Source organism: Vreelandella lionensis (assembly GCF_044543515.1).
GTDB classification, from domain to species: Bacteria; Pseudomonadota; Gammaproteobacteria; order Pseudomonadales; family Halomonadaceae; genus Vreelandella; species Vreelandella lionensis.
The window spans coordinates 1-57,671 of sequence record NZ_JBITWC010000027.1 but is presented as its reverse complement, the minus strand read 5'-3'; the positions used below and the strand labels follow the sequence as shown (position 1 = coordinate 57,671).

52 protein-coding genes (1 of these 52 running past the window's edge) are annotated in these 57,671 nt (G+C 59.0%); 21 read left to right on the top strand and 31 right to left on the bottom strand.

Features of this window, described 5'->3' with window-relative positions; translation table 11 throughout:
- The 10 genes from ACIGG6_RS15640 to ACIGG6_RS15595 form a co-directional block, all read left to right on the top strand.
- On the top strand, nt 1-994 hold the 3' portion of the coding sequence (locus ACIGG6_RS15640) for an MFS transporter (RefSeq protein ID WP_399845641.1). The gene continues 209 nt to the left of window position 1, outside the view; the window shows 994 of its 1,203 coding nt (coding positions 210-1,203); its start codon lies off the left edge, out of view; its stop codon occupies nt 992-994.
- Nucleotides 995-1,056: 62 nt separating this feature from the next.
- Nucleotides 1,057-3,903, top strand: a complete 2,847-nt coding sequence (locus ACIGG6_RS15635; protein WP_399845638.1) for a valine--tRNA ligase — start codon at nt 1,057-1,059, stop codon at nt 3,901-3,903.
- 205 nt (nt 3,904-4,108) lie between these two features.
- A complete protein-coding gene (locus ACIGG6_RS15630) occupies nt 4,109-5,158 on the top strand; it encodes an aminoglycoside phosphotransferase family protein (protein WP_399845636.1) in 1,050 nt (349 codons plus the stop codon).
- Between the two features lie 24 nt (nt 5,159-5,182).
- The gene (locus tag ACIGG6_RS15625; protein ID WP_399845634.1) at nt 5,183-6,400 is read left to right on the top strand and encodes an ABC transporter substrate-binding protein; all 1,218 of its coding nucleotides are present in this window, start codon (nt 5,183-5,185) and stop codon (nt 6,398-6,400) included.
- A gap of 36 nt (nt 6,401-6,436) precedes the next feature.
- Nucleotides 6,437-8,125 (top strand): ABC transporter permease, encoded by a 1,689-nt coding sequence (locus ACIGG6_RS15620; RefSeq protein WP_399845632.1) that lies wholly within the window; start codon nt 6,437-6,439, stop codon nt 8,123-8,125.
- A gap of 24 nt (nt 8,126-8,149) precedes the next feature.
- Nucleotides 8,150-8,785: an ATP-binding cassette domain-containing protein gene (locus tag ACIGG6_RS15615; protein WP_399845630.1), complete on the top strand. Its 636-nt coding sequence runs from the start codon at nt 8,150-8,152 to the stop codon at nt 8,783-8,785.
- The gene (locus ACIGG6_RS15610; RefSeq protein ID WP_399845627.1) at nt 8,772-9,491 is read left to right on the top strand and encodes a TIGR04283 family arsenosugar biosynthesis glycosyltransferase; all 720 of its coding nucleotides are present in this window, start codon (nt 8,772-8,774) and stop codon (nt 9,489-9,491) included. The genes ACIGG6_RS15615 and ACIGG6_RS15610 overlap by 14 nt, the downstream gene beginning before the upstream one ends.
- Nucleotides 9,481-10,104: a TIGR04282 family arsenosugar biosynthesis glycosyltransferase gene (locus ACIGG6_RS15605; protein WP_399845625.1), complete on the top strand. Its 624-nt coding sequence runs from the start codon at nt 9,481-9,483 to the stop codon at nt 10,102-10,104. The genes ACIGG6_RS15610 and ACIGG6_RS15605 overlap by 11 nt, the downstream gene beginning before the upstream one ends.
- Nucleotides 10,105-10,157: 53 nt before the next feature.
- On the top strand, nt 10,158-12,302 hold the full coding sequence (locus ACIGG6_RS15600; RefSeq protein WP_399845623.1) for an FAD-dependent oxidoreductase: 2,145 nt from the start codon (nt 10,158-10,160) through the stop codon (nt 12,300-12,302).
- Nucleotides 12,299-13,480 carry an FAD-dependent oxidoreductase gene (locus tag ACIGG6_RS15595; RefSeq protein WP_399845620.1) on the top strand — a complete coding sequence of 394 codons (1,182 nt, stop codon included), beginning with the start codon at nt 12,299-12,301 and terminating at the stop codon, nt 13,478-13,480. The genes ACIGG6_RS15600 and ACIGG6_RS15595 overlap by 4 nt, the downstream gene beginning before the upstream one ends.
- 12 nt (nt 13,481-13,492) lie before the next feature.
- Here the strand turns inward: ACIGG6_RS15595 and ACIGG6_RS15590 are convergent, their stop codons facing one another.
- Nucleotides 13,493-13,945, bottom strand: coding sequence for an META domain-containing protein (locus tag ACIGG6_RS15590; RefSeq protein WP_399845617.1), 453 nt, complete (start codon nt 13,943-13,945; stop codon nt 13,493-13,495).
- A gap of 156 nt (nt 13,946-14,101) precedes the next feature.
- On the opposite strand from ACIGG6_RS15590, the gene ACIGG6_RS15585 reads away from it, so the two are divergent.
- On the top strand, nt 14,102-14,815 hold the full coding sequence (locus ACIGG6_RS15585; RefSeq protein WP_399845615.1) for a hypothetical protein: 714 nt from the start codon (nt 14,102-14,104) through the stop codon (nt 14,813-14,815).
- Between the two features lie 2 nt (nt 14,816-14,817).
- Here ACIGG6_RS15585 and ACIGG6_RS15580 read toward each other — a convergent pair whose 3' ends face one another.
- Genes ACIGG6_RS15580 through ACIGG6_RS15570 form a run of 3 tightly spaced genes read right to left on the bottom strand, consistent with a single transcriptional unit; the run spans nt 14,818 to nt 17,188 of the window.
- On the bottom strand, nt 14,818-16,185 hold the full coding sequence (locus tag ACIGG6_RS15580) for an ATP-binding protein (protein WP_399845613.1): 1,368 nt from the start codon (nt 16,183-16,185) through the stop codon (nt 14,818-14,820).
- Entirely contained in the window at nt 16,182-16,844 is a 663-nt protein-coding gene (locus ACIGG6_RS15575) for a response regulator transcription factor (RefSeq protein WP_399845611.1), read from the bottom strand. Before ACIGG6_RS15575 ends, ACIGG6_RS15580 begins: the two co-directional genes overlap by 4 nt.
- A 2-nt stretch (nt 16,845-16,846) precedes the next feature.
- Complete coding sequence (locus tag ACIGG6_RS15570; protein ID WP_253502365.1) at nt 16,847-17,188, bottom strand: hypothetical protein; 342 nt, start codon at nt 17,186-17,188, stop codon at nt 16,847-16,849.
- A 150-nt stretch (nt 17,189-17,338) separates the two neighbouring features.
- Here ACIGG6_RS15570 and ACIGG6_RS15565 point away from each other — a divergent pair, with 150 nt between their 5' ends.
- The gene (locus ACIGG6_RS15565) at nt 17,339-17,977 is read left to right on the top strand and encodes a hypothetical protein (RefSeq protein ID WP_399845608.1); all 639 of its coding nucleotides are present in this window, start codon (nt 17,339-17,341) and stop codon (nt 17,975-17,977) included.
- A 2-nt stretch (nt 17,978-17,979) separates the two neighbouring features.
- On the opposite strand, the gene gloA is transcribed toward ACIGG6_RS15565, so the two are convergent.
- Nucleotides 17,980-18,420, bottom strand: coding sequence for a lactoylglutathione lyase (gene gloA / locus ACIGG6_RS15560; protein WP_159341052.1), 441 nt, complete (start codon nt 18,418-18,420; stop codon nt 17,980-17,982).
- A 214-nt stretch (nt 18,421-18,634) separates the two neighbouring features.
- Here gloA and ACIGG6_RS15555 point away from each other — a divergent pair, with 214 nt between their 5' ends.
- Entirely contained in the window at nt 18,635-19,705 is a 1,071-nt protein-coding gene (locus tag ACIGG6_RS15555; RefSeq protein ID WP_399845606.1) for a metal-dependent hydrolase, read from the top strand.
- 10 nt (nt 19,706-19,715) lie between these two features.
- Here ACIGG6_RS15555 and ACIGG6_RS15550 read toward each other — a convergent pair whose 3' ends face one another.
- The 8 genes from ACIGG6_RS15550 to rho form a co-directional block, all read right to left on the bottom strand.
- Nucleotides 19,716-20,444 carry an MliC family protein gene (locus tag ACIGG6_RS15550; RefSeq protein ID WP_399845603.1) on the bottom strand — a complete coding sequence of 243 codons (729 nt, stop codon included), beginning with the start codon at nt 20,442-20,444 and terminating at the stop codon, nt 19,716-19,718.
- Between the two features lie 49 nt (nt 20,445-20,493).
- Nucleotides 20,494-21,006 (bottom strand): DUF3087 family protein, encoded by a 513-nt coding sequence (locus ACIGG6_RS15545; RefSeq protein WP_399845602.1) that lies wholly within the window; start codon nt 21,004-21,006, stop codon nt 20,494-20,496.
- A gap of 79 nt (nt 21,007-21,085) precedes the next feature.
- The gene (locus ACIGG6_RS15540) at nt 21,086-22,150 is read right to left on the bottom strand and encodes a 3-deoxy-7-phosphoheptulonate synthase (protein ID WP_399845599.1); all 1,065 of its coding nucleotides are present in this window, start codon (nt 22,148-22,150) and stop codon (nt 21,086-21,088) included.
- A 314-nt stretch (nt 22,151-22,464) separates the two neighbouring features.
- Nucleotides 22,465-22,605: a hypothetical protein gene (locus ACIGG6_RS15535; RefSeq protein WP_170223897.1), complete on the bottom strand. Its 141-nt coding sequence runs from the start codon at nt 22,603-22,605 to the stop codon at nt 22,465-22,467.
- A gap of 138 nt (nt 22,606-22,743) precedes the next feature.
- On the bottom strand, nt 22,744-22,872 hold the full coding sequence (locus ACIGG6_RS15530) for a hypothetical protein (RefSeq protein ID WP_399845596.1): 129 nt from the start codon (nt 22,870-22,872) through the stop codon (nt 22,744-22,746).
- A 64-nt stretch (nt 22,873-22,936) separates the two neighbouring features.
- Nucleotides 22,937-23,704, bottom strand: coding sequence for an NAD(P)H-flavin reductase (locus tag ACIGG6_RS15525; RefSeq protein WP_399845594.1), 768 nt, complete (start codon nt 23,702-23,704; stop codon nt 22,937-22,939).
- Between the two features lie 41 nt (nt 23,705-23,745).
- The gene (gene ubiD / locus ACIGG6_RS15520; protein ID WP_399845592.1) at nt 23,746-25,239 is read right to left on the bottom strand and encodes a 4-hydroxy-3-polyprenylbenzoate decarboxylase; all 1,494 of its coding nucleotides are present in this window, start codon (nt 25,237-25,239) and stop codon (nt 23,746-23,748) included.
- Nucleotides 25,240-25,304: 65 nt separating this feature from the next.
- Nucleotides 25,305-26,564: a transcription termination factor Rho gene (gene rho, locus ACIGG6_RS15515; protein ID WP_399845589.1), complete on the bottom strand. Its 1,260-nt coding sequence runs from the start codon at nt 26,562-26,564 to the stop codon at nt 25,305-25,307.
- Nucleotides 26,565-27,028: 464 nt separating this feature from the next.
- Between rho and ppx the strand changes: the two genes are divergently transcribed.
- Nucleotides 27,029-28,579 (top strand): exopolyphosphatase, encoded by a 1,551-nt coding sequence (gene ppx / locus ACIGG6_RS15510; protein WP_253502377.1) that lies wholly within the window; start codon nt 27,029-27,031, stop codon nt 28,577-28,579.
- Here ppx and tilS read toward each other — a convergent pair.
- The 18 genes from tilS to rpsB form a co-directional block, all read right to left on the bottom strand.
- Nucleotides 28,576-29,865, bottom strand: a complete 1,290-nt coding sequence (gene tilS, locus ACIGG6_RS15505) for a tRNA lysidine(34) synthetase TilS (RefSeq protein ID WP_399845587.1) — start codon at nt 29,863-29,865, stop codon at nt 28,576-28,578. The two genes, ppx and tilS, sit on opposite strands and share 4 nt — an antisense overlap.
- The gene (gene accA / locus ACIGG6_RS15500; protein WP_399845585.1) at nt 29,846-30,802 is read right to left on the bottom strand and encodes an acetyl-CoA carboxylase carboxyl transferase subunit alpha; all 957 of its coding nucleotides are present in this window, start codon (nt 30,800-30,802) and stop codon (nt 29,846-29,848) included. The genes tilS and accA overlap by 20 nt, the downstream gene beginning before the upstream one ends.
- Nucleotides 30,803-30,949: 147 nt before the next feature.
- The gene (dnaE, locus tag ACIGG6_RS15495; RefSeq protein ID WP_399845582.1) at nt 30,950-34,453 is read right to left on the bottom strand and encodes a DNA polymerase III subunit alpha; all 3,504 of its coding nucleotides are present in this window, start codon (nt 34,451-34,453) and stop codon (nt 30,950-30,952) included.
- Between the two features lie 40 nt (nt 34,454-34,493).
- Nucleotides 34,494-35,111, bottom strand: a complete 618-nt coding sequence (rnhB, locus tag ACIGG6_RS15490; protein ID WP_399845580.1) for a ribonuclease HII — start codon at nt 35,109-35,111, stop codon at nt 34,494-34,496.
- A complete protein-coding gene (gene lpxB, locus ACIGG6_RS15485) occupies nt 35,101-36,276 on the bottom strand; it encodes a lipid-A-disaccharide synthase (protein ID WP_399845577.1) in 1,176 nt (391 codons plus the stop codon). Before lpxB ends, rnhB begins: the two co-directional genes overlap by 11 nt.
- A gap of 28 nt (nt 36,277-36,304) precedes the next feature.
- Nucleotides 36,305-37,072 carry an acyl-ACP--UDP-N-acetylglucosamine O-acyltransferase gene (gene lpxA / locus ACIGG6_RS15480; RefSeq protein ID WP_058579686.1) on the bottom strand — a complete coding sequence of 256 codons (768 nt, stop codon included), beginning with the start codon at nt 37,070-37,072 and terminating at the stop codon, nt 36,305-36,307.
- Nucleotides 37,069-37,512, bottom strand: a complete 444-nt coding sequence (gene fabZ / locus ACIGG6_RS15475) for a 3-hydroxyacyl-ACP dehydratase FabZ (protein WP_044629712.1) — start codon at nt 37,510-37,512, stop codon at nt 37,069-37,071. The genes lpxA and fabZ overlap by 4 nt, the downstream gene beginning before the upstream one ends.
- A 147-nt stretch (nt 37,513-37,659) precedes the next feature.
- The gene (lpxD, locus tag ACIGG6_RS15470) at nt 37,660-38,697 is read right to left on the bottom strand and encodes a UDP-3-O-(3-hydroxymyristoyl)glucosamine N-acyltransferase (protein ID WP_253502391.1); all 1,038 of its coding nucleotides are present in this window, start codon (nt 38,695-38,697) and stop codon (nt 37,660-37,662) included.
- Nucleotides 38,698-38,748: 51 nt separating this feature from the next.
- On the bottom strand, nt 38,749-39,249 hold the full coding sequence (locus tag ACIGG6_RS15465; RefSeq protein WP_399845659.1) for an OmpH family outer membrane protein: 501 nt from the start codon (nt 39,247-39,249) through the stop codon (nt 38,749-38,751).
- Nucleotides 39,250-39,268: 19 nt separating this feature from the next.
- A complete protein-coding gene (gene bamA, locus ACIGG6_RS15460) occupies nt 39,269-41,620 on the bottom strand; it encodes an outer membrane protein assembly factor BamA (protein WP_399845574.1) in 2,352 nt (783 codons plus the stop codon).
- Nucleotides 41,621-41,720: 100 nt separating this feature from the next.
- Entirely contained in the window at nt 41,721-43,079 is a 1,359-nt protein-coding gene (rseP, locus tag ACIGG6_RS15455; RefSeq protein ID WP_399845572.1) for an RIP metalloprotease RseP, read from the bottom strand.
- A gap of 43 nt (nt 43,080-43,122) precedes the next feature.
- Nucleotides 43,123-44,319, bottom strand: a complete 1,197-nt coding sequence (gene ispC, locus ACIGG6_RS15450; RefSeq protein ID WP_399845570.1) for a 1-deoxy-D-xylulose-5-phosphate reductoisomerase — start codon at nt 44,317-44,319, stop codon at nt 43,123-43,125.
- On the bottom strand, nt 44,316-45,137 hold the full coding sequence (locus ACIGG6_RS15445) for a phosphatidate cytidylyltransferase (RefSeq protein ID WP_399845567.1): 822 nt from the start codon (nt 45,135-45,137) through the stop codon (nt 44,316-44,318). Before ACIGG6_RS15445 ends, ispC begins: the two co-directional genes overlap by 4 nt.
- Complete coding sequence (gene uppS, locus ACIGG6_RS15440) at nt 45,130-45,915, bottom strand: polyprenyl diphosphate synthase (RefSeq protein WP_399845565.1); 786 nt, start codon at nt 45,913-45,915, stop codon at nt 45,130-45,132. The genes ACIGG6_RS15445 and uppS overlap by 8 nt, the downstream gene beginning before the upstream one ends.
- Nucleotides 45,916-46,021: 106 nt before the next feature.
- Entirely contained in the window at nt 46,022-46,579 is a 558-nt protein-coding gene (gene frr, locus ACIGG6_RS15435; RefSeq protein ID WP_044629720.1) for a ribosome recycling factor, read from the bottom strand.
- A gap of 4 nt (nt 46,580-46,583) precedes the next feature.
- Nucleotides 46,584-47,354 (bottom strand): UMP kinase, encoded by a 771-nt coding sequence (gene pyrH, locus ACIGG6_RS15430; RefSeq protein WP_253505740.1) that lies wholly within the window; start codon nt 47,352-47,354, stop codon nt 46,584-46,586.
- Between the two features lie 122 nt (nt 47,355-47,476).
- A complete protein-coding gene (tsf, locus tag ACIGG6_RS15425; RefSeq protein ID WP_253505742.1) occupies nt 47,477-48,346 on the bottom strand; it encodes a translation elongation factor Ts in 870 nt (289 codons plus the stop codon).
- A 214-nt stretch (nt 48,347-48,560) separates the two neighbouring features.
- Nucleotides 48,561-49,310, bottom strand: a complete 750-nt coding sequence (gene rpsB / locus ACIGG6_RS15420; RefSeq protein ID WP_253505744.1) for a 30S ribosomal protein S2 — start codon at nt 49,308-49,310, stop codon at nt 48,561-48,563.
- A gap of 322 nt (nt 49,311-49,632) precedes the next feature.
- On the opposite strand from rpsB, the gene map reads away from it, so the two are divergent.
- The 7 genes from map (at nt 49,633) to ACIGG6_RS15385 (ending at nt 57,553) form a co-directional block, all read left to right on the top strand.
- Complete coding sequence (map, locus tag ACIGG6_RS15415; protein ID WP_062360004.1) at nt 49,633-50,424, top strand: type I methionyl aminopeptidase; 792 nt, start codon at nt 49,633-49,635, stop codon at nt 50,422-50,424.
- A complete protein-coding gene (locus ACIGG6_RS15410) occupies nt 50,424-53,099 on the top strand; it encodes a [protein-PII] uridylyltransferase (protein WP_399845563.1) in 2,676 nt (891 codons plus the stop codon). Before map ends, ACIGG6_RS15410 begins: the two co-directional genes overlap by 1 nt.
- Before the next feature lie 248 nt (nt 53,100-53,347).
- Nucleotides 53,348-54,544, top strand: coding sequence for a succinyldiaminopimelate transaminase (gene dapC, locus ACIGG6_RS15405; protein WP_399845562.1), 1,197 nt, complete (start codon nt 53,348-53,350; stop codon nt 54,542-54,544).
- Between the two features lie 36 nt (nt 54,545-54,580).
- The gene (locus tag ACIGG6_RS15400; protein WP_399845560.1) at nt 54,581-54,925 is read left to right on the top strand and encodes a Spx/MgsR family RNA polymerase-binding regulatory protein; all 345 of its coding nucleotides are present in this window, start codon (nt 54,581-54,583) and stop codon (nt 54,923-54,925) included.
- Nucleotides 54,926-54,982: 57 nt separating this feature from the next.
- Nucleotides 54,983-56,008 carry a 2,3,4,5-tetrahydropyridine-2,6-dicarboxylate N-succinyltransferase gene (dapD, locus tag ACIGG6_RS15395; protein WP_044629729.1) on the top strand — a complete coding sequence of 342 codons (1,026 nt, stop codon included), beginning with the start codon at nt 54,983-54,985 and terminating at the stop codon, nt 56,006-56,008.
- A complete protein-coding gene (gene dapE, locus ACIGG6_RS15390) occupies nt 55,995-57,167 on the top strand; it encodes a succinyl-diaminopimelate desuccinylase (protein WP_399845558.1) in 1,173 nt (390 codons plus the stop codon). Before dapD ends, dapE begins: the two co-directional genes overlap by 14 nt.
- Nucleotides 57,164-57,553, top strand: coding sequence for a hypothetical protein (locus tag ACIGG6_RS15385; RefSeq protein ID WP_044629731.1), 390 nt, complete (start codon nt 57,164-57,166; stop codon nt 57,551-57,553). Before dapE ends, ACIGG6_RS15385 begins: the two co-directional genes overlap by 4 nt.
- Nucleotides 57,554-57,671: the final 118 nt, after the last annotated feature.

Here is a 57,671-nt window from a genome sequence, read left to right as displayed (position 1 = left end):
GGCCGACCGAGTGCGCGCCAGCCACCTGTTTGCAATGTCTGCTGTACTCGGCGCGCTGATTAACGCGGCCTTTATTAACGTCGCAGATAGCGTCACGCTGGCGGCAGTGGCACGCTTTTTAGTCGGGCTTTGTCTGGCGGGCATTTATCCGCTAGGCATGAAGCTGGTGGTGAGCTGGACACCCACTCATGCAGGCTCGGCGCTTGGCTGGTTGGTCGGCATGCTCACCCTTGGCATTGCTTCGCCGCACCTGCTGCGCGGGCTTACTCTACATCTTCCCTGGCAGTGGCCACTGCTGTTGGCCTCTGCCCTTGCTCTTCTGGCAGCGCTGATGATTTTCAAGCTAGGCGTTGGGCCACACCTGCCTGCTAAGGCCAACGGCGGGCGACCCTGGGCGGGGCTTGCCGCATTTAAAGAGAAGAACTTCCGCGCCGCCGCGCTGGGTTACTTCGGCCACTGCTGGGAGCTTTACGCCCTCTGGGCGCTGGTGCCTTTTTTGGTCGTCAGAGAGCTGGAACGCTTAGGCGCAGCCCCCGGCCTGCAACCGTGGCTAAGCTTCGCGGTCATCGCCTTGGGGCTTCCCGGCTGCGTATGGGCAGGCTGGTGGAGCCGACGTATCGGTAGCGCGCGGGTCGCGTTTATCGCGTTGGCGGTATCTGGCACCCTGTGCCTTATCTATCCGCTGCTAGGCGGCCTCTCCCCCTGGCTACTGCTGGCGCTGCTTGCCCTATGGGGCGTGAGCGTGATTGCCGACTCTGCCCAGTTCTCTGCCCTGGCCTCCGCCAGCGCGCCGCCGGAGCGGCTGGGCGCGGCGCTGGCCATGATGAATGCGATTGGCTTTGGCCTCACGATTCCCTCCATCGCGCTGGTCACGGCGCTATGGGCAAGCCAAGGGCCTTGGGTGATTTGGTGGCTGCTGCCTGGGCCAGTGCTTGGACTGATAGCCATGCGTGGATTGCACCTGCGGACACACCTACGCACAACACAACCCTGACGAGCGCGGGGCGTTCGCGCTATACTTGCTCCCATTTTTTGCAAGCCGTGAGCCGACTCCCCATGGAAAAGACCTACCAACCTGAACAGATCGAAACCCGCTGGTACGAACGCTGGGAAGCCGATAACCGCTTCGCCCCGTCTGGCCGCGGCAAGCCCTTCTCGATCATGATTCCGCCGCCCAACGTGACCGGCAGCCTGCACATGGGCCACGCGTTCCAGGACACCATCATGGACACCCTGACGCGCTGGAAACGGATGCAGGGCAACAACACTCTGTGGCAGGTAGGCACCGACCACGCCGGTATCGCCACGCAGATGCTGGTTGAGCGTAAGGTTGCCTTGGAGTCGGGCAAAACCCGCCACGACCTCGGCCGCGAGGCGTTCATCGATAAAGTGTGGGAGTGGAAGGAGGAGTCCGGCGGGCACATTACCCGCCAGCTGCGCCGCATGGGCGCCAGCGTCGACTGGAGCCGCGAGCGCTTCACCATGGACGATGGCTTCTATAAAGCGGTTCAGGAAGTCTTCGTGCGCCTGCATGAAGAGGGCTTGATCTACCGCGGCAAGCGCTTGGTGAACTGGGACCCTACCCTGCATACCGCCATTTCCGACCTGGAAGTGGAAAACAAAGAGCAGCAGGGCAGCTTCTGGCACTTCCGCTACCCGCTGGCCGACGGCGTTAAAACCGACGACGGCAAGGATTACGTGGTGGTCGCCACCACCCGCCCGGAAACCCTGCTGGGCGATACCGGCGTGGCGGTTAATCCAGAAGACCCGCGCTACGCCTCCTTGGTAGGCAAATTCATCGAACTGCCGCTGGTAGGTCGCCGTATTCCTATCGTGGCGGACGAACACGCCGATATGGAGAAAGGCTCCGGCTGCGTGAAGATCACCCCGGCCCACGACTTTAACGACTACGAAGTCGGCAAGCGCCAGAACCATCTGCTGATCAACGTCTTCACCAAAGATGCGACAATTCTTGAGCAGGCGGAAATTTTCGATCTAAAAGGACAGCCGCAGCCCGATGAAGATGCCACCCTACCGGCCAAATACGCGGGCTTGGATCGTTTCGAAGCGCGCAAGCAGATCGTCGCCGATATGGATGCCCTCGGCCTGCTGGTGCAGGTAGAGAGCGTTAACAACACCCTGCCCTACGGCGACCGCTCCGGCGATGTCATCGAGCCGCTGCTCACCGATCAGTGGTTCGTGGCCGTAGAGAGCCTCGCCAAGCCCGCCATCGAGGCGGTGGAGAACGGCGACATTCAGTTCGTGCCAAAGAACTACGAGAACATGTACTTCGCCTGGATGCGTGACCTGCAGGACTGGTGTATTTCTCGCCAGCTGTGGTGGGGCCACCGCATTCCCGCTTGGTACGACGCCGACGGCAATGTTTACGTGGCCAGAAGCGAAGAGGAAGCCCGCAAGAAGCATGGCCTGGGCGCTGACGTGGCGCTGACCCAAGACGAAGACGTGCTGGACACCTGGTTCAGCTCGGGCCTGTGGACATTTGGCACCCTGGGCTGGCCGGAAAAAACCCCGGAGCTGGAAACCTTCCACCCCTCCAGCGTACTGGTAACGGGGTTTGACATCATCTTCTTCTGGGTCGCCCGGATGATCATGATGACGCTGAAATTCACTGGCGAAGTGCCCTTCAAAACCGTTTACGTACATGGCCTAGTGCGCGACGGCCAGGGTCAGAAGATGTCCAAATCCAAGGGCAACGTGCTGGACCCTATCGACCTGATCGATGGCATCACGCTGGATGACCTGCTGGAAAAACGCACCGGCAACATGATGCAGCCCAAGCAGGCCAAAGCGATTGCCAAAGCCACCAAAGAGGAATTTAAGGACGGCATCGAGCCACACGGCACCGATGCGCTGCGCTTTACGTTCCTTTCCCAGGCCACCACCGGGCGCGATATCAAGTTCGATATGAACCGCCTGGACGGTTACCGCAACTTCTGCAACAAGCTGTGGAACGCCTCGCGCTACGTGCTGATGAATGCCGAAGGCGAAGATTGCGGCACTAGTGGCGAAGACGTTGAGCTGTCGCTAGCCGATCGCTGGATTATCTCCCAGCTACAGAAAACCGAGGCGCAGGTCACCAAAGCCATGGATGACTACCGCTTCGATCACGCGTCCCAAGCGCTGTACGAGTTTGTTTGGAACGAGTACTGCGACTGGTACCTGGAGCTTTCCAAGCCGGTCCTGTGGGACGAAGCGGCCAGCGCCGAAGCCAAACGCGGTACCCGCCGCACCCTGGTGCGGGTACTGGAAACCATTCTGCGCCTGGCCCACCCGATGATGCCCTATATCTCTGAAGAGATTTGGCAGCGCGTGGCACCGCTGGCGGGCACCTATGTGGGCGACGATGCCTCCATCATGCATCAAGCGTGGCCGGAATCCGACGAGAGCAAGATCGACGAGCAGGCCACCCGCGATATCGAGTGGCTGAAAGGCGTGATCATCGCGGTGCGCAACATCCGCGCCGAGATGAACATCGCCCCCGGTAAGCCGCTGGATGTGCTGCTGACCAAAGGCCAGCCCGAAGACGCCGAGCGCCTGGAACAGAACCGCCGCTTCCTGGCCAAGCTAGCGAAACTGGAAAGCGTGACGTGGCTAGCCAACCCAGAAGACGCCCCGCTTTCAGCCACGCAGCTGGTCGGCGATATGGAAGTACTGGTGCCGATGGCGGACCTGATCGATAAAGAAGCGGAGCTTGCCCGCCTCGCCAAAGAGATCGAGAAGCAGGACAAGCTCATCGGTGGCATCGAGAAGAAGCTGGGCAACGAAGGCTTTATCGCCAAAGCCCCCGACGCCGTGATCGAGAAAGAGCGCGGCAAACTGGCGGAATTCCAGTCCGCCAAAAAGCTGCTCGAAGAGCAGCAGGCGAAGATTGCTGCGATGTAAGTCAGCGCTAACGGCAGTAGTTCAACGGCACCCCCTGGGGTGCCGTTGTCGTTAATGCGCTTCGCAATCCCAGCCGCTGCGCGCAGCGTCATCGTTTTTTATGATGAACCGTGTAAGGTTGGTCATGATTCTGCCACTGAGTGGCAACACCGAAGGTTCAGCCATCGTTAATTCGGCTACCGTTTCTCACACTACGGAATGCGCTATGTCCACACTCTCTGAGGCTCAACTGCAGGCATTAGACACGACCCTGCAGCAAGCGGAGATCGACTACCAATCGCTGTCGCCCATGGCCGATACCGGCCTGGCCCATGACCACGTGTGGATTCACCGCGAAGGGGACGACTGGGTGGCGCGACTGCCCAAGCAGAGCCAGATGAACCTGCCGCCAGCGGAAAACTTGACGTATCAGGCCGCCTGTTACGAACGGGCCAGCCAAGGCGGGCACACGCCACGCCTACACGGTGTACTGCCGCCCAGCGAAGCGCTGCCACGCGGCGCGCTGCTGGTCGAGGCGATTCGCGGACGCTTAGCCGAACTCCCCCGGGATCTGCCTGCCATCGCCGACACCCTTGCCAGCCTGCACCGCCAGCCGCTGCCCCGCCAGCGCCCGCCGCTGCTGGCCCCCAAATCGCCTTGGCAGGCCATGGTGGAAGAGGTGTCTCAGCAGGCCCAGTGGTTGAGCGATGCCCAGCTCCCCAGCGGTATTCACCTGCGTATTCAGCAGGAGCTGGATTTACTGCCCCGCACGCTGGATGACGCCGCTCCTGCGCTGATCAGCTTCGATACGCACCCCGGCAACTTTTTAATCACCGACGATGGCCGGGCAGTGCTGGTGGATCTAGAGAAGTGTCGCTATGGCCTACCGGGCATCGATTTAGCCCACACCTCGCTCTACACCTCGACCACCTGGGACCTCAACAGCCAAGCGGTACTCAGTCTGGAGGAGGTTGTTGGGTTCTATCGTCGCTGGCAGGCTGCGATGGCCACAGCACCTGAGATTACGTTGCCAAGTGTCGATACCCTGATTGCTTGCCGACGCGCTACGTGGCTGTGGTCGCTCACCTGGTGTGCCAAGTGGCGCGCTCAGCACCTGCATCGCCAGGATGAAGAGCGCCGGGGGGAGGATTGGTCGGCCGAGCTGACCGATGCGGTCGTGATCGACCACGTGCGCGACCGTGTCGAGCACTACCTCTCGCTGCCCATTATCGAACACGTCCACAGTGAACTTCAGTGCCTACAAACCGCTCTATAACCAACTGATTTAATGAGGTGTGCGATGAAACCACGCTCTGCTCTGGCCACCGCCGTGGCGCTTGCTCTAGTCACCTTCACCGCCCCTGCGGTCGCCGCCCCCGACCCGCAAGAGTGGGAGAGCGTACTGGACGCCGCCGACGGCCAAACCGTGTACTGGAATGCCTGGGGCGGCGATGCGCGCACCAATCGCTACATTGCCTGGGTCGCAGAACAGATGCAGGAGAGCTATGGCGTTCGCGTGGAGCACGTGAAACTCGACGATACCAGCAGCGCCGTGGCGCGAGTATTGGGTGAGCAGCAGGCGGGTAACGACAGCGAGGGCAGCATCGACTTGATTTGGATCAACGGCGAAAACTTCGCCGCCATGCGCGAGCAAGACCTGCTGTTTGGGCCTTTTGCGGAATCGCTGCCGAACTTCGCCCTCACCTATCCTGACGAGAATCCCGAAGTCGTCACCGACTTCACCCTGCCCACCGAAGGCTACGAGTCCCCCTGGGGCAAAGCGCAAATCACCTTCTACTACGACAGCGCCCAAACCGACACGCCGCCCCAAAGCATTGAGGCGCTACTCGCCTGGGCCAAAGAGCATCCCGGCCAGTTTAGCTATCCGCGTATCCCCGATTTCACTGGCAGCACGCTCCTCAAGCAAGCGCTGATCGAACTGACCGATCAAGATGAAACGCTCTACGCGCCGGTCGAAGACGCCGATTTCGAGGAGATCACCGCACCGCTGTGGGCTTACTTGGACGAGCTTCACCCGCATTTATGGCGCAGCGGCCGTAGCTTTCCCGAATCCGGCCCCAACCTTCGTACGCTAATGAGCGACGGCGAACTCAGCCTCGCTTTCTCGTTCTACCCCACCGATGCCGCCGTGGCAGTGATGGAGTATGAGCTGCCGGAAAGCGTGCGTAGCTATGTGTTGGAAGGCGGCACGCTGGGCAACGTGCACTTCGTGGCGATTCCCTATAACTCGCCCCATAAAGCGGGTGCAATGGCGCTAGCCAACTTCCTGCTCTCCCCGGAGGCGCAAGCCCAGAAGCAGTCGCTCAGCATGTGGGGCGACCGCAGCGTGTTAGCGATCCAGCAGCTTGAGCCGAGCGACCAGGCGCTCTTCGAGCAGGGCGAGAGCCACCCAGCAGCGCTGCCCGCCGATGCGCTCTCGCAAACCCTTGCCGAACCCCACCCCAGTTGGATGAACGCCCTTCAGGATGCTTGGCTTGAGCGTTACGGTGTCAACTAAACGCACGACTCACACCCGCATGCGACTCACTGACCCATGCTGCGGCTAGCGCCTCTTCTGATCATTGCCCTGCTGGTGATTCCCGTCACCGCAGGGCTTGGCATGGTGCTGCTGCCTGCGTTTGGCTACTTGCCGGTACTGGGGAGCGAGCAGGCCAATCTCTCCGCTTGGCAAATGCTGTTCGCCCAGCCGGGGCTTGGCCGCTCGGTGGCGGTGAGCTTTGCCAGCGGCTTGGCCAGTACGGCGCTGGCGCTGCTGATCGTCGTGCTGTTTTTAGCCGCCAGCCAAGGCACCTGGCTGGACCGCAGCCTGCGCCGCTTGGTGTCGCCCCTGCTGGCAATTCCCCACGCGGCGGTGGCGTTCGGCTTTGCGTTTTTGATCGCGCCTTCCGGGCTGATGGCTCGGCTCATCTCCCCTTGGCTCTCCGGCTGGGAAGCGCCTCCCGATGCGCTGATCGTGAACGACCCCTGGGGGCTTGCGCTCACTTTTGGTCTAGTACTCAAAGAAGCGCCCTTTCTGCTATTGATGAGCTTAGCGGCGCTGCCCCAGTTACAGGCGGAACAGCGCCTGCGGCTGGCGCGGTCGCTGGGTTACGCGCCCACGATTGCCTGGCTCAAAGTGGTGCTTCCTTCGCTCTATCCATTGATACGCCTACCTATCTACGCGGTCATTGCCTACGCCACGTCGGTGGTGGATATGGCGCTGATTTTGGGGCCGCGCTTGCCGCCCACCTTGAGCGTCTCGATTCTTGGCTGGTTTAGCGATCCGGACATTACCCACCGCTTTATGGCATCAGCCGCCGCGGTACTGCAACTGGGCGTGACGCTGGCCGCGCTGCTGAGCTGGTGGCTGTTAGAGCAGCTAGCTCGCAGACTGAGCCAGCGCTGGCTGACCAACGGCGACCGGCAGCGGGGGGAAGCCCTCTTCACCGTAACAGGCCGAGCGGGGCTAACCCTGGCAAGCCTAGCCGCGCTGGCGGCGCTGGTCGGGTTAGGGCTTTTCTCGGTGGCCGGGTTTTGGCGTTTTCCTGAGCTGCTGCCGCAGTCGTTTACCTTCGACCACTGGCAGCGCAGCGCCGACATGCTGGCCGGGCCGCTGGTGAATACCGCGCTGATTGCGCTGCTCTCGACCGGCTTGGCGGCCGTGTTGGTCGTCGCCACTCTTGAAAACGAACAGCGCCAGCAGATTCACCCTACCCGTTCCCTCTGGCTACTCTATTTGCCACTGCTGGTGCCGCAAATCGCGTTTTTATATGGCTTAGTGGTGGCCGCCGAGCGCCTGGGCATTCGCCCCCAGCTAGCGCTGGTGGTGGCGGGCCACCTGCTGTTCGTGCTGCCTTATGTGTATCTCTCGCTAGCCGAGGCCTACCGCCGCTTAGATCCTCGCTGGCTCTACATTGCGCAGTCGCTGGGCGTCTCGCGCCGCCGGGCGTTTTGGCGTGTGCGGCTGCTGCTCCTGCTCGCCCCGCTGCTTACCGCCGTGGCGGTGGGTTTGGCGGTCAGTATTGGCCAATATTTACCCACCCAACTGTTAGGCGCAGGCAGAGTACCAACAGTGACCACTGAAGCCGTGGCGCTGGCCTCTGGAGGAAACCGCCGCTTAATCGGCGTGTGGGCGCTGGTGCAAGCGGGCCTGCCGCTTGTAGGCTTTATGGCCGCCGTCGCCCTGCCCCGGTGGCTAGGCGCTCCACGCCGTGCCCCTCTCAACGTTCAACGCCAAGGTTAAGACGCCCTGTGGATAAGGAACCCCGTGAATAACGCTGCCAATGCACTGACCCTAGAGCAAGTAAGCATTCACTTAGCTGGCCGCCCGCTGCTGCATGTGGACGCCACGGTGGCCCCCGGCGAAGTGCTCACCGTGATGGGCCCCTCGGGTTCCGGCAAATCGACACTGCTGGCCTTTATCGCCGGCTTTTTACAGAGCACGTTCACCGCCCAAGGGCAGGTTCGCCTTGGCGACACCGACGTACTCAGCCTGCCCGCCGAACAGCGCGGCGTTGGCCTGCTGTTTCAAGACCCGCTGCTGTTTCCCCACTTGAGCGTCGGCGGCAACCTGCGATTTGGCCTGCCCCATCGCAGCCCGCAAAAGAGCGCGCAGATTGCCAAAGCGCTTGATCAGGTAGGGCTTACGGGGTTTGAAGCCCACGACCCGGCCACGCTCTCTGGCGGGCAGCAGGCTAGGGTAGCGTTGATGCGTTTGTTGCTCTCCCAGCCTGGCGCCGTGCTGCTGGATGAACCTTTCTCCAAACTCGATACGGCGCTGCGCCAAGAGATGCGCACGCTGGTTTTCGGCCAACTGCGGGAGGCTGGCCTGCCTGCCCTGCTCGTTACCCATGACGAAGCCGATGCCACCGCTGCAGGAGGGCCGATCATTGCCCTTGGCTGATCCACACCCCGCGCCTGCGTCCCTGAGCATCATCATTCCCATGCTCAATGAGGCAGCGGGTATTCAGGCAACGCTCACGCGGCTGCAACCGCTGCGCGCCTCAGGCGTTCAACTCCTCGTCGTGGATGGTGGCAGCACCGATGCCAGCGTGGCCCTCGCAGCACCGCTGGCCGATGCGGTACTCAGCAGCGCCCCCGGACGAGCACGGCAAATGAACCTGGGTGCGCAGCACGCCCACGCCCCGGCGCTGCTTTTTTTGCATGCCGATACCCAACTGCCCCCCGGCGAAGAGCAGCGTGCGGTGATAGATCTACAAAAGGCGCTGGCCCAACACGCTTGGGGGCGATTCGATATTCAGCTCGCGGGGCGAAGCCATTGGCTGCCGGTGGTCGCGAGCTTGATGAACCTGCGCTCGCGGATTAGCGGTATCGCGACCGGCGACCAAGGCATCTTTGTGCGCCGCGATACGTTTTGCGCGCTGGGCGGCTTTCCCAATCAGCCGCTGATGGAAGACATCGAACTTAGCAAACGCCTGAAGGCACATTCACCTCCCGCCTGCCTGCGCCAGAAGGTGATAAGCTCGGGCAGGCGCTGGGACGAGTTCGGCGCTTGGCCCACCATTCGCCTCATGTGGCGGCTACGCTACCGCTACTGGCGCGGTGTCAGCGCCACACAATTGGCTAAGGAGTACCGCGATGCACGTTAAGCTCGCCGCGCCCCACCTGCACCTGCTGGCCAAAGCGCCGCTGCCGGGGCAGGCTAAGACGCGCCTGATTCCCTGCTTAGGCGCAGAGGGCGCCGCCGAAGCCCACGCCGCCATGGTGCGCCACTGTGTTGCCACCGGCTGCGAAGCGCTGGGGGCGGAGAATGTCACGCTGTGGACCTCGTTAGACCACCGCCACCCGCTGTTTTTAGAGCTTCAGGCCCAACACGGCATAGCCTTGGCCGCCCAGCAGCAGGGCGATGTGGGCAGGCGCGTTCGCCATGCACTGAACAGCACCGACGGCCCCGCCATGGTGATGGGCACCGACTGCCCCAGCATTACCAGCGCCATGCTCAAACGCTGCCGAGCGGCGTTGAGCACCTTTGCCGTGGTGATTCTACCGGCTGAGGATGGCGGCTACGGGCTGATTGGCAGCCACCAGGATCACCCCAGCCTGTTTGAAGACATTCCCTGGGGCACTGAACAGGTATTGAGCGTGACGCAAGCGCGCCTGGCGGCGCTGGGCCTGGAAGCCGCCTACCCAGATACCATGTGGGACATCGACCGCCCCGAAGATTGGCAGCGCTGGCAGCAGTTGCGTCACGCCAGCGTGTAAGGAAACGTTCCGTTTTAGCACTGAGTACGAAACCCTTTTCCAAGGAGCCTGCCATGAACCGTCAGCGCCTGCTGATGTTTGCCCTACTGCTACTGGCCGTGATTGGCTTCTACGTTAGCGGCGCCCATACGTTCTTCACGTTGGACACACTGCAGGCCTACCGCAGCGATTTTCAGGCAGCGTTTCAGCAGTCGCCCTGGCAGGTGGCGGGCATTTTCTTTGCGGTGTATGTGGCGATGGCTGCACTCTCGCTGCCCGGCGCGTCGCTGTTAACGCTGCTGGGCGGCGCGCTGTTTGGGTTAGGCTGGGGGCTAGTGATCATCTCGTTTGCCAGCGCCATCGGCGCGACGCTCGCCTTTCTACTCTCACGCTTTTTGTTTCGTCAGCCCATCGAAAAACGCTTTCCCCGCCAGTTCCACACGGTGAACCGGGGCGTCGAGAAAGATGGCGCGTTTTATCTGTTCACCCTGCGTTTGGTGCCCATTTTCCCGTTTTTCATGATCAACCTGGTGATGGGCCTAACGCGGATTAAAACCACCACGTTTTACTGGGTGAGCCAGCTCGGCATGCTGCCCGGCACGGCGGTTTACGTGAATGCGGGCGGCCAGCTCGGCGAGCTGGAAAGCCTGAGCGGCATTATCTCGCCTGGGCTCATCGCCTCGTTTGCGCTGCTGGCGGTGTTCCCCTGGGTGGCCCGGCGCATTGCGCTGATGGTGCAAAAGCGCAACGCCTACAAAGGCTTCACTCGCCCTAGCCGTTTTGACTACGACATCGTGGTGATTGGCGGCGGCTCGGCGGGGCTGGTGACCAGCTATATCGCCAGCGCCGTGAAAGCCAAGGTGGCTCTCATCGAAAAGCACAAGATGGGCGGCGACTGCCTTAACACTGGCTGCGTGCCTTCCAAAGCCTTGATTCGGGCGGCCCGCGCGGCCCATGACATTCGCACAGCAGACCGCTTTGGCGTGAGCGCCAGCGAGCCCAGCGTGGATTTCGCCAAGGTGATGGGGCATGTGCATCAGGCCATCCGCGATATCGAGCCCCACGACAGCGTCGAGCGCTACACCAAGCTCGGCGTGGAGGTGTATCAAGAGCACGCCACCCTCGTTTCACCATGGGAAATTCGCGTGGGCGATCAAACCCTCACCGCTCGCCATATCGTGCTGGCCACCGGAGCGCGCCCTCGCGTGCCGCCCTTGCCCGGCATCGAGCACGCGCCGCTGCTCACCTCTGAAAACCTCTGGTCGCTCACCGAGCTGCCCAAACGGCTGGTGGTGCTGGGTGGCGGTGCGATTGGCTGCGAACTGAGCCAAAGTTTTGCCCGCTTAGGTAGCCATGTCGTCTTGGTAGAGGGCGCGCCGCAGTTGCTGGGCCGGGAAGATAATGAAGTTGGCGAGCACGTAGAGCGCACGCTCACCCAAGAGGGCGTGACGGTGATGACCGGCGCGAAAGCGCTGGAGGTGAACCAAGTCGACGGGGAGCATCAGCTTGTTATTGAACACTTGGGTGAACGCAGTACCTTAGCGTTCGATTACCTGCTGGTGAGCGCGGGCCGTCAGGCCAACGTGGAAGGGTTAGGACTAGAGGCGCTAGGGATTACCACCACCGACGGCGGCACGCTGGCCCTCAACGAGCGGCTGCAAACGCGCCTGCCCAACATCTGGGCCTGCGGCGACTTAGCGGGCCCCTACCAGCTTACCCACGCGGCCGCCCATCAGGCGTGGCACGCCGCCGTGAATGCGCTGTTTGGGGAGCTGAAAAGCTTCGCGGTGGACTACCGCTTTATGCCCGCCGTTACCTATGTTCAGCCGGAAGTAGCGCGAGTGGGACTCAACGAAAAAGAGGCCACCGCGAAAGGTGTCGCCTTTGAAGTGACCCGCTACGCCATGAGCGAAAGCGACCGCGCCATTGCCGAAGGCGCCCCCGAAGGGTTTATCAAGGTGCTCACCGTGCCGGGCAAAGACAAGATTCTGGGGGCGACGATCGTCGCGGAGAACGCCGGGGAGTGGCTGGGCGAGTTCACCATCGCCATGAAGCACGGCCTGGGGCTGAATAAACTGCTCGGCACCATTCACCCCTACCCCACGCTAGGCGAAGCCGCCAAAGCCACCGCAGGCGTTTGGAAAAACGCCCATAAGCCGGAGAGAGTGCTGGCACTGATGCAGAAGTACTTTAGCTGGCGGCGCGGTGAGGGCCAATGACACGGCAGTTACTGCTCATCGGCGCGGGTCACGCCCACGCCTTCGTGCTGGAGGCGTTTGCCCAGCGCCCGGATAAAGCGGTATCGATCACCGTAGTGAGCGACAGCCACTTCGCCGCCTACTCGGGCAGCGTACCTGCGTGGCTCTCTGGGGAGTGCACGCTGCGGGAGACTCAGATGGATATCGCGGTGCTCTGCCAGCGGGCGGGGGCTCGCTTTATTGCCTCTCCGGCTGTGGCGTTATGCACGAGCGAGCGTCAGGTAACGCTGGTGGATGGCAGTGTGATTGCGTTTGACGTGGCCTCTTTCAACGTCGGCTCGACGCTCGCGTTGCCGCAAGTTATTGCCCCGCAAAGCGATGAGGGTATCGGGCCAAAAGGTATTGAGGAGAGTACGCCGCCCACGCTGCTGGCCATGCGCCCGCTCAGCTCGTTGCACCACCGTTGGCAAGCATTACGCGAAGAGGTGGCTAAACTGCCTGCAGGAGCGCATCAGAACGTTGTGAGCGTAGGCGGCGGCGCAGCAGGCTGCGAGACGCTGATGAGCGCCTTGGCGCAGCTTCGCCAGCAGCGCCCGGACATTCACTGGCAAGGCGAGCTGATCAGCGCCGCCAAAACGCTGCTGCCTGGCGCTGGCTGGCTGCCTCGCTGGTTAACGGCGCGAGCGCTCAAACGTGGAAGCGTGCGCATCCACACAGGCGTGCGAGGGCGCGCCTTGGTACCCGGCGGCGTGCAAACCGACACCGGCAACCACATCGCCGCGGATATCGTGCTCTGGGCGACCGGAGCCGTGGGCCAAACGTGGCTGCAGCAAACGGCGCTGCCGTTGGATGAGCAAGGCTTTATCCCGGTGGATACGTCACTTGAGGTCATCGGCCAATCGGGCATCTTTGCCGCTGGCGACTGCGCTGCTCTGCGCTCGTCACCGCTGCCTAAGGCAGGCGTTTATGCGGTGCGCATGGGGCCCGTATTGGCAGAGAATTTACGGGCTGCCTGTCACGGCAAACAGCTCACCCCGTGGCAGCCTCCGCGTCGCGTGCTGGCACTGATTGGCACCGGCGACGGTCACGCCATTGCCAGCCGCGGAGCGATTGGCTTTTCGGGGCGCTGGGTGTGGCAATGGAAAAAGCGGATTGATGCGCGCTTTATCGCCCGCTTCAATCCGCCTTTTAATGACTAAGCCGATAGCGGCTTAGTTAGCTTCCCGCCAACCGCCGAGCACACGGCTATCCGGTCCGAAGAACACCAAACGGTCGTGGTCGATCAAGTAACGATACGCGGTATCCAGCATATCGGTGACTCGCTTGGCGTCTTCCATATTGGGGCAGGCCATTCGGGTGGAGGCCAGTTCGCTGAACTCAATGCGCTGGCTTTCGCCCAGGCTCACCTTGCCGGTGAACTGGTTGCAGCCATCCGAGCCGCTCACCTTGCCGTCGCGGCCGATGCGGAAAAACGGCGTCTCGGGCATGGAGAGCCGTTCATCGGTCCCTACCAACAGTAAGTTCCAGCGCTGCTCGATCACTGGCCCAGAGAGCGTGCCGCCTTGCGGCGCGTCGATTCGCTCTTGCTGCGGTGAGCTGCTGCAGCCCGCCAGCGTGACCATGCTTAGCGCGGCTAGCCATCCCTTCATGCCCTTTGGTTTCATCTCGACTCCCTTATCCGATTAGCTCGTTAACCCTGAATCAAACTTGAACCGGTGATTTAGTCTCGGTTCAGCAGCGGTTGCGTAGGCTTGGCATTGTCACTTGCGGGGCGATCTCTTCACAAGCTTGCCCCAACTTGCCAACAAGAGGAAACCGCTATGCAACCGACTCCATTAAAAGCCCTGGCTGCTGCCATCTGCACCCTTGCCCTCTCCGCTCCGCTGGCGGCGCAGGAAGAGGTACGCATCAACGGCGAAGTGGTCGAACGCTTCAATGACCTGCTCGTGGTCGATGAAGGCGACCGTCGTCTGCTGGTTCGCCCGCGAGGCAACAGCGGCGAGCGCTTCCAAATAGGCGACGATATTATGGTGGAAGGCCGCTTGGAAGGCGATACCGTCACCGCCGCGTCGCTGCGCGGCTCGGCAGATGAGCCAGGCAACGGTGAGCAGCCACAAAGACGCGTCGTAGCACCCAATGTCGAAAATCTACAGCGCCAGCTTGAAGCACAGGGTTTTGGTGAAATGGTGGAGCTGAAGCGCCGCGACGACGTCTATCGCATTACTAGCATTAATGAGGAAGGCTACGACGTTCACAGCTTCTTCTCACCGGACGGTGAGTTACTGGAATGGCACATCAAACGTCCTGGACATGACCGCCCTCACCGCGATGAGAGCCTGTCGAACCTAGAGCAGAGTGACGTGGAGAACGCGCTGAGCGAACAGGGCTACCGTAATGCCGCCCTGGTCGACTTCAAGGGCCGCCATATGGAGTGGATGGCGCAGAATGACGCCGAAGAGCAGGTCATACTGCATGTGGACTACCGCGGCGACGTTTACCGCGAAAAACGCCTCCCCGCGTGGCCCGCTGAATAAACTCACCGCTCTTTTGGCGTTACGATGTACCTGAAAGGTCGCCCTGGGGCGGCCTTTCGGCGGCGGGTAGCGTCAGCTCGACGCGTAACCCGCTGGGTGAGTTGGCGGCAAGCGCCAAATGCCCACCGTAAAGCCGCGCCAGATCCTGCACAATAGCAAGCCCCAAACCATCCATCGAAGCGCTCGCCTCGCTCTACGGCTTTTAGCCGCTGGGTTTCGGGCATACCCGGGCCGTCATCGCTAATCACCACGGTCAGTTGCTCTGGCGATACCCGGCGTGCCTCGATCATCACCTGCTGACGCGCCCACTTGCAGGCGTTATCCAGCAGGTTGCCTAACAGCTCATCGAGATCTTGTGACTCACCTCGAAACGCTAGCGCATCATCGCACTGAACGCTGATATGGAGTGGCGCGGGGCCGCGGGAGTATACATGGCGCATCACGCTCACTAGCCCCTCTAGCGTGGCTGCTACCGGGGTGCGCTCGCCCATGTGGTAACCCGCACCGACGGCCCGAGCGCGGCGCAAATGGTGGTCGACCAAGCGCTGCAGACGTGACAATGCCTCCTCAGTGGTGGCGTCGTGTGTCTGCTGAGCCGATAGGCTGTTGGCTAACATCGCGAGGGGCGTTTTGAGGCCGTGAGCTAAGTTGCCCACGTGTTGACGACTGCGAGCAATCACCTCTCGGTTATGGGTCACCAGCGCATTGATCTCATCCACCAGCGGCTGTAGCTCTTCCACCGTGGCGTGGGCTAACTGTTCGCGGTACCCCTGGCGTACCGCAAGAAGGTCGCGACGCAGCCGGGTGAGCGGCTTTAACCCCCAGCGAACTTGCCACCAGACCGCCACCGCTAGCCCGATTCCCAGCAGCGCCAGCGAAGCCACTAAAGGAAGGACGATGCGCGACAGGGCATCGTCAATTTCGTTTTGTGGGCCGGCCACGGTGATACTCAACGGCGGGCCGCTGCCTGGGGCTGAGAAATGACGGCCTCGGGCGCGTAGCGCTTCACCCTTTGGCCCGGTGAGCGCCAGCGCCTGAGAAACATCGCTGGTCAGCGCGGGCAGGCTGGCATTCAGCAGCGAACGCGAGGCAATCAGCACCTCATCGTCGTGGGCAATTTGCCAATACCAACCCGAGTAGGCGCGATCGAACTGAGGGCCGCCAATATCACGGGTTTTGATCAACTGACCCTGCTCATTGAACTCTACAGAGGCCATCAGCCCCAGTAGGTTGGCGTCCAGCCGGGCGTCAAAGGTGCGCTCGGCGTGATCTTTGAACAGCCAGTAGATAAATAGCCCCACGCCCACTAACGCAATGGCACTCCATAGGCCAGCGGATCCTAGCAGACGCGCTCGCAGTGACAATTTCACGAGCGGTCGCAAAGCCGATATCCCTGACCACGCAGGGTTTCGATACGCTCTGCCCCCACTTTGCGCCGCAACCGACTGATGATCACTTCGAGGGAGTTATGGTCACGGTCGTTATCGTAAGAATAGAGATGTTCGGAGAGCTCGGTACGGCTGACCACCCGCTCAGCGTTATGAATCAGATACACGAGTAGCTGATGTTCAAAGGCGGTAAGTTTTAACGGCAGGCCGGCGAGATGGAAGGTGCCTAGCTGAGTGTCGTACTCTAGCTCGCCGCTGCGGATCATCACATCAGCGTGGCCAGACGCACGGCGAATCAGCGCACGCAGCCGCATGATAATCTCCTCCATGCGAAAGGGTTTGGTGACGTAGTCATCCGCCCCGGCGCGGAACCCCTGCACCTTCTCACTCCAGCCATCCCGGGCGATCAAAATCACCACCGGTAGCGTGCGGCCATTTTGTCGCCAATCGTGCAGAACACTTAAGCCATCCCGCCCAGGCAGACCCAGATCCAGCACCGCCGCGTCATAGGTTTCGTTATTGCCCATGTACACGGCTTCGTTACCGTCGTTGACAACATCGACGACGAAACCATTACCCTCAAGCGCTTCACGCATTTGAGCCGCGAGATGCTGCTCATCTTCTACCACTAACACTCGCATTATTAGGCTCCGCCGTTATCGCTGGTAGGCGGCAAACGCGCCTCAATTTGGCCCCTGCCGTCAATTTCTAGAAAACGACCATCTTCTCGGGCAATGCGAATTTTGAGTACGTTGCCTTGGGCCGTCAGCAGACGCAGCTCATACACCTGCTCGCTATTTTCCCAGCCACGTCCACTTTTCATTTCGATATCGAGTAGTTCGCCCTCATAGCGCTGCTGTACGACGGCGATGGCGTCATCCACCGTCAGGGCGGATTGAGCGACCCCCGGCGTAGGAACGCTGACGAACAAGAGTGTGCTCAGCAGGGCGCAGCGAAGCACGCTGCCACGATGGCCACTGTTCATAAAAGACTCCTGGCAAACGCCATACTCTAAAAGTAATCCAACACTATAACGGGAAGCGCCTTAACCTTGACTGAACAAACGAGCCATTCAAGTTATCGTCAGCTTTAAGCTCGTATACTCGACACATTGGCGCTAAGTGAGGCCCGACCTATGACTTTCTCTATCGTACTGCTAAAGCGGCGTGTTTGGTTATCCTGGGTGAACACGATGCGCGGCTTGTTGCTGTTTACACTCACGCTGCCGCTGCTGGGCTTACCGGTGCTTGCGGCACCACCGTCTCTGGAGACGCCCGCCACCCCGATTGCCACTGCGCAAAGCGCGGGGGTTTACTTGAAAGGCCGCATTAGCGAGCGGTTCGGTAATAGCTTCATTCTTGAAGATGAGAGCGGTCGCGTCTTGGTCGATACCTGGCCGGAGGGGCGTTCAGCACTCACTGCGAACGCGGGTGATGAGATCGGTGTGTTTGGCCTGCCGACGGGCCAGCGCATGCAGGCTCGCTGGCTGGTGATCGGTGAAACGCTCGTCGAAGTGGAGGAGCCCTACGCGTCTCGCTTACCCGGCGACCGCTTGAACCGCTCCGTCCCAGTCTCCGCGCCTCCGCTCACCGAGCGGCCTAATAGCGATGCTTTTTTTATGCAGCGCGCCGAACAGGCGGGTTATCAACCGCTGGGCGGCGTCGAGTATAAGCCTCGCCATGTGGAGCTACGCGCAATGAACCCCTATGGCGAGGCGGTTGAACTCCATATGGAGTTCAGTGGCGACATCTACAAAGAGCGCCACCGAGAGTAGTTTTACCAGCTACCGCTGTTTTCCATGGAGGCCCAAGGCTCCTGGGGTGACAATGCATCGCCTTTTTGCAGCAGCTCCACGGAGATACCGTCTGGCGACTTCACGAAGGCCATGTGACCATCGCGGGGCGGGCGGTTGATGGTGACGCCGTTATCCTGCAGATGCTGGCAAAGGGCGTAAATGTCGTCGACACGGTAGGCTAGGTGTCCAAAATTACGACCGCCAGTGTACTCCTCTGGGTCCCAGTTGTAGGTAAGCTCAAGCTCAGGGGCCGTGAGGCGCTCGGAGCGCGCTTCATCTTCAGGAGCCGCCAGGAACACCAGCGTAAAACGGCCCTTTTCGTTCTCTTTGCGGCGCACTTCTTTCAGGCCGAGCAGGTCACAATAAAAGTGAAGCGAGGCGTCTAAGTCGCTGACACGTACCATGGTGTGTAAAAACTGCATGTCATTTCCTCTTCATTGAAGAATGGTAATTATATCCCGTGCTACCGCCGAGTGCGGTGCCGAGCCGGTCACGTAGCACCATTAAAACATAGACAATAGTGCGACAGTAAAATAGAAAGTAGACACGTTGTATAATGGCGTCACGGCTGTTCATCTAGTGTGTCACTCTTCAGTGACAATCACGATTCGCTATCAGCACGTCGAGGAGAGGTCTGTGGATTCGATTACGCAAGCGGCGCTTGGCGCAGCGGTAGGTGGTGCCGTGTTAGGTAAGCGCCTGGGCCGCAAGGCCATTCTGATCGGTGCGCTGCTAGGCACCCTGCCCGATTTGGACGTCGCGCTGGATTATGGTGATGCCATAGCCAATGTCACTGAGCACCGTGGCTTCAGCCATTCGCTGTTCGTGCTAACCGGCTTCGCCACGCTGCTGGCCGTGCTGTGTGCCCGCTTTGCTCCAGCGCGGGAAATCTCGTTGGGTCGCTGGTGGTGCTTTTTCACGCTAATTCTGGTGACACACCCACTGCTCGATTCGCTGACCACCTATGGCACTCAGCTGCTCTGGCCGTTAGATGCACCGCCCGCCGCGTGGCCTATCGTCTTCATCATCGACCCGTTCTACACGCTACCGCTGCTCATGGCGCTGATCATCGGCAGCGTGTCGGGCAAGGTACGCAGTGCCTGCCGCACGGGGCTGGTGATCTCCTGCGTTTACCTCATGATGGCCGCAGGTGCCAAATGGAGCGTTGAGCAGCGCCTAACGCCTGCCCTAGCCGATGCGGACTTACAAGCTGCCCCCTTACTCATTCAACCGACGCCGTTTAACATTGCCCTGTGGCGGGCAACGGTCATCGATGGAGACCGCTACTATGAGAGCTTAATCAGCGTGTTTGATCGTGATCGCGTTCCAGCGCTGGAGCCACTGCGCCGTAATGTAGTGCTGGAGGAAAGCGCTCTAGAGGGCCCGTTGGGGCAGCGTCTGACGTGGTTCACCGGGCCGTTTTTGCGCTTTGAGACGCGCTATATTAATGGCCAAGAGACGTTGGTCGCCACCGATATTCGGCTGGGTTTTCCTGGTTTTCACCCGTTTAACTTCACCCTGGCAACCCGAGAGGGAGAGCGCTGGGTACCGGTAGCCGTTAGCGAAGAAGTAGACAGCCCAAGAGGATTACACATGGCCACGCTGGCGCGGCTTGCCGCGCGAGCGGGTGGCGATGTATCAGCTCTGTGCGCCAGCGATTACGTGGAACCGCAGTGGCGCGCAGAGCCGTTTCTGTACCGCTGCTAATGGCTGATGGCTAGGGCGCGATGCCCTGGCCACACCCTTTGTACTGTTCGCCGCCAATGGTGAGCGTGACGCGAGCAGGATAAGGCTCGCCACTCATGTCATCGAAGCAGGCACCCGATTCAATGCGTACGCGGAAAAACTGCTCGGCGTTAGCGTTCTCGATCACTACCCTGCCTGCCTCGTTGTCCATCACGCTGACCATATAAGGCATGGTGGTGGTGTCGCTGCCGTAGTTGGTAGTCCAGGTCATTACTGGCGCATCGTTCGCCAGCTCGATCGTCCAACCCGGCTCGTTGCCGCGAGCTAACAACATCACGCCTGGGTGGCTTGATCGGGTCGCAATCTCCCGGTCAACCCCTTGCTGGCACTGCAATTGCCCACGGGGCGTTTCAATTTGCGCCTGATCGCCGCGGTTCCAGAAGCTGATATCGCCATTTTGATAGCGGGCACCGCTGGCCACCACGGCTTGAGGCAGTCGCCACGCGCCATGTAGCGACCACAGCCGTAACTCTTCACCATTGACGGCCGTCACTAAGTCTTGATTGGCTGGTTGGCAGTTCCAGGATTGAAAGCGCTCAGCGCTACCGGGAAACAGCACCGAAGGCAACAGTGGTGCGCTGCTCTGCACGGTGGTTTTTACCGGCTGCTCCGGGGCGGGCGCACTGGTCGCGCAGCCGGCTAGCAGTAAACCGGCCGCCGCCGCCGTGGCGAATCGTAGTGACGTAACATTAGCACTCATTGAATACGCTCCCTGTTAATCCCTCATCGGTAATACCCTTGCGCGCGGCTTACTTTTGTTTGAAAGCGCTCAAGTCATGCGGGTCAAACGTAGTGACTTCTTTGGGTAGGCCCAACGCTTCACGCTTCACTTTAACCTGCATTTTTTCCGCTAAACGCTCGGCATCGTCGTCGGTGGTGCGGCCATTTAGCTCGGCAAGCTGGGCCATGCCCTGATGGTAAAAGGTCAGAATATCCAGCGCTAGGCGGTTATCTTCTTCCACTGCGCGGCGCAGTGGCTGTAGGTAGCTACTGATGCGCGACAGGTGATGCTTGAGCTGCCAAACATAGCGCATCTCAGTCATCCATGGGCGCTCTCTTAACGCAGCGAACATAGCGCTGGTGGCGAGCAGGCCCAACAATACGCCCAGAGCGTTCAGCCAGACGCTGCTGCCAAAGGTAGTGGTGAGGAGCATGGAAAACAGCAGGCCAAAAATAATCAACTGTCCGGCCATCGCTATGCTGATAATGCGAGCTTTACGCCGGTACGTTTCGGGATCGTGCTGTTCAAGGGAAAAGGCCATGGCCAACCTCGTGATCAAAAGGAACTCTTATGATACGGGGCTGGCCGGGGCAGTCAACGCACTAGGATTTGTACGAAAACTAAGCAATACGCTCAGCGGCGGTTTTTAGCAGGCGCTCAGTGGTTTCCCAGCTGACGCAGGCGTCGGTGACCGAGACACCGTAACGCAGCGCGTTGGGCGCAAGCGCTTGCTTGCCTTCGAACAGGTGGCTCTCCAGCATCAGCGCGACCAAGTTGGCATCACCCGCCTGGCGCTGGGCTAATACATCCAGCATCACTTCGCTTTGGCGGCGGTGATCTTTGCGGGCGTTGGCGTGGCTGCAGTCCACCATCAAACGCGGATTCTGGCCCGCTTCGCGCAGCGTATTGACCGCGCTGCGTACATGGTGGGCTTGGTAGTTGGGTTCGCCGTGGCCGCCGCGTAGCACCACGTGGGTGTGCGGGTTGCCGGCGGTCTCCTGCATGATGGGGCGACCCTGGCGATCCATAGCGAAACGCTGATGGGAGTGGGCGGCAGCCTGCATGGCATCAATGGCCACCTGCACATCGCCGCTGGTGGCATTTTTGAATCCGACGGCGGCGCTAAGGTCGCTGGCCAGCTCCCGGTGCAACTGGGATTCCGTCGTTCGCGCCCCAATCGCCACCCAGCTCAGCAGGTCATCCAGGTACGGGGCTAACATGGGCTGTAACAGCTCGGTGGCCACCGGCAGGCCGCGGGAGGCGACGGCGTGCATAAGCTCCCGGGAAAGCGCGATTCCCCGCGGCATGTCGCCACTGCCATCAAGATCAGGGTCGTAGGCCAACCCCTTCCAACCGACCGTGGTGCGCGGCTTTTCAACGTAAACCCGCATCACTGGCAAAATCTGCTCGCTCACCTCATCGCTGAGCGCTGCTAGCCGGTCCGCATACTCCAAGGCAGCATCCGGGTCGTGGATTGAGCACGGACCCACTACGACCAGCAGGCGGTTATCTTGACCACTGAGAATGCGCTGTACCGCTTGGCGCTGCTGGTCAATTTGTGCACTCAGCGTGCTATTCACCACCACACGCTGGCGTAGCTCAGCGGGTAGCGGCAGCGCCGTCGCAGACATAAGCGTGGAGGCCTGGGCAGCAGAAGAACAAGCGGTGTTGATTGGGGCATTCATAGGGTTAACTCTCCGAATTCGTATGACATAACGCGTGACATCGCATCATCAACTTGCCACCCAGGTGGGCACGGTCGGAGGTGGCAGCTTGCACCGAACGCGCGTCGCTAAATCGCCAGCCATAGCCATAACCGGGATAACGGATGGCGTTGGGGCTAACGATTGAGTAGGCGCGGTAAGACATGGTGCAGCTCCTTAATAATCTACCTATGAAAAAATGAGGGTTAATAAAACGAAAGAAGCCTCGGTGGGGTTACCCACCGAGGCTTCTTTGTGCGGCAGGCAACCGGGGCGGTGTGCCTGTTGGCGCGACGCTAGGCGTCGGCCAGGGGCACACCGTGGCTAAACCAATACGCTGCATAGTTAAAACTATAGGAAGTACCCACCTTCGCCCAGGCCTCAACCACCGTTTCCGGTTTGGTGTGAGTGTGCTGTGAAGGGTTGCCATGCGGCATGGTTACTTCCTCAATATGACGTGTGTACTACGTAATGACCTAATCCTGCCTGCCTACGCGCTAAATGGCAACAAGCAATTACCTCAGAACGGTCAATAAGCAATTACCTCAGAACGGTCAATTTCCTGGCGATGAGGATCAGCTGCCGTACGCCTGGATCCAGCCAATGGTAGCAGGCAATGCGCTCATACCTACCAATACCACGATGCCCAGAATAATCGGCAGAATGCCGGAATCGTCTTTAAAATTATCGTCGTGATGGCCCATGAAAGCCTCCTAGTGATCAGTAGTCTTACGGTGTGTGCCGTACGCCAGAAAGTGACCCGCTATTTTAGTGAGGGCGGGGTGCGTAGGCAAATACATCCGAGAACATACGCTCATTGCCCACGCCCATACGCTCCAGCACGTCCACACAGGCATATACCATGCCCGGTGAGCCTGAGAGGTAAATATCGCAGTCGCTAGGCATGACCGGTGCATTCGACAGCTCGCTTTCTAACACCAAATCAACGCGCCCCTGATGATGGGCAATGCGCTCACCCGACGCCAGCGGCTCGGTTAGCGGGAATTCAGTGACCGCATGAAACGCAACGTTTTCATACTGCTGCGCCCACTCACAGGCAAGATCTTCCGCATACAAATCGCGGTGCTCACGGTTCGCCCACCATAGTGAAATGGGCCGTGTGGGCTGGTCACGAAGCGCGGCTTCGACGATGGCCTTCATTTGGGCAAAACCGGTCCCCGCGGCAATCAACAGCAGCGGGCGCTCACTTTGCGTATCCAGCACGCAATCGCCGCTGGGCAGACGCACCGTTAGTTGGTTGGCGACCTGCAACAGTTTGCGCAGCCGCTGGGAGTTATCACGCTCGGGCCAGTGCTGAATTTGCAGTTCCAGCGTGCCATCGCCACGGTCACAGCTAGCAATCGAGAAAGGCACCCATGTGGCCTCGTCTAGCATTAGCTCAAGATACTGACCAGGAGCGTGTTGCATTGCTTCAGCGCGACCTGCAAGCGTAACTTTAAATACGTCAGGATTAAGATCCTCGACGGCGGTGACTTGGCAGGTTAGCGTTTTACACGTTAACGTCCTAGCGCTCATGAAAGCCTCTTTATGGAAAATCGTTCGGCCCATACGGCCGATTAACCGTGGCGCGGTGTGGGTAGCGGAATATCAATGCCCAGCTCATCCCAACGCTCGTCAACGCGGGCTTTCACCGTCTCATCCATCACGATGGGAGTGCCCCACTCCCGGTCGGTTTCGCCGGGCCACTTATTCGTTGCATCCAGTCCCATCTTGGAGCCAAGTCCGGATACCGGTGAGGCGAAGTCGAGGTAGTCGATAGGCGTGTTTTCCACCATCACCGTGTCGCGGGCGGGATCCATGCGCGTGGTAATCGCCCACATCACGTCTTCCCAGTTACGCGCATCCACATCATCATCCAGCACGATGACGAATTTGGTGTACATAAACTGGCGCAGAAAGCTCCAAACCCCCATCATCACGCGCTTCGCGTGGCCGGGGTACTGCTTCTTCATCGTCACAACCGCCATACGATAGGAGCAGCCTTCTGGCGGTAGATAGAAGTCGACGATCTCGGGGAACTGCTTGCACAGAATGGGCACGAACACTTCGTTAAGCGCTACACCTAAAATGGCGGGCTCATCGGGTGGACGACCAGTATAGGTAGAGTGATAAATGGCATCGCGGCGCATGGTCATCCGCGTCACGGTAAACACAGGGAAATGATCCACTTCGTTATAGTAACCGGTATGGTCACCAAACGGCCCTTCCGGTGCCATATCGTCCGGGTAAATAAAGCCTTCCAGAATAATTTCGCTGGAGGCGGGGACTTCCAGGTCTGTGTGGCCGCACTTCACCAGCTCGGTACGCGAGCCGCGCAGCAGGCCAGCAAAGGCGTACTCTGAGAGCGAATCGGGCACCGGCGTGACCGCGCCTAATATAGTCGCTGGGTCAGCGCCTAGCGCCACGGCGACGGGAAAGGGCTCACCGGGATGGGCTTTTTGAAACTCAAGAAAGTCCAGCGCCCCGCCACGGTGGGAGAGCCAGCGCATAATCAGGCGATTCTTGGCGATTTTCTGCTGGCGATAAATCCCCAGGTTCTGGCGCTTTTTATGCGGGCCTTTGGTGATGACCAGCGGCCAAGTGACAAGCGGTGCCGCATCGCCGGGCCAGCAGTGCTGAATCGGCAAACGACCTAAATCCACTTCCTCCCCTTCGTAAACGACTTCCTGCACAGGCGCGCGCTTAACGCTTTTGGGCCCCATGCTGAGCACCTGCTTAAAGATCGGCAGCTTATCCCAGGCATCTTTCAGTCCTTTGGGCGGGTCTGGCTCTTTCAGAAATGCCAGCAGCTTCCCCACTTCACGCAACGCTTCTACTGAATCCTGGCCCATACCCAGCGCTACCCGCTTCGGGGTGCCGAACAGGTTTCCCAGTAGCGGCATATCGTGGCCCTTTACATTTTCAAACAGCAGTGCAGGGCCACCGGCGCGCAGCGTACGGTCGCAGATTTCAGTAATTTCTAGGTAAGGATCAACTTCCGCTTTAACTCGCTTTAGCTCACCCTGGGCTTCAAGCGCCGCAATAAAATCGCGCAAGTCGTTATACTTCAAAGCACTCTCCTCAACCCGGCTGTCAGACGCTGCTCTTGCAAACCCATGGCAGTAGATGCAGCGCCTTAACGACGCTTCATCGCTTCAAAGAATTCCAGATTGGTCTTGGTATCTTTCAGACGATCAATCAGGAACTCGGTCGCTGCGGTATCTTCCATCGGGTTAAGCAGCTTGCGTAGAATCCACATGCGCTGCATTTCTTCTTCAGAGGCCAGCAGGTCTTCACGACGAGTGCCGCTGCGACGAATGTTGATCGCAGGGAAGACGCGTTTTTCAGCCAGTTTGCGGTCAAGGTGCGCTTCCATGTTGCCGGTGCCCTTGAACTCTTCGAAGATGACTTCGTCCATTTTCGAGCCAGTATCGACCAGCGCAGTGGCAATAATCGTCAGGCTGCCGCCCTCTTCGATATTACGCGCCGCACCAAAGAAGCGTTTCGGCTTCTCAAGGGCGTGGGCATCCACACCACCGGTCAGTACCTTGCCAGAGCTAGGCACCACGGTGTTGTAAGCACGCGCCAAACGGGTGATGGAGTCGAGCAGAATCACCACGTCTTTTTTGTGCTCCACCAAGCGCTTGGCTTTCTCGATGACCATTTCGGCCACCTGAACGTGGCGGGCGGGCGGCTCGTCGAAGGTAGAGGCGACCACTTCACCGCGTACGGTGCGGGACATCTCGGTGACTTCCTCCGGGCGCTCATCAATCAGTAGCACGATCAGATGGCACTCGGGGTTATTACGCGTGATCGACGTCGCGATGTTCTGCAGCATCAGCGTCTTACCCGCTTTCGGCGGAGACACCAGCAGGCCACGCTGACCCTTACCAATCGGCGCGGTCAGATCAATGATCCGAGCGGTTAAGTCTTCGGTAGACCCGTTGCCGATCTCCATACGCAGACGGTCGTCCGGGAACAGCGGCGTTAAGTTCTCAAAGAGAATCTTATGCTTGGCGTTTTCCGGGCGGTCAAAGTTGATCTGGCTAACTTTGAGCAGGGCAAAGTAGCGCTCGCCCTCTTTGGGCGGGCGGATTTTGCCGGAAATGGAGTCGCCTTTGCGCAGATTGAAACGACGAATCTGTGAGGGCGATACGTAGATATCGTCCGGTCCAGCGAGGTACGAGCTGTCGGCGCTACGCAGGAAGCCGAAGCCATCCTGAAGAATTTCCAGCACACCGTCGCCATAGATATCCTCGCCGCTTTTGGCGTGTTTCTTGAGGATGGCGAAAATGATGTCCTGCTTGCGCGAACGGGCTAAGTTGTCGATACCCATTTCGCGGGCGATATTGAGCAGCTCGGGAACGGTTTTTTGCTTGAGTTCAGTGAGATTCATCGGTGTGTTAGAAAATTGCTCATGAAAGCTAGGCGCTAGGCGCCGGGAATAAGACAGGAGGCTTGGCCTAAATATAGGGCTAAGCGCCGAGTGATGCGTTCAGAACCCCATCTAGGCACACGCTCGAGTGGTGAAAGCTGGGCAGTCGCTGTAACAATGCCTAAAGCATAACAATGACATCAATGACTGCTTGGCGTGAGGGTGCAAACAAACTAGTTAATCTGATTGGCACAGAAAAATGCTGTTTCAGCGGGTTATCTGACGACTTGGACATCTGGCTGATGCCATCTGGATACGTACTGCTCGGGGTGCCCGAGTCAGTGCGCTTGTTAGACGAACAAGCCAACTCGGATCAAGCCAGTAGCTCGATGGTAGTCAAGGCCCGCGACAAACGCAAGCCTTTGGCAATTGACAATAGTCAGAGGTCACCGCAACCTTGGCATAGCCAATTTGAAGGATAGCTCATGCCCAAGGACATTTCGCTCCCCATCGCCGCACCCACTGCCGAATTTGAGAGCGGTGAACCGCAGCGCCTAGCCGCCATTGACCTTGGCTCCAATAGCTTTCACCTACTGGTTGCCAACTACCAAAATGAACGTTTACAAGTAGTGGCACGACTAGGTGAAAAGGTCCAACTGGCGGCAGGACTTGACGAGAACGGTTACCTCAGCGAAGCCGCCATGCAGCGCGCGCTCGACTGCTTGGGCCGTTTTGCGCCGTTTTTAACCGATATTGAAGGTCCCAACCTTCGCGTGGTGGGCACTAACGCCCTACGCGATGCCCACAACAGCCAAACGTTTATCGAGCGCGCGGAAGCCCAGCTTGGCCACGCCATCGAGATTATTGCCGGGCGCGAAGAAGCCCGCCTAATTTATTTGGGTGCCGCCCACGCCCTGGCCGAAAGCGGCCGCCGCTTGATTGTCGATATTGGCGGCGGCTCTACCGAGTTTATTATCGGTGAAGCCTTTGAGCCCAAAGCGCTGGAAAGCCTGCGCATGGGTTGTGTCACGTTTACCGGACGCTTTTTTGCCGATGGCGAACTTACCGAAAAGCGCATGCGCCGCGCCGAGCTGGCAGCGCTTTCAGAGCTGGCCAACATCCAGCGCCCTTATCAGCGCTTAGGATGGGATGATCCGGTAGGCTCCAGCGGCACGATTAAGGCCGCTGCCAGCGTGCTGCACGCTTACGGCGACACGCCCCAAGAGGGGGTGATTACCCGCAGCGGCTTGAAAAAACTGCGCGAGCGCCTGTTGAAATGCAAACATCTGGAAAAGGTCGAGCTGGACGGCCTCAAACCCGATAGGGCTCGGGTATTTCCGGCGGGCATTGCCATTTTGAGCGCCATTTTTGAAGCCTTCGACCTTCACCAAATGCGCTTTGCCGACGGCGCACTGCGTGAAGGCGTGCTCTATGACATGGCGGGGCGCAACAGCGCCGAAGATACCCGCTCCAAAACCCTCGACATGCTCAAGCGAGTGTATGACGTAGATACCCGGCAAGCAGAAAATGTGGCGGAAACCGCCAAGCACTTGTTTGCCGTAGTGAAGCAGCCGTGGGGCTTAACCGCCGAACAGGGCCACTATTTGAGCTGGGCAAGCCATGTGCATGAAATTGGGCTAGCCATCTCCCATAGCCAGTTCCACCGCCACGGCGCGTATCTATTAGAGCATTCGGACCTAGCCGGGTTTTCTCGCCCCGAGCAGCGCTTGTTGGCGTTTTTAGTGCGTGCTCACCGGCGTAAATTCCCGCTTAAGGAGTGGCAAGCGCTGCCTGCCTCACAGCAGCCAAGCGCGGCTAAGCTTGCCCGCTTGCTACGCCTCGCCGTGCTGATTAATCATTCGCGGCCTGAAGGCGCGCCCATGCCGCCCAAAATTGCTGCTGACAGCAACGGCGACGCGCTCACCATTACGCTGCCCCCCAGCGATGAACCCACGCTGCTCAGCACCGATTTAGAGCAGGAACAGGCGTTCATGGCCAACGCCGGGTTTGCGTTCAACCTGAATACGCCTTCCTAACCCTCGCGATGAAACGTCGCCCCTTCCGCTTGCCACAGAACGTTGGCAGGCGGTTGGAGCACGCCCAGACAGCGCTCTCCGGCCATCACAACAATCAGCCGCTCCCGCTCCCAAGGCGGAAGCGCCCGTTCTTGCAGCAAGCGTTTGAGGTCGCGTCGGCCACGCCCAGGCAATACGAGCACTTCCCCGCCCTGCCGCCAGCGCAGCATGAACGGTTCTGCTAAGTAGGTGTCGCATTCCAGGCGAAGCTGTAGCGGCCCAAGAGGAGTACTCACCCCTGGCTCTCCGTTCCAAGGCGCTTGCCAATCCGGCAACGCAGCCAACGGCGTCATAAGATAAAGCCTGCGCCGCCACACCCGCGCCTGGGCTCCGGGCCACTCCACTAGCACCTGGGCATCCTGGGCGGCGGTAAGCTGGCCGAGCAGGCTGGCCAGACGCGCCTGTGGAGGCGTGGGCAGCCTTAGCTGCTGACACAGCGTACGAACGAGCAGCCGCTGACGGGGTAACGACAACGCGGCCAATGCCGACGCATCGAGACAGCCCGTTCCCAACGTGAGCACGGCCAACTCCTCGGCGGCGTAGCTGGCAAGGAGCGTGTCGGCCTCACCGGCCAAGCCAGCGCTCTTGGCCAACGAACGTACCGCACCAGGCCAGCGCTGAGTCAGCGTTGGCAGCACTTCGTGGCGCAAACGGTTGCGATCAAATTCAATATCGCGATTGGTGGGGTCTTCACACCAAGTCAGTGCCATAGCGTGGGCCGTGTCGGCCAGCGTTTGGCGGCTGACGCTGAGCCAAGGGCGCACAAGCGTAATGCCTTGCCACTCCCGTTGATATGGCATGCCCGCCAACCCACGAATACCGCTCCCCCGCAGCGCTGCCAGTAAGAGGGTTTCCGCTTGATCATCCTGATGCTGACCAAGCCATAGCGCGTCACCCGGCTTCACATGCTGCGCAAAGGCCGCGTAGCGAGCGCGCCTAGCAGCGCCCTCTATCCCTTCGCCTCGCGATTCAATCGCCACACGCTCAACCGTTAGCGGCACGCCAAGGCGCTGACACAGCTGTTGGCAGTGGGTTTCAAAGTCGGCCGCCGCCGCCTGTAGGCCGTGATTAACATGTAGGGCGCGTAGCAATTGGCCGCTGTCTTGGCAGGCCTCCGCGGCTAGCATCAGCAGCAGCGACGAGTCCAAGCCACCGGAGAGCGCGACCCAAATGCAACGCCCCGGCGGGGTTTCCGCCAGGGCGTCGTGAAGCAGGCGTAACAGCCGTTTAGGCGGCTGGGGCGCCATAGCTCATCAGGCGCTCATAGCGGCGCTCAAGCAGGGCATCACTATCCAGCGCTTGCAGGCGCTCAAGGCTGGCAGAGAGCGCGTCTTTAACCCGCGCTGCGGTGTCTACCGGGTGACGATGGGCGCCGCCCAACGGCTCTTTGATCAGCGAATCTACAAAGCCCAGCTCTTTTAAGCGCTCGGCGGTGATTCCCATGGCCTGGGCCGCATCGGAGGCTTTTTCGGCGCTCTTCCACAGAATGGAGGCGCAGCCTTCCGGCGAAATGACCGAGTAGGTAGAGTACTGCAGCATGTGCAGCTCATCGCACACGCCAATCGCCAGGGCACCGCCGGAGCCGCCTTCGCCCACCACGGTGGAAATAATCGGCGTCTTCAGGCGCGACATCACCGCCAGGTTATAGGCAATCGCTTCCGACTGACCACGCTCTTCCGCGTCGATACCGGGATACGCGCCGGGAGTATCGATAAACGTCAGAATGGGCATTTTAAAGCGCTCAGCCATTTCCATTAAGCGGCACGCTTTGCGGTAGCCTTCCGGGCGCGGCATGCCAAAATTACGGCGCACTTTCTCTTTAACATCGCGGCCTTTTTGGTGGCCAATTACCATCACCGGCGCATCGTTTAAGCGGGCAATGCCGCCGACGAGGGCAGCGTCATCCGCAAATTTTCGGTCACCGTGGAGCTCATCGAAATCGGTAAAAATATGTTCTAAATAATCCAGCGTATAGGGGCGCTGGGGGTGCCGCGATAGCTGGGAAACCTGCCAAGGGGTCAAATCTTTGAAGATTGATTCCGTTAACTTGCGGCTCTTCTCCTCCAGCCGTGAAATCTCATCTGAGAGGTTCACCTGGCTGTCGGAGCCCACCAAACGCAGCTCCTCAATTTTTGCCTGGAGTTCGGCAACGGGCTGTTCAAAATCGAGATAGTTAGGATTCATCGGCTCTGCCTGTAAGCTGCCTATAAAAAATAAGCCTTGTCGAAACGAGCATCTATGGGGCCATTATCGCACCCTGACCCTGCCACGCAAGGCACTACCCGTTCAATTCAGCGCCAGCGCTTTCAAGGACGCTTGCGCTCTTGTTCATTAACGGTAGCGTAACTGGACGCCCACCTGCCCTTGCACATCGCGCAGGGCGAGCAGCAGATCATCGCTAGGCGCGACTTTCCACTCCTCCGCCAGCTCCAGCCAAGCGACAGCATCGGGGTGGCGATATTGAAGTCGCACGGGTAGGCCGGTGTTATCCCGGTAGGGTGTCAAGCTATCCCGCAAGCTTTCGACCAGCCGGCCGTTAATCTGCTCGGCGTCCAATGCCAGCTCAACGGCCTGGCCGTAGCGCACCCGCGCGGTCACCATCGGCGTCACGTCTTTACCGCGCAGGCGCAGCCCGCCGGAGAAGTCATCGCTGGAGACTTCGCCCTCCACGATAATGACTTGGTCTGACTCAATTTGGCCGCGCAGTTGCTCAAAGAGTTCACCAAACAGCGACGCTTCAATGCGACCGGTACGATCATCCAAGGTGATAAACGCCATGGTATCGCCGCGTTTGGACTTCATAGTGCGCATGGCGACCACAAGGCCAGCGACCCGCTGGGGCTCGCGGGAGGGTTTTAAGTCGCTAATACGCGTGGAGACAAAGCGCTTCAGCTCGCGCTCATACTCATCGATAGGGTGCCCAGTGAGATACAGCCCCAGGGTGTCTTTTTCACCGGATAAGCGTTCACGGTCCGTCCACTCACGCGCATGTAGGTACTCGGCGTAGACATCGCTGGCCTCTTCTTCGGCAGTAAAGGCATCGCCAAACATATCCAGCATACCCAGGTTCTGGTTGGCGTGATTCTGAGCGGCGGCTTTAAGCGCATCTTCCATGGACGCAAACAGCACGGCGCGGTTGGGCCCCAGATTATCCAGCGCGCCAGAGCGAATCAGCGCTTCCAACGTGCGCTTGTTCATCCGCTTCGGGTCGATGCGTCGGCAGAAGTCGAACAAATCTTTGTACGGGCCATCAGCTTGTCGCGCTTCCACAATCGCGCCAATCGGCCCCTCACCAACGCCACGGATAGCCCCTAGGCCGTAAACCACGCGGCCTTCCGTATCCACGGTAAACTTGTAGCCACCTACGTTGACGTCGGGCGGCGTCACGGTGAGCTTTAGGTGGCGACACTCTTCAATCAGAGGCACCACCTTGTCCAGGTTATCCATCTCAGTGGACATTACCGCCGCCATAAACGGCCCCGGGTAGTGGGCTTTCAGCCAGGCGGTTTGATACGACACCAGTGCGTAGGCCGCCGAGTGCGACTTGTTAAAACCGTAACCGGCAAATTTTTCTACCAGATCGAAGATGTTACCGGCCAGATCTTTATCAATGCCGTTGGCCGCGCAGCCTTCCATAAAGCCTGCCCGCTGCTTGGCCATCTCTTCGGGCTTTTTCTTACCCATCGCACGGCGCAGCATGTCTGCCTGCCCCAGGGTATATCCAGCCATAACCTGAGCAATCTGCATGACCTGCTCTTGGTAGAGAATGATGCCGTAGGTGGGCGTTAGCACCGGTTTTAACAGATCGTGCTGGTAATCCGGGTGTGGATAAGAGACTTCTGCCCGGCCATGCTTACGGTTGATAAAGTCATCCACCATGCCCGACTGCAGCGGGCCAGGGCGGAACAACGCCACCAGGGCGATCATATCGTCCAGGGAGTCGGGCAGCAGGCGCTTAATAAGCTCCTTCATACCGCGGGATTCCAGCTGGAAGACCGCCGTGGTTTCTGCCCGCTTGAGCATCTCAAAGGTTTTGCCGTCATCCAGCGGGATGGCGTCAATATTGAGCGGCCCTTGGCCGTTCACGTCACGTACCTTGTCCACCATCTCAAGCGCCCAGTCGATGATGGTGAGGGTACGCAGGCCCAAGAAGTCGAATTTGACCAGCCCGGCGTCTTCGATATCGTTTTTATCGAACTGCACCACTAAGCCCGCGCCGTCTTCATCGCACAACAGCGGTGAAAAGTCGGTGAGCTTGGTCGGTGCAATGACCACGCCGCCCGCGTGCTTACCGGTGCCACGGGTCGTGCCCTCAAGCTTGAGGGCCATTTCCCAGATCTCTTCGGCCTCTTCGTCGTTGCCAATAAACTCTTTAAGCGCGGGCTCTTGCTCAATGGCCTTGGCCAGCGTCATGCCCACTTCAAAAGGAATTAGCTTCGAGAGCTTGTCGCCCAGCGAATAGGGTTTGCCCTGGGCACGGGCCACATCTCGCACCACCGCCTTCGCGGCCATGGTGCCAAATGTGACGATCTGCGACACCGCATTACGGCCATAGCGGTCGGCTACGTACTCAATAACCTTGTCACGCTTCTCCATGCAGAAATCGACGTCAAAGTCGGGCATGGAGACACGTTCGGGGTTAAGAAAGCGCTCAAACAGCAGGTCGTAGCCAATAGGGTCTAAATCGGTAATTTTTTGCGCGTAGGCCACCAAAGAGCCTGCACCGGAGCCACGCCCCGGGCCCACCGGCACGTTGTTATCCTTGGCCCACTGGATAAAGTCCATCACGATCAGGAAGTAGCCAGGAAAGCCCATCTGGATAATAACGTTCAGCTCGAACTCCAACCGGTCGCGGTAGCGCTGGTCAATCTCGCGGAACGCTTCGCTATCGCGCGGATACTGCTCGGCGGGGAACAGAAAATCGAGCCGCTCCGTTAGGCCATCATGGGAGACCTTGCGGAAGAATTCATCCTGGGTCATGCCTTCAGGGATACCGAACTCTGGCAGGAATATCTCTCCCAGGCGCACATTAACGCTGCAGCGCTCGGCAATCATCACGCTATTTTCTAGCGCCTCGGGGATATCGGCAAACAGTGCCGCCATTTCCTCTGGGCTTTTCAGGTACTGCTCTTCGGTGTAGCGGCGCTCGCGGCGGGGGTCATCTAGTGCCTTGCCCTCGCCAATCGACACGCGGGTTTCGTGTGCCCAGAAGTCTTCCCGTTCCAGAAAGCGCACGTCGTTGGTGGCGACAACCGGTGTGTTCGTCTCGATAGCCAGTTGGACACTGGCATGCACACAGTCCTCTTCCAGCGGGCGACCGGTGCGAATCAGCTCTAAATAGAAGCGATCAGGAAAGGCCTGCTGCCACTCTTCCAGCAGCAGCCGTGCTTCCCGCTCATGCTCGGAGAGCAAGTGGCGGCCAATCTCGCCCTCTCGACCACCCGACAGTGCGATGAGCCCTTCGCTTTGTGCCAGCACCCACTGCTTATCAAGAATCGCCCGCCCCTGGCGCTGGCCATCGGTCCAGCCTTTAGAGATCAGCTCGGTGAGATTGCGGTAACCCACATCGTTCATCGCCAGCAGCGTAATACGGTACGGGTGCGCCTCATCGTGGGGGTTCGAGAGCCATAAATCGCTGCCGATGATGGGCTTTAGGCCTGCGCCCTGGGCAGCTTTGTAAAACTTTACTAAACCAAACAGGTTCGTCTCGTCGGTGAGCGCAAGCGCTGGCATCCCGCGCTCAGCGGTCGTACTGACCAGCGACTTGAGCTTTACCAAGCCATCGACCAGAGAGTATTCACTGTGCAAACGAAGATGAACGAACGGAACCGTCATGAGACTCTCAGCATAAAACGCTAGATAAATAGAAAAAAGCTTACAGCAGCGCTAGCTGGCGCTGCACCGGAGCAAAGCTTTTACGGTGCTCGACCAACGGGCCGTGGGCTTGCAGGGCCGCTAGGTGCTCTTTCGTCGGATAGCCCTTGTGGCGGGCAAAGCCATACTCAGGATAGCGCAGATCCAGCGCCACCATCTGTGCGTCACGCACGACTTTCGCCAAAATAGACGCGGCGGCAATAGCCGGATGACGAGCATCCCCCTTCACCACCGCTTGGCCCGGCAGCGCGTGCCCCGGCAGACGGTTGCCATCGACCAACAGATACTCCGCCTGGGGCGCTAACGCATCCACTGCGCGGCGCATGGCCAGATGCGTCGCGTGATAGATATTGAGCGAGTCGACCTCCTCTGCGCTCGCTTCCGCTACTGCAAAGGCCAGCGCACGCTCGCGAATCAGCACATCCAGCGACTCACGCCTGCGAGCGGTGAGCTTCTTGGAGTCGGTTAAACCGTCGATGGGGGCCTTGAGGTCAAGAATCACAGCGGCAGCCACCACACTACCCACCAGCGGCCCACGCCCAACCTCATCGACCCCGGCCAAGAAGTCACCGGTATACTCCACGACTAGCGGTGGAAAGTCCGCTGGTTTAACCGCCATCAGGTTTAGCCTCCAGCAGCTCGCCTGCTACCAGGGCGGTAATGGCCTGCGCGGCACGCTCGCTGGCATTACGCTGCAGCGTCGCATGCATTGCGGCAAAGCGCACCTCCAGACCGTGACGCATCTCGGCATCGCTAAGTAGCTGGCCTATTTGCTCGGCAATCGCCTCCGGCGTGGCCGCGTGCTGAATCAGCTCTGGCACCACGCTCTCCTGGGCAATCAAATTTGGCAGCGAGATCCACTGGGTTTTCACCAACCGTTTGGCGAGCCAATGGGTCGCGGGCGCCATTTTGTACGCCACGAGCATGGCGCGGTGGCACAGCATGGCTTCCAACGCCGCCGTACCGGAGGTCAGCAGTACCGCATCGCTGGCGACCATCGCCTCACGGGCTTGGCCCTCCAGAAGCGTTACCTGCTGGGCCAATGCGGGGTAGCCTGCCAGCAGCTCGCGCAGCTCTTGATGGCGCTGAGCGGTTGCCGCGGGTACCACCACCTGTAAGCCCACGTGGCGCTGGCACAGCAGCGTGACTGCGTCCAAAAAAGTGGTGCCCATAAAGCGAATTTCGTTACCCCGGGAACCGGGTAGCAGCGCTAGTACCGGCGCGTTTGAGGCTAAGCCCAGCTCACGGCGAGCCGCGTTACGATCATTCTCCAGCGGCAGCTCGTCGGCCAGTGGGTGACCCACAAAGGCAACCGGCACGTGATGATGATGATAAAAATCGGCTTCAAAAGGCAGCAGCGTGAGCATGGCATCTACGGCTTTGTCGATCTTCTTCACCCGGCCCTGACGCCACGCCCATACCGAGGGGCTCACGTAGTGAGCAGTGGTGACGCCAGCGGCGCGAAGCTGCTTCTCTAGGCCGATATTGAAGTCGGGAGCGTCGATGCCGATCATGATATCCGGTTGCCAGGCCAGCGCCTCTTCGCGCAGGGTACGGCGTACGCGGATCAGTTCAGGCAGGTGCTTAAGCACCTCGACCAGTCCCATTACCGAGAGGGTTTCCAGAGGGAAGCGGCTAACCAGCCCCTGGGCTTCCATGCGGGGGCCGCCCATACCGCGAAACTCCACCTGGGGATGCCGGGCGCGCAGCGCCTGCATCAGCCCAGCACCAAGGATATCGCCGGAGAGTTCGCCTGCCACAAGGTATACGCGCTGCAGTGTCATAGTGACGGGAGAGCCGGTTAGATGAGTATTAGCGAACGATACCGCGTGTTGAACGCTCGATGGAGTCAGCGAACAGGGCCACTTCAGGCAAATCAAAGCGATTACGCATTTCGCTCACTGCCTGCTCGACGGTTAAGCCTTGACGATAAACCAGCTTGTAGGCTGTGCTGAGTGCAGCAATCGCTTCGCGGCTAAACCCTCGGCGCTTCAACCCCACGAGGTTAAGCCCACGGGCTTCCGCCGGGTTGCCGTTAATCATCACATAGGCAGGAGTGTCTTTAGTGATAATCGAACCGCCGCCCGCCATGGCGTGATCGCCAAAGTGACAGAACTGATGCACTGCCGCCAGGCCGCCCAAAATAGCGTGATCACCTAGGGTGACATGGCCTGCCAGCGTGACTTGGTTCGCTAAAATGCAGTCATTGCCAATCACACAGTCATGCCCTACATGCACGTAGGCCATAAACAGATTACGTGAACCGATGGTGGTTTCGCTGCGATCCTGAACAGTGCCGCGATGGAGGGTCACCCCTTCACGAATGACGTTATCGTCACCCATCACCAGCCGCGTTGGCTCGCCCGCGTACTTTTTGTCCTGGCAATCTTCGCCCACCGAGGCAAACTGAAAAATACGCGTGCGCTCGCCTAGCACCGTGGGGCCTTTCACCACCACATGGGGGCCAATGACAGAGCCAGCGCCAATCGTGACATCTGGTCCAATCACGCTAAACGGACCGACCTCAACGTCGTCAGCAAGCTGTGCCGCTGGGTCGACCAATGCAGTAGGATGTATCAAGCCACCTTCCTCTCGGCACAAATGATTTCCGCTTCGCAGGCCAGCTCGCCGTCAACCGTGGCACGGCAGGCAAACTTCCAAATACCGCGTTTACCGCGAATCACATTCGCTTCAAGCGTTAATTGATCGCCAGGCATGACCGGGCGCTTAAAACGCACGTTGTCGCTGCCAACGAGATAATACACATAGCCATCAGCGGGCAACTTATTGACCGTTTTAAAGCCTAGAATACCGCATACCTGAGCCAGCGCTTCAACAACCAGTACCCCGGGCATAATCGGGTGATGAGGAAAGTGGCCATTGAAAAACGGCTCGTTGATGCTAACGTTTTTATACGCAACGATGGTTTCGCCCACGGTTAACTGCGTGACTCGATCCACCAGTAAAAATGGATAGCGGTGGGGCAAGTATTCGCGAATTTCGTTGATATCCATAACCATCGTAACGACCTCTAAAATGACAAAAGGCCTGAGCAGTATCAGGCGCGTACCAGCATTCCTGCTGGTAAAAAGGCAGTGGATTATAACCTGCTGCTATTAAGCCTCAAGCCATCTGCCCGGTAATTCTTTCCTTCTCAACCCGACGCCTTACCCGTCGCGCTGGCTTTTTTCCAGCCGCGCCAACCGTTTGGCAATATCATCAAGCTGTTTAAAGCGCACCGCATTTTTACGCCATTGGGTGTTGCTCATGGCCCCGGTCCCCGAAGAATAAACCCCCGGCTCATGAATTGAGTTGGTCACTAGGCTCATGCCGGTGACCTGAACGCCATCACAAATGGTGAGATGACCAGATAGGCCCACACCACCGCCCAACATGCAGTGTTTGCCCACTTTGGTGGAGCCTGCAATCCCTACACAGCCTGCTAACGCGCTGTGGTCCCCAATGGTAACGTTGTGGGCAATCTGCACTTGGCTGTCGATTTTGACATCGTTGCCAATGACGGTGTCACCTAACGCGCCTCGGTCAATACTGGAGCAGCTGCCCACTTCGACATCATCACCTAGCACCACGCCGCCAAGCTGAGCAATTTTGTGCCAGCCCGCACCATCATGGGCAAACCCAAAGCCATCACCACCAATCACACAGCCGCTGTGCAAAATCACTCGCTTGCCCACGACCACACCGTGGCAAACGGTGACATTGGCATGCAGCCGCGTGTCGTCACCGATGACACAGTCAGCGCCAATCACGCTACCGGCGCCAACCACTACACGGTCGCCCAGGACAACGCCTGACTCAATCACCGCATTAGCTTGGACGCAAACCTCGGCCCCAAGCGTCACGCCCTCTGCGACTACTGCAGAGGGGTGAATACCCGGTACATCCCGCGCTGGCAGCGGATCAAATAGCTGGGAGAGCTTGGCGTAGCCCAAGTAGGGGTTATCCATCTCTAGGCGCGGCACGGGGCAGTTCTTGCCGTGCTCTGGATGCAGCAGTACCGCTGCCGCTTTGGTGGTAGCGAGATCTTTTAAGTACGCACGGTTGGCTAAAAATGCGACTTGGTCTGGCGCTGCTTCCTTGAGCGTTGCCAAACCACGAATTGGCTGGTCGGCGTCGCCCTCGAAATCAACGTCCAGGTGACGTGCGATATCCGCAAGGGTGAGGTGATGAGAAGCGTGCGTCATGAGAGCCCAAGGAAGCAGTGGTGCGGCTAAGCCGCACCAGTAATCATTAAATTAGTTCAGCGAATCAAAAATCTGAGTGACTTCGTTCGTCACGTTGGGCAGGTCCGTCGAGGAGTGCAGCACGCCCTGAGGCTCAACCAACACGTGGATATTATGACGTTCTAACACCTGCTCTACCGCCTGTTCCAGCTTAGCTTCAGCCCCTTCTAGGAACTGTTGCTCTGAGGTCTGCTGGGCCTGTAGCACTTCACGGCGCAACTGTTCGAAGCGGCCGCCTTTCTGCTGAAGCTCGGCAATCAGCGATTCGCGCTCGGACTGGGACATAGTCTCCCCTTCCTGCTGCAGGCGGGTTTGCAGTTGCTGCAGCTCGCCGCCCAACGCTTCGGCTTCGCGCTGCTGGCTACCAATTTGTCCTTCCAACTGGCTCAGTGATGACTGAGCCGACTGGGTATTCATCAACGCAGCGCGCCAATCCAACACGGCCACTTCGGCAGCATAGGCAGGTAGAGTCATCGCCCCAAACAGGCACACAGCGGCGGTCAGTTTACGCATCATTGTGATACTCCTTAAATTAGAACGTTTGACCCAGCGAGAACTGGAAGAACTGCGTATCGTCACCACTTTCGTCGTTCAGCGGCTCAGCCACGCTGAAGGTCAGCGGGCCAACTGGCGTCAGCCAAGAGAGACCGACACCGACACTGTAGCGCAAGTCACCAAAGTCAACGCCTGAGCTGCACTGCTGACGATCCGCGTCTGCTTCCAGCACGTCGTAGCACGAGCTTAAGAAGGTATTACCCGCATCTAGGAACAGCGAGGGCTGAACCGAGCGTTGGTTTTCCACAAACGGCATGGGGAAGAGCACTTCCGCAGAACCTTCTACCAGAACGTTACCGCCCATCGTCCGGTCACGACCACCCTCGCGGGCAGGGGTGGTTCGCTCGCCCAAAGTGTTAGAGGTAAAGCCACGCACCGAGCCTAAACCACCCGCGTAGAAGTTCTCATAGAACGGATAAGGATCGTTACTGCCTAGGGTGTCGGCATAGCCTAAGTTACCGCTAAACTTCAGCGCCCAGGTTTCATCATCGTTAATCGGGAATAGCTGCTGAGCACGGGCCTGAAGCTTGTAGTACTCCGCATCGCTGCCTGGCACGCCGGTTTCAAGCGATACGCGCTGGTAGTTACCGGCGGTGGGCATAATGCCACGGTTCAGGTTGTTGCGCGTCCAGCTAGCAGATAGCTTGAGACTCTGCGCATTCTCACCTTGGTCTTCTACATAGCGGCGAATCTCAGAGGCGGTGTCAAAGTAGGTTTTCACCGTCACATCTTCAACGCTGGCACCAAAATTCAGGCGAGACAGCTCGCTGATGGGGTAGCCTAAGTTGATACCTGCACCGTAAGCATCGGTAGAGAAGGTCGAGATATCCGAGTCGGCATAGTCGGTTTCCCGGTAAAACAGGTTATATCCGCGGGAAATACCATCTAGCGTCCAGTAAGGGTCGGTAAAGGCAAAGTTGACACTGGTAAAGGTGTCACTGCGCTGGGCACCAACGTTGACACGATTACCAGTACCCAGGAAGTTATTCTGGGCTAGACCTACCCCATAAATCACCCCGGCACTTTGAGAGAAACCGACGCTGGCTGAGACCGAGCCAGAGGGCTGCTCCTCAACGGTATAGGTCACATCCAGCATATCCGGCTCACCCGGAACCGGCTGGGTATCGACTTCCACCTGGCTGAAGAAGCCTAACCGCTCCAAACGCTGACGCGACTGGGTAATAGACTCGGTGGAGGCGGGCGCGCCCTCTAGCTGAATCATTTCCCGACGCAGTACTTCATCCTGTGTCGTGGTATTGCCGTAGAACTCGATGCGGCGAACATAGGCCCGCTGGCCGGGATTAACGGCAATGACCAAATCGACGGTTTCACCGTCATCGGCCATTTCAGGGACACCCTGCACATCGGCAAAGGCAAAGCCCTCGGCGCCTAAACGCTGGCGCAATGCTTCTGTGGAGGCGTTCACCTCTCCGCGAGAGAAAATATCACCACTGCTGATTTCCAGCAGATTACGAGCTTCGTTCTCGCTGATTTGAAGGTCGCCAGCGAAACGAATATCGCCCACGCGATACTGGTTGCCTTCATCAATATTCAGGGTGATAAAGATTTCTGACTTTTCAGGGCCGATAGAGACTTGCGTGGAAGTAACATCAAAGTTGACGTAGCCACGGTCAAGATAGAACGAGCGTAGGCGTTCGATATCACCAGAGAGCGCTTCTCGGGAGTACTCATCTTTCGAGAACCAGCCGAAGATACGGCCAGGGCGGTCGTTTAGCTCGAACACTTCACGCAGGGTTTCATCGTCGAAATCCTGGTTACCGACGATATTGATCTGGCGGATCTTGGCGACTTCACCTTCATTGATATCGATGTTGACCTGGACACGGCCCTCATCAATCTCTTCCACCTCAACATTAATGCCAGCGCTGTAGCGACCCTGAGCCTGATACACGCCCTCAAGCTCGCGCTCAATCTCGTCAAGGGTAGAGAGTTGCAGTACCTGACCTTCCGACAGGCCCGACTCACGCAGGCCGTTGCGCAGGTCTTCGTCCGAAATCTGGTCGTTGCCTTCGATGTTCAAGCGCGCGATGGTTGGCCGCTCGACCACTTGGATCACCAGCACGTCGCCCTCCCGGGCCAGCGAGACATCTTCAAACAGTCCGGTAGCGAACAGATCGCGGGCGGCAGCGGCTAGCTGCTGCTCGTCCACGCGGTCATTAGCGCTGACGGGAAACGCATTAAAGACCGAGGCGGCGGAAACCCGCTGCAGTCCTTCCACACGAATGTCTGAAACATCAAAGGATTGTGCTTGGGCGCCGCTGGCGCCTACCAGCAAGAGTGCCGCCATTCCAAGGGTCTTGATTTTCATGCAGTCAGTTCGCTCGCGTTGGTCTGCCTGTCGGTTAAGACAGGCACCATATACATTTGTGCAGGCAGATGACAAGGCATCCTGCGCGCTACACGCGTTATTACCACAGGCGCATCAAATCAAAATAGAGCGCCATCAGCATCAGGGTGCCAACCATGGCAAGTCCGATGCGCAGCCCTATCGCTTGTGTCTGCTCAGATACCGGCCGCCCACGTACGACCTCGACAAAATAGTAAAGCAAATGACCGCCGTCGAGCACGGGAATGGGCAGCAAATTCAGCACACCTAAACTAATCGAAAGATACGCTAAAAAACCAACAAAGGCTTCTACCCCAGCACGCGCAGAGTCTCCGGAAATTTGCGCAATCGTGATCGGCCCCGATAGGTTAGAGGGCGAAATTAACCCCACTAACATTTTGCGAATGGCGTCGACCGTCAGCAGCACCATTTCACCAGTGCGCGACAGCGCTTGTCCAACCGCTTCAATCGGCCCGTAACGAATTTCCCGTTGCAGCGTTTCTGGCCAGCTAAATGGCTCCGCGCCAGCTCCAATGTACCCAACCTCGGCACCACTCTCCAGCGTATTACGTCTTGGCGTGAGCGAAAGCGTTCCTGCTTCGCCATTACGCTGATAACCAACGCTCAGTGTCTCGCCTGCGCTATCGCGGATCACCGCGACAAACTGCATCCAGTCATTAATGGGCTCACCGTTAAGGGCGACGATGCGATCCCCTGCTTGAAGCCCGGCTTCAGCGGCGGCTTGCCCATCCACTACTTGACCAAGCACGGCGGGCACATCGGGTCGCCAAGGCGAGAAGCCAAGGCTCTGCAGCGGCTGTGGCGGATCCTGGCGAACCATGTAGTTGTTAAGCGGCAGTTGATAGCTGCGGGTGACACTAGCGCCTTCCGGCACTACCTCAATGGTTAAATCACCGCTGAAGCCAATCATGGAGACCAGTTTTAAATTGATCTCTTCCCAGGAGCGCATCGCATCGCCCTGAATTGCGGTAATTTCACTCCCCTGCTCCAACCCTGCCTCTGCGGCTGGGGAGTTAGGCGTAATATCACCAACTACTGGCGCTACGGTGGTTGTACCCGCCACAAACAGCGCCCAGTAGGCCACAATAGCCAGCAGGAAATTGGCGATGGGACCCGCGGCAACAATAGCAATACGTTGCCAAACGGTTTTACGATTAAACGCTTGGTCTAGCTGCTCTTCCGGTACCGGCGCTTCACGCTCGTCGAGCATTTTGACGTAGCCGCCCAGCGGAATGGCCGCCACAGCGAACTCGGTGCCATGGCGATCAATTGTTGACCACAGCGGCTCGCCAAACCCTACGGAGAAGCGCAACACCTTGACGCCGCAGCGGCGTGCAACCCAAAAGTGACCAAACTCGTGAAAGGTCACCAGCAGCCCCAGCACCACGATGACGGCTAAGATATTCTGTATCAGGCCCACTTTTTGCTCCTTTGCACGACACGCTGCTCAAAAATAGCTGAGGCTAAGCGGTTAACTGGCGTATGGTGTGCGCGGCTTGCTCTCGAGCCCAGCGGTCCGCAGCAAGCACGCGTTCAAGTGAATCCGCCTGACCGGGATACGGCAGGGCCATCACCTTCGCGACAACGTCCGGAATCGCACCAAACGCGATGTTCTCCGCTAAAAATGCCTCAACAGCAACTTCATTAGCAGCGTTAAGCACCGCCGGAGCGGCCCCACCTGCCTGCATCGCCTCTCGGGCTAGTCGCAGGCAGGGAAAGCGTGTTTCATCTGGGGCTTCAAAATCGAGCCGCGCGACTTGGAACAGATCTAGCGTTTCCACGCCGGCATCAATGCGCTCTGGCCAAGCAAGCCCATAGGCAATCGGTGTGCGCATATCGGGATTACCCAACTGAGCAATCACGGAACCGTCGTCATAGGCTGCCATAGAGTGGATCACGCTTTGCGGGTGAACAACGACCTGAATCTGCTCGGGGGTGGCATCAAACAGCCAGCACGCTTCGATTAATTCGAGTCCTTTATTCATCAGCGTGGCGCTATCTACGGAGATTTTACGTCCCATGGACCAGTTAGGATGAGCGCAGGCCTGCTCTGGTGTTACGTTAGCAATATCGGCAGCCGACCAGCCGCGAAACGGCCCGCCCGATGCGGTTAGAAGCAGCTGACGCACGCCGTGTTTGGCTAATCCGCCGCGATGCTCGCTGGGTAGACACTGGTAGATGGCATTATGTTCAGAATCGATCGGCAACAGCGTCGCCCCGGAGCGTGCCACGGCATCCATAAACAGCGCCCCGCTCATCACCAGGGCCTCCTTATTGGCCAATAGCACGCGCTTACCGGCTTCGGCTGCCGCCAGCGACGGCAACAGGCCTGCCGCCCCGACGATCGCCGCCATCACGGTGTCGACCTCAGGCGCTTGGGCGACCTCGCACAGCGCTTCCTGCCCCGCCAGCGCCACGGTGTTGGAGCCTGCTTGGCGGAGCGCTTGCTGCAACCACTGGGCATCGGCGTCGTCATCCAACACGGCAAACCGGGGAGAGTGCGCTTTACACTGGTCAAGCAGCGCCTCTTTTGAGGTATGCGCCGTTAGGGCATAGACGCGGTAACGCTCCGGATGGCGCGCGATGACATCCAAGGTGCTTTTACCGATGGAGCCGGTGGCACCGAGCACAGTGACCAACTGAACCGAGACGTGACTCATAGCGCGCTCACCTGAAGTGACAGTACCTGCAGATACAACAGCGCAAAGATGGGGATGGCCGCGGTGAGACTATCGATACGGTCCAGCACACCACCATGACCTGGCAGCAGCTGGCTGGAGTCTTTAATATTACGGTAGCGTTTCAACATACTTTCAAACAGGTCGCCAAGCACTGAAGTCAGCGTCACCACTGCGGTAATCACGATCAGCGCCACGCCCCCCATCGCTCCAAGGGGCTGCCAAAGGGCAAACAGCAGGGCTAGCAGCATCGTGGCAGCAAGCCCCCCATACACGCCCTCCCAGGACTTGCCTGGACTAACCCGCGGGGCTAATTTGCGCTTACCCCAGCGGCGACCAGCAAAGTAGGCGCCAATGTCTGCCGTCCATACCAGCAGCATCACAAACAGCAGCCACACCGCCCCGCTATCACGCAGCACGTTAAAACCCACCCAGCACGGCAGCAGCACCCAAACGCCCATGAGTAGACGACGTGAAGTGGCTTGCCACTGCTGACTGCTTTCCGGGTAGTGCGTCACCCAGTAGAGGTTCAGCAACCAGCCAGCGGCGGCCAGCCACAACGGCCAAACTGCAAAGGCAGCGCCGCTCAGCCACAGCAGGGCCATGAGCACCGCCATACCGGCCACCAGCGCTAGGCGCGTGCGCGAGACGATAACGCCCGCCAAGTTGGTCCATTCCCAGGTACCTAACAGCACGATCAGCGCTGTAAACAGCGCAAAGGCACCTCCCTGTAATCCAAACAGACCAATTAGCGTGACAGGAGCTAACCAGGCTGCGGTGATCATCCGCTGTTTAAGCACCTTGCGCCTCTATTTGTTCGTCGGTCATGCCAAAACGGCGACGTCGTAAGCAGAAATCATCGAGCGCTTTGTCGAAGGCCGCCCCATCAAAATCTGGCCATAACAAGGGCGAAAAGTGCAGCTCGGCATAGGCCAGCTGCCATAACATAAAGTTCGAGAGCCGCTGCTCGCCGCTGGTACGAATACACAGATCCACCGGCGGCACCTGGTCAGTATTCATGGCCGCATCAAAGCGCGCTTCATCGATGGCCTCGGGCGCCAGCTCTCCGGCAGCCACCTGCTCGGCGAGCTGGCGCGCGGCGCGGGCGATGTCCCACTGGCCGCCGTAGTTCGCGGCAATCACCAGATGCATGCCCGTGTTCTCGGCGGTCAGCGCTTCGGCGCGCTGAATATGCTTTTGAATCGCGTGGGAAAAGCCACGCTGTTCGCCAATAATCGACAGACGGATATTGCGCTCATTAAGTTTTTTGACTTCGCGTTTAAGCGCCATCAAAAACAGCTCCATCAGCGCATTCACCTCAGCGGCAGGACGTTTCCAGTTTTCGCTGGAGAACGCAAACAGGCTTAGCGTTTGAACGCCTCGCTCAGTTGCACGCTCAATCACCGCTCTCACGGCTTCGACACCGGCGCGGTGGCCGCGCACACCCGAAAGCCCACGTGCCCGCGCCCAGCGGTTGTTACCATCCATAATGATAGCAACATGAGACGGCAGTGCTTCCTCGGATCGAGAAAGCGTCGTGCCGCCCGGCTGCTCTTGGGGAAGCTGCGGAGACGTCATGGGTTCTCGCACCAAAGATCAGTCATAAGTAAGCCAAGCGATGGCCCACGGGCAGCTGAGCTACCCGTGGCTAAGTGAACGCAGGCAGTGATGTTAACAACAATCACTAAACCTGCATGAGATCCTGTTCTTTTGCGGCAAGTGCCTTATCGATCTCAGCGATATATTTGTCGGTCAGCTTCTGGATTTCGTCTTCGCCCTGGCGCTGATCGTCCTCGGTAATTTCTTTATCCTTAAGCAAGGATTTGAAATCACCGTTAGCATCACGACGAACGTTACGCACAGCCACGCGCGCGTTTTCTGCTTCACTACGTGCCTGCTTAATGTAACCCTTGCGTGTCTCTTCGGTCAGCATCGGCATCGGCACACGAATCACGTTGCCTGCGCTTGAGGGGTTGAGGCCCAAGTCAGAGGTCATGATCGCTTTTTCGATTTTAGCCACCATGGACTGCTCCCAAGGAGCCACCGCCAGGGTACGGGCATCTTCAACGTTGACAGAAGCCACTTGGTTCAGCGGCACTTGGCCACCGTAATACTCAACGGTCACTGCATCCAGGATGCTGGGGTGAGCACGACCCGTGCGGATCTTGTTGAAGTTGCTGTGCAGCGCCTCAACGCTCTTCTTCATGCGAGACTCTGCATCTTTCTTGATGTCGTTGATCACGTTGTTACCCTCTGTCTATCAGCGTGCCTTCCTTGCCTCCAACCACGAGGTTAAGCAGGGCACCAGGCTTGTTCATATCAAATACCCGCACCGGCATATTATGGTCACGTACCAGGCAGATTGCGGTCAAATCCATTACGCCCAGCTTCTGATCCAGAGCGTCGTCATAGGAGAGCTGGTCGTATTTCACGGCGTCAGGGTGCTTCACCGGGTCCTTATTGTACACGCCGTCCACCTTGGTGGCCTTGATGACAACGTCTACGTCCACTTCAATGCCGCGCAAACAAGCAGCAGAGTCGGTGGTAAAGAAAGGGTTACCGGTGCCAGCAGAGAACAGCACCACGTCGCCAGACGTTAAATAACGGATGGCAGTGCGGCGGTCATAGTGCTCCACCACACCGCTCATGGGAATCGCTGACATCACCCGCGAGCGAATATTAGAGCGCTCCAGAGCATCGCGCATGGCGAGGGCATTCATCACCGTTGCCAGCATTCCCATGTGGTCACCCGTGACCCGATCCATGCCGGCTTCGTTCAACGCCGCACCACGGAACAGGTTACCACCACCAATCACAATACCGACCTGTACGCCAATACCGACCAGCTGGCCGATCTCGAGCGCCATACGATCCAGCACTTTCGGATCAATACCAAAATCGTGCTCACCCATCAGCGCTTCGCCCGATAGCTTCAGCAAAATACGCTTGTATTTTGACTTTGACTTGTCGATTTTGGGGGCAGCAGTGGGGGTAGACTCTTGAACATCACGTGACATGGCATCTCTCCTGAGGCAGACCTGGGCACAGGTGGGCGAGGTGGCACCTGTATTTCACAGGGGCCGGATACACGAAGGCGTGCGCTCGCGCGCACGCCATCTTCTTACTGGAACCTCTGACCTTAGCGACGGCCAGCCTGTTCCATGACTTCTTTAGCGAAGTCGACTTCTTCTTTCTCGATGCCTTCGCCCACTTCAAAGCGAGTGAAGCTAACCACTTCACCACCAGCTGCTTTGACGAACTCAGCAACGGACTGGTTCGGGTCTTTAACAAACGGCTGCTCGGTCAGGCTGTTCTCGGCCAGGTACTTCTTCAGGCGGCCTTGAACCATCTTCTCAGCGATTTGCTCAGGCTTACCGGCCATGTCCGGCTGGGCCAGGATGATTGCCTTCTCTTTGTCCAGCTGCTCTTGCGGCATCTCTTCAGGATGCGCAACCGCCGGGTTGATCGCCGCTACGTGCATCGCAACATCTTTGGCTGCTTCGCTGGTGCCGCCTTTCAGAACGGTCAGAACGCCAATGCGGCCACCGTGAACGTATTCGCCCACCAGACCACCTTCAACGGCATTCACGACAACGGCACGACGCACGCCGATGTTTTCGCCGATTTTCTGAACCAGCTGCTCACGAGCGGACTCAAGGTCACCCGCCATCACCGCTGCAACGTCTTCGTTTTTCGCCGCAAAGAACGCATCAGCGATCTTGTTGGAGAAGTCGATGAAGTTGTCGTCACGGGCAACGAAATCGGTTTCAGAGTTGATTTCGACCATTACGCCGTAGCTGCCATCTTCTGCTACACGAGTAACCACCGCACCTTCTGCAGCGGTACGACCCGCTTTTTTCGCGGCTTTAAGACCAGAGCTTTTACGCAGGTTTTCGATCGCGACTTCGATGTCACCGTCGGCTTCGGTGAGTGCTTTTTTACACTCCATCATGCCAAGACCGGTACGTTCGCGCAGTTCCTTAACCTGAGAGGCGCTGATAGCTGCCATGAGATTTCACCTCGGAAATGGTTCTAACTGAGAGTTAAACGCGCTACAGAGTATAAGCACGATAGATGACCGTTGCGTATCACTGTGCAGAGCGCTTGCCGGCATTCATCCGGCATGATCGGCCCGCCTGAGCGAACTCAAAGCGGGAAAAAGGGGGCATAAGGCCCCCTCTTAACACGATGCGGCTCAACCTGCCCGCCGCACCACTGCAGCCTTACTCGGCAGCTGCGTTAGTGTCGGCGGAAGCGGCTTCTTCAGTCACTTCGACGAACTCGTCCGGACGACCTTCTTTCGCGCGACCACATGCGTCGGCAATCGCCTTCACGTAGATCTGGATAGCGCGGATGGAGTCATCGTTACCCGGGATCACGTAATCAACGCCATCTGGGTTAGAGTTGGTATCTACCACGCCAATGACCGGGATACCCAGCTTGTTGGCTTCGTTAATCGCGATGCGCTCGTGGTCAACGTCAATCACGAACAGTGCGTCCGGCAGGCCGCCCATGTTCTTGATACCGCCGATAGAACGCTCAAGCTTCTCTTGCTCACGCGTTGCCATCAAGACTTCTTTCTTGGTCAGCTTCTCGAAGGTACCGTCTTCGCGCATCACTTCCAGATCACGCAGACGTTTGATGGACTGACGAATGGTCTTGAAGTTGGTCAGCATGCCGCCCAACCAGCGATGGTTGACGAACGGCTGGCCAACGCGATTCGCTTCTTCTTTGATGATCTTGCTAGCGCTGCGCTTGGTGCCAACAAACAGAATTTTGTTGTTGGATGCCGCCATCTTCTCGACCACGTCGATCGCTTCGTTCAGCGCCGGCAGGGTGTGCTCGAGGTTGATGATGTGAATCTTGTTGCGCGCGCCGAAGATGAATTTACCCATCTTCGGATTCCAGTACTTGGTTTGGTGACCGAAGTGAGCACCTGCTTTCAGCAGGTCACGCATATTAACGTGAGACATGGTAAAACTCCTGAAACTCGGGTTAGGCCTCCACGCACCCCATGGATCCGACCAGTAGCGTCGTTGAACGTCGCTAAAGGCACCCGGGACCATGTGCCGGTGCATGTGTGTTTTCAAGGCTTGCTGTTGTGCAACCCAGCGGTGCTGCGTTGCGATCTCGTTGCCCTTTCGCGTAGCGCCAGCCAGTATAGAAGCATTGGATGGCGATTGCAGGAAAGCGCGCGGCTTTATACCATAGATCATTGCCAAGATGAAGTCGCGGCCGCGTTTCGGCATTTTCATTTGCGACCCATCACTTACCCAGAAGCCACATCGAGAATTCATGAACGTTCCTATTAAGACGCCTTCTGAAATCGAGAAAATGCGCGAAGCCGGTCGCCAGGCGGCCAGCGTTATCGAAATGATCACTCCCCACGTTAAAGCGGGCATTAGCACTGGCGAGATCGACCGTCTGTGCCACGAGTACATTGTTAACGAGCTGGGCTCGACACCGGCACCGCTGAACTACCACGGCTTTCCCAAAGCAACCTGTACCTCCATCAACCACGTGGTGTGCCACGGCATCCCCGATGACGCCAAAAAGCTCAAAAACGGCGACATCATGAACCTGGACATCACCGTGCGCACACCGGATGGCTACCACGGCGACTCCAGCGTGATGTTCGTGGTGGGCGACACCATTCAGGGCGAACGGCTGTGCCGCATCACCCAAGAGTGCCTGTATAAAAGCATTGCGCTGGTGAAACCCGGCGTGCGTCTTTCTGAGCTTGCCCGTGTGATTCAGCAGCACGCCGAAGCCCATGGTTACTCGGTGGTACGTGATTTCTGCGGCCACGGCATTGGCGCGGACTTCCACGAAGACCCGCAGTTCCTGCACTACGACGGCTATGCACCGGATGCCGACATCCGCCTAGAAGCGGGCATGTGCTTCACCATCGAGCCGATGATTAACGTGGGCGGCTACAAAACCAAAGTGCTGCGCGACGGCTGGACCGCCGTCACCAAAGACCGCAGCCTTTCGGCCCAGTGGGAACACACCCTACTGGTCACCGACACCGGCGTTGACGTGCTCACTGCGCGCAGCGACGAAGACTTTAGCTTTCTGAACGCCTGATGCTCCTTCACCACTACCGGTTCGAGCCGGACACGTCGCTTTATGATCTAGACCTGTTTCGCACCGAGCTTGCCGGGTCGCGCTCTCCTATCGCCCCGTTTAAAGCCGCGCTGCGGGAAATCCAGGCACGCCTGGATGAACGCTTTCGCGCCGGTAGCGATATTCGCGACTTGGTACGCGGCAGGGCGTGGTATCTCGACCAGCTTCTCGCCATTGCCTGGGCCCAGCATGCCTGGCCCGATGACGGCGTTGCGCTGGTGGCCGTGGGCGGCTACGGGCGTGGTGAACTGCATCCCCACTCGGATATCGACCTGCTCTTACTGCTTGAGCACGACGACGACACGCCTTACCGGGAGCCTCTCAGCGCCTTTATCACCTTTCTCTGGGATATCGGCCTGGAAATCGGCCACAGTGTTCGCTCGCTCAACGACTGCGAGCGGGAAGCCGAAGCAGACGTCACAGTGATTACCAACCTGCTGGAGTCGCGCCTCATTGCCGGGCCGGAAAGTCTGCGTGAGAAGATGCGCGAGCGCCTGAGCACCCCGAACCTGTGGCCCGCCGACCGCTTTTTTGAAGCCAAGTGGCAAGAGCAAATTGCTCGCCACTACCGCTACAACAACTCCGAGTACCACCTGGAGCCCAACTTAAAAAGCTCCCCCGGTGGCCTGCGGGATATCCAGATGATTGGCTGGGTGGCTAAGCGCCATTTCGGCACCGAGCAGTACACCGACATCGTCGCCAACGGCTTTATGAATGACGCGGAGCTGCGCATTCTCAGCCAGGGCCAGGCGTTTCTTTGGCAGGTGCGCTACGCCCTGCATATGCTCACAGGCCGAGCCGAAGACCGCCTGCTGTTTGATCACCAGCGCACCATTGCCGAGATGTTTGGCTTTAGGGATACCCCCGAGCGGCTCGCGGTCGAGCAGTTCATGAAACGCTACTACCGCCACGTGACGGCTCTCGCCGGACTCAACGATATGCTGCTACAGCACTTCGACGAAGTGATTTTGCGCGGCAAGGAGTCGTTGGAAACCGTTAAGCTGAACGAACGCTTTGAAACCAAGGGCGGCTACATCCAGGTGCGCACCCGCAACCTGTTCCGCGAGCGCCCGGCGGCCATGCTAGAGCTCTTCCTGCTGATGGCCAAGCATCCGGAAATCGAAGGGGTACGCGCCGATACTATTCGGCTGATTCGTGACCACCGCCACCAAATTGACGACCACTACCGGGAAGACCCACGCCACCAGCGGCTGTTTATGGCCATTATGCGCGCGCCGGGTAACGTCCCCCGCCAGCTGCGGCGTATGAACCGCTACGGCATTCTTGGTAAGTACCTGCCGGAGTTTGGCCGCGCGGTGGGGCTGATGCAGCACGATCTGTTCCATATCTATACGGTGGATGCCCACACCCTGCGCCTGTTGAAGTTTCTTCATGGCTTCCGTAAACCGGATGCCAAGGTTGACTTCCCTGTGGCAGCCGCCTTGATCCATCAGCTGCCCAAGCTGGACCTGCTGTGGATTGCCGGCCTGTTCCACGATATCGGCAAAGGGCGTGGTGGCGACCACTCAGAAATCGGCGCGCGGGACGTCGAACAGTTCTGCCATCGCCACCATATTTCCCAGCACGACACCAACCTGGTGAGTTGGCTGGTGGAGCATCACCTGCTGATGTCGATGACCGCCCAAAAGCGAGATATCAGCGACCCGGATGTGATCCGCGACTTCGCACTGATCGTGCGCGACGAGACCCGCCTGGACTACCTTTACGTGCTCACCGTTGCCGATATCAACGCCACCAACCCCACGCTGTGGAACGGCTGGCGGGCATCGCTGCTGCGCCAGCTCCACGCGGAAACCAAACGCGCCCTGCGGCGCGGGCTGAAAAATCCACCGGATCGAGACGACTGGGTGCGCGAAACCCGCACTGAGGCGCGCTCGCTGCTGCAAACAGTCGGCGTCGATAGTGGCCAAATAGACCAGCTCTGGGAGTCGCTGGGGGAAGATTACTTCCTGCAGTACGCACCCAGCGAAATTGTCTGGCAGACTCAAGGCATTCTGGCGCACCAGCCGTCACCGCTGCCGTTGGTGCTGATCAGTGCTCCCACCGCCGACATGGCCGAAGGCGGCACCAAGGTGTTTATCCACACCCGCTCGGTGGATGACCTGTTCGCCGCCACTGCTGCCGCCATGGAGCAGCTGGGACTCTCGATCCACGATGCCCGCATTGCTACTTCCCACAACGACTGGACGCTCAACACCTTTATCGTGCTGGATAGCCACGGCCAGCCGATTCGCGACGCAGAGCGCATTGAAGAGATGCGCCAGCACTTGGTAGAAGAGCTGGATGACCCGGATGACTATCCAGAAATCGTCACTCGACACACGCCGCGCCAGCTCAAGCACTTCAAAGTGCCTACCGAAGTGGTGATCGAGCAGGATCCGGCCAATGAACGCACCCTACTGGAACTGACCGCCCCCGACCGCCCCGGTCTGCTGGCTCGGGTAGGGCGCATTTTCATGGAGCAAGATATCTCGCTCTCAGCCGCTAAAATTGCCACGCTAGGCGAACGGGTTGAAGACGTTTTCTTCATCACCACCAAAGCAGGCGAGCCGCTCACCGACCCCGAACGCCAGCAGCAGCTCCGCGAACGACTGATTGAGGTATTGGGGGTTTAAAGCTCGCGCTGTCTATGAATGCCGGGGGCTGGTTGAAGCGAGGGTCTTTCGCCATGGATGGCGAAAGTAGCGCCCATGGATGGGTTCACAGCGCCCTCGCAGCAACCTGCCCTCGGCACCACTAAGCGCAATTGGCTGTTTTGCTTGTTCGGTTAGGTTTGAGCCTGCACCAGGGCTTGCCTATAATCGGCGGTTCGATAAATGGTTTTGCCCACAGTTCCTGCCCTTACGCTCTCAACGGACGCGCCATGAACCCTGATCTCAACGCCCTACACCCCTATCCGTTTGAAAAGCTGGCCGCTCTCAAAGCGAGCCTAACGCCACCGGCGGGACTGACGCACATTCCGCTCACCATTGGCGAACCCCAACATGCCCCCTATCAAGGCGCGCTGGACGCTCTCATTGTCCACCAGCTAGAAATGGCCCGCTACCCGGCCACCAACGGCCTTCCCACCCTACGCGACGCGATTGCGATCTGGGCCACCCAACGCTTCCAACTGGCAGGGTTGGATGCCGAGCGCCAAGTACTGCCGGTGAACGGCACTCGCGAAGCCATCTTCGCTTTTGTACAGGCCGCGTTGGACCGCACCCGCCCCGCAAAAGTGGCCGTACCCAACCCCTTCTACCAGATTTACGAAGGCGCCACTCTGCTGGCAGGCGGCGAGCCACTCTACCTGGACTGCACCGCCGAGAACGGCTTCCGCCCCGATTTTTCAGCGGTCAGCGCCGACACCTGGCGCGACGTGCAGATCGTGTTTATCTGCTCGCCGGGCAACCCGACCGGCGCCGTCACGCCGCTGGCCGAGTTCAAACAGCTGATTGCCCTGGCCGACGAGCACGACTTTATCATCGCCTCCGATGAGTGCTACTCCGAGCTTTACCTAGACGAGAACACGCCACCGCCAGGGCTTTTGCAGGCCTGCGCCGAGCTTGGCCGCGATGACTACCGCCGCTGCGTGGTCTTCCACTCGCTCTCCAAGCGCTCCAACCTACCAGGGCTGCGCTCTGGCTTCGTGGCAGGTGATGCCGACCTACTCGCCCCGTTCAAGCGCTACCGCACCTATCACGGCTGCGCCATGTCGCTGCCACTACAGCACGCCTCCATTGCCGCTTGGCAAGACGAAGCCCACGTGCGCGCCAACCGCGACGCCTACCGCGAAAAATTCAGCGCGGTGACAGATGTGCTTGCCCCGGTGATGGATTTTCCCACTCCGGAAGCGAGCTTCTACCTCTGGCCTGCGGTGCCGGGTGGCGACGATATCGCCTTTACCCAGCGGCTATTCAGCGAACAGCACGTGAGCGTACTGCCCGGCAGCTTGATGGGTCGCCCAGGGCAAAACGGCCTTAACCCCGGCGCGGGTCGGCTACGCTTAGCGTTAGTGGCGGAGCTTGAGCCGACCTTAGAAGCGGCCAAGCGCCTTCGCCAACTGGTCGAGCGCGGCTAACGCGCCGCGCCGCTTAAGACGACGAAAGGAGGCTCTATGCTAACGCTCTACATGATTCATAACTGCGACACCTGCCGTAAAGCGCGTAAAGCGCTGGACGACAAAGCGCTGATGTATAAAACCCACGACCTGCGTAAAGATGGCCTTTCTGCGGCGCTGCTTGAGCACATCTTGAATCGCGTACCGTTGGTTGAGGTGATCAACAAACGCAGCAAAACGTGGCGCGATCTTTCTGACGAAGAGAAAGATTACGATGCCAACTCGGCGCGCCAGCTGCTGCTCACCTACCCAACGCTACTGAAACGGCCGCTGCTGGAGCTCGACGACGGCTCCATTCAGATCGGCTACCGCGATGGCGACTATGACAAGCTAAGCGGCTAACCCTGACTCGCTTTCTCTCACTCAATTTCTCTCACTAACCTCTAAGGAATACGCGTTATGCTGAGCTTCGCGCTTGGAATCGGCACCCAAAACACCCAGGGCGACTGGCTGGAAATCTACTACCCGGCCCCGCTGCTCAATCCGGACGCGAGCCTGGTCGCCGCTGCCAAAGAGGCCCTGGATGCACCGGCGGGCAATGCCCCGGTGAGCTTCTTACCGGAAGACTGCACCCGCTTGGCCAAGGCGCTGGAAGCGGCAGGCCACTCCGAGCAGGCCGCTCTGGCCGAGTCGCTGGCCACTAGCCAGCGCCCGCTGGTGGCGATGTTCCTGGAGAGCGACCAGCCGCCGCAAACCGCACCTGAGGTGTACCTGAAGCTGCACCTGCTGTCGCATCGCTTAGTGAAGCCTCACGGCCTGGACCTGACCGGTATGTTCGGCCTGCTGCGTAACATCGCCTGGACCAACGAAGGCGCAATCGATATCGAAGAGCTGCCCACGCGCCGCCTGAAGGCGCGCCTCGCTGGCCGTACGCTGTCAGTCGACTGCGTGGACAAATTCCCCAAAATGACCGACTACGTGGTGCCCACCGGCATCCGCATCGGCGACACCGCGCGCGTGCGCCTGGGCGCTTACCTGGGCGAAGGCACCACGGTGATGCATGAAGGGTTCGTCAACTTCAACGCGGGCACCGAAGGCCCCGGCATGATCGAAGGGCGCATTTCCGCAGGCGTTATGGTCGGCAAAGGTTCTGACCTGGGCGGCGGCTGCTCCACCATGGGCACACTCTCGGGTGGCGGCAACATCATCATCAAAGTGGGCGAAGGCTGCCTGATTGGTGCCAATGCCGGTATCGGTATTCCGCTGGGCGACCGTTGCACCGTGGAGGCCGGCCTCTACATCACCGCAGGCTCCAAAGTGACGCTGCTGGATGACCAAGGCCAGGAAGTGAACACCGTTGCCGCCCGCGAGCTGGCGGGCCAAGACGACCTGCTGCTGCGCCGCAACTCACAAAATGGACGCATCGAGTGCCTGACCAATAAAAGCGCCATTGCGCTGAACGAGGCGCTGCATGCCCATAACTGAGCCTGCCTCACTGTCGCCTACGCTGAAGCTGGCCTTTGAGCTGCTTGGCCGGGCGTCGGTGACCCCCGACGATGAAGGCTGCCAGGACCTGATGATCGAGCGCTTAACGGCGCTCGGTTTCCATATCGAGCAGCTACCGTTTGGCGATGTGAAGAATTTTTGGGCGGTTCGTGGTCACCACGGCCCGGTGCTGGCGTTTGCGGGGCACACCGACGTGGTGCCCAGCGGGCCACACACTAACTGGGAATTTCCGCCTTTCGAGCCCTGCATCGACGACCAAGGCATGCTCTGCGGGCGCGGCGCGGCGGACATGAAAGGCAGCCTGGCAGCGATGCTGACGGCAGTGGAGCGCTTTGTCGCCCGCTATCCTGATCATGACGGCCGCATTGCGTTTTTGATTACCTCCGATGAGGAAGGCCCGGCCATCGACGGCACCCGTGCGGTGGTAGAACATCTTCGCGAGCGCAATGACCGCCTGGATTACTGCATCGTTGGCGAGCCATCCTCTACTGCTCGCCTAGGCGATGTGATCAAAAACGGTCGTCGTGGCTCTTTGGGCGGTGTGCTGCATATTAAGGGCATTCAAGGCCATGTGGCCTACCCTCACTTAGCGCGCAACCCGATCCACCAAGCGATGCCCGCCCTGGATGCGCTCGTCAACGAGCACTGGGATGCAGGCAACGACTTTTTCCCTGCGACCAGTTTTCAGATATCTAATCTGCGTGCCGGTACAGGGGCGACTAACGTCATTCCTGGCGACGTGGAGGTGGTGTTCAACTTCCGCTACTCCACCGAAGTCACCCATGACGAATTAAAGTCGCGCACCGAGGCAATTCTGGATCAGCACGGCCTTGAGTATCACATCGACTGGACGCTGAATGGCGAACCGTTCCTGACGGCCGAAGGTGAGCTAGTGGAGGCGGCGATTCGTGGCGTGGAAGCCGTGACTGGCGAACGCCCAGCGCTTTCTACCAGCGGCGGCACCTCGGATGGCCGTTTTATTGCCACTCTGGGCGCTCAGGTGGTAGAGCTTGGCCCGCTGAACGACACCATTCACAAGGTGAACGAGCGCGTGCGCGCTAGCGATTTGGATGCGCTGAGCCGCATCTACGAAGCAACCCTTCAAGCGCTACTGACCACCGACGAGGTAAGCGTATGATGGAGCGGTTTCCGGATATCGAAGTGTATCTGGCGCGGGTTACGCTGGATGACATTAACGCCTGGCTGGCTGACGTGCTGAGTGCACCGCCCCTTAGCCCAGCAGGAAAAGGCAAGTGGAAAACCCGTGGCCAGTATCAGGGCGATAGCGTCCCGGTGCTGCTGGTGGATAACGCCGCGGATGGTTTTGCCAGCCTCTGGTTCGATAGCGGTCACACCCCGTGGCACACCGACCAGGAGTGCGCCCAGCACGCCGCTGAAGCGCTGCAGGTGGAAGTCCGCTGTTCGCTGGGGGGCTGGCACCCTGGCGACGACCCAGACCGCTTTTGGCAGGTGCTGCCCGGCGGCCAGGAAAAAGCCATCGAATGGCCGGACTCAGGCCGTTAAACGCAAAAACCCCCGCAAGCGCGGGGGTTTCAGACTGCTGACGAACCCACCTATTTTGGTGGGTTCGTTGCGTTTAGAGCAGGCGTACACTCGCGGCCTGACTCACCACCCTCATCGC

Bases quoted from the DNA above. Each gene is read 5' to 3' on its own strand.
- gloA (WP_159341052.1), bottom strand. From the start codon at position 18,420: ATGCAGTTTTTACACACCATGGTACGTGTCAGCGACTTAGACGCCTCG.
- ACIGG6_RS15630 (WP_399845636.1), top strand. From the start codon at position 4,109: ATGTCCACACTCTCTGAGGCTCAACTGCAGGCATTAGACACGACCCTG.
- ACIGG6_RS15535 (WP_170223897.1), bottom strand. From the start codon at position 22,605: ATGCCGCATGGCAACCCTTCACAGCACACTCACACCAAACCGGAAACG.
- rnhB (WP_399845580.1), bottom strand. From the start codon at position 35,111: ATGGCGGTTAAACCAGCGGACTTTCCACCGCTAGTCGTGGAGTATACC.
- rho (WP_399845589.1), bottom strand. From the start codon at position 26,564: ATGAATCTCACTGAACTCAAGCAAAAAACCGTTCCCGAGCTGCTCAAT.
- ACIGG6_RS15600 (WP_399845623.1), top strand. From the start codon at position 10,158: ATGAACCGTCAGCGCCTGCTGATGTTTGCCCTACTGCTACTGGCCGTG.
- ACIGG6_RS15530 (WP_399845596.1), bottom strand. From the start codon at position 22,872: ATGGGCCATCACGACGATAATTTTAAAGACGATTCCGGCATTCTGCCG.
- ACIGG6_RS15545 (WP_399845602.1), bottom strand. From the start codon at position 21,006: ATGGCCTTTTCCCTTGAACAGCACGATCCCGAAACGTACCGGCGTAAA.
- ACIGG6_RS15620 (WP_399845632.1), top strand. From the start codon at position 6,437: ATGCTGCGGCTAGCGCCTCTTCTGATCATTGCCCTGCTGGTGATTCCC.
- ACIGG6_RS15635 (WP_399845638.1), top strand. From the start codon at position 1,057: ATGGAAAAGACCTACCAACCTGAACAGATCGAAACCCGCTGGTACGAA.
- uppS (WP_399845565.1), bottom strand. From the start codon at position 45,915: ATGACGTCTCCGCAGCTTCCCCAAGAGCAGCCGGGCGGCACGACGCTT.
- bamA (WP_399845574.1), bottom strand. From the start codon at position 41,620: ATGAAAATCAAGACCCTTGGAATGGCGGCACTCTTGCTGGTAGGCGCC.
- ppx (WP_253502377.1), top strand. From the start codon at position 27,029: ATGCCCAAGGACATTTCGCTCCCCATCGCCGCACCCACTGCCGAATTT.
- ACIGG6_RS15595 (WP_399845620.1), top strand. From the start codon at position 12,299: ATGACACGGCAGTTACTGCTCATCGGCGCGGGTCACGCCCACGCCTTC.
- ACIGG6_RS15625 (WP_399845634.1), top strand. From the start codon at position 5,183: ATGAAACCACGCTCTGCTCTGGCCACCGCCGTGGCGCTTGCTCTAGTC.
- map (WP_062360004.1), top strand. From the start codon at position 49,633: ATGAACGTTCCTATTAAGACGCCTTCTGAAATCGAGAAAATGCGCGAA.
- ACIGG6_RS15570 (WP_253502365.1), bottom strand. From the start codon at position 17,188: ATGAACAGTGGCCATCGTGGCAGCGTGCTTCGCTGCGCCCTGCTGAGC.
- lpxD (WP_253502391.1), bottom strand. From the start codon at position 38,697: ATGACGCACGCTTCTCATCACCTCACCCTTGCGGATATCGCACGTCAC.
- ACIGG6_RS15565 (WP_399845608.1), top strand. From the start codon at position 17,339: ATGACTTTCTCTATCGTACTGCTAAAGCGGCGTGTTTGGTTATCCTGG.
- accA (WP_399845585.1), bottom strand. From the start codon at position 30,802: ATGAATCCTAACTATCTCGATTTTGAACAGCCCGTTGCCGAACTCCAG.
- rpsB (WP_253505744.1), bottom strand. From the start codon at position 49,310: ATGTCTCACGTTAATATGCGTGACCTGCTGAAAGCAGGTGCTCACTTC.
- ACIGG6_RS15575 (WP_399845611.1), bottom strand. From the start codon at position 16,844: ATGCGAGTGTTAGTGGTAGAAGATGAGCAGCATCTCGCGGCTCAAATG.
- ACIGG6_RS15465 (WP_399845659.1), bottom strand. From the start codon at position 39,249: ATGCGTAAACTGACCGCCGCTGTGTGCCTGTTTGGGGCGATGACTCTA.
- ispC (WP_399845570.1), bottom strand. From the start codon at position 44,319: ATGAGTCACGTCTCGGTTCAGTTGGTCACTGTGCTCGGTGCCACCGGC.
- ACIGG6_RS15605 (WP_399845625.1), top strand. From the start codon at position 9,481: ATGCACGTTAAGCTCGCCGCGCCCCACCTGCACCTGCTGGCCAAAGCG.
- tilS (WP_399845587.1), bottom strand. From the start codon at position 29,865: ATGGCGCCCCAGCCGCCTAAACGGCTGTTACGCCTGCTTCACGACGCC.
- ACIGG6_RS15410 (WP_399845563.1), top strand. From the start codon at position 50,424: ATGCTCCTTCACCACTACCGGTTCGAGCCGGACACGTCGCTTTATGAT.
- ACIGG6_RS15525 (WP_399845594.1), bottom strand. From the start codon at position 23,704: ATGAGCGCTAGGACGTTAACGTGTAAAACGCTAACCTGCCAAGTCACC.
- ACIGG6_RS15400 (WP_399845560.1), top strand. From the start codon at position 54,581: ATGCTAACGCTCTACATGATTCATAACTGCGACACCTGCCGTAAAGCG.
- fabZ (WP_044629712.1), bottom strand. From the start codon at position 37,512: ATGGTTATGGATATCAACGAAATTCGCGAATACTTGCCCCACCGCTAT.
- tsf (WP_253505742.1), bottom strand. From the start codon at position 48,346: ATGGCAGCTATCAGCGCCTCTCAGGTTAAGGAACTGCGCGAACGTACC.
- dnaE (WP_399845582.1), bottom strand. From the start codon at position 34,453: ATGACGGTTCCGTTCGTTCATCTTCGTTTGCACAGTGAATACTCTCTG.
- ACIGG6_RS15385 (WP_044629731.1), top strand. From the start codon at position 57,164: ATGATGGAGCGGTTTCCGGATATCGAAGTGTATCTGGCGCGGGTTACG.
- ACIGG6_RS15590 (WP_399845617.1), bottom strand. From the start codon at position 13,945: ATGAAACCAAAGGGCATGAAGGGATGGCTAGCCGCGCTAAGCATGGTC.
- dapC (WP_399845562.1), top strand. From the start codon at position 53,348: ATGAACCCTGATCTCAACGCCCTACACCCCTATCCGTTTGAAAAGCTG.
- dapD (WP_044629729.1), top strand. From the start codon at position 54,983: ATGCTGAGCTTCGCGCTTGGAATCGGCACCCAAAACACCCAGGGCGAC.
- dapE (WP_399845558.1), top strand. From the start codon at position 55,995: ATGCCCATAACTGAGCCTGCCTCACTGTCGCCTACGCTGAAGCTGGCC.
- ACIGG6_RS15585 (WP_399845615.1), top strand. From the start codon at position 14,102: ATGCAACCGACTCCATTAAAAGCCCTGGCTGCTGCCATCTGCACCCTT.
- pyrH (WP_253505740.1), bottom strand. From the start codon at position 47,354: ATGTCACGTGATGTTCAAGAGTCTACCCCCACTGCTGCCCCCAAAATC.
- ACIGG6_RS15540 (WP_399845599.1), bottom strand. From the start codon at position 22,150: ATGAATGCCCCAATCAACACCGCTTGTTCTTCTGCTGCCCAGGCCTCC.
- lpxB (WP_399845577.1), bottom strand. From the start codon at position 36,276: ATGACACTGCAGCGCGTATACCTTGTGGCAGGCGAACTCTCCGGCGAT.
- ACIGG6_RS15550 (WP_399845603.1), bottom strand. From the start codon at position 20,444: ATGAGTGCTAATGTTACGTCACTACGATTCGCCACGGCGGCGGCGGCC.